55 protein-coding genes are annotated in these 48584 nt (G+C 58.1%); 28 read left to right on the top strand and 27 right to left on the bottom strand.

Annotation, left to right across the window (positions count from 1 at the left end):
- The first annotated feature begins 274 nt into the window (after positions 1-274).
- From E1297_RS17580 to E1297_RS17595, 4 genes are all read left to right on the top strand, one after another.
- Complete coding sequence (locus tag E1297_RS17580) at positions 275-805, top strand: prolyl-tRNA synthetase associated domain-containing protein (RefSeq protein ID WP_155140567.1); 531 nt, start codon at positions 275-277, stop codon at positions 803-805.
- Positions 806-922: 117 nt separating this feature from the next.
- Entirely contained in the window at positions 923-1903 is a 981-nt protein-coding gene (trxA, locus tag E1297_RS17585; RefSeq protein WP_155140569.1) for a thioredoxin, read from the top strand.
- A 90-nt stretch (positions 1904-1993) separates the two neighbouring features.
- Entirely contained in the window at positions 1994-2674 is a 681-nt protein-coding gene (locus tag E1297_RS17590; protein WP_155140571.1) for an LON peptidase substrate-binding domain-containing protein, read from the top strand.
- A 23-nt stretch (positions 2675-2697) separates the two neighbouring features.
- Positions 2698-2895, top strand: a complete 198-nt coding sequence (locus E1297_RS17595) for a Trm112 family protein (protein WP_155140573.1) — start codon at positions 2698-2700, stop codon at positions 2893-2895.
- A gap of 108 nt (positions 2896-3003) precedes the next feature.
- Here the strand turns inward: E1297_RS17595 and E1297_RS17600 are convergent, their stop codons facing one another.
- On the bottom strand, positions 3004-3294 hold the full coding sequence (locus E1297_RS17600; protein ID WP_155140576.1) for a YggT family protein: 291 nt from the start codon (positions 3292-3294) through the stop codon (positions 3004-3006).
- A 216-nt stretch (positions 3295-3510) separates the two neighbouring features.
- Here E1297_RS17600 and E1297_RS17605 point away from each other — a divergent pair, with 216 nt between their 5' ends.
- Positions 3511-4320 carry a MipA/OmpV family protein gene (locus tag E1297_RS17605; RefSeq protein WP_155140578.1) on the top strand — a complete coding sequence of 270 codons (810 nt, stop codon included), beginning with the start codon at positions 3511-3513 and terminating at the stop codon, positions 4318-4320.
- Between the two features lie 134 nt (positions 4321-4454).
- On the opposite strand, the gene E1297_RS17610 is transcribed toward E1297_RS17605, so the two are convergent.
- The 4 genes from E1297_RS17610 to E1297_RS17625 form a co-directional block, all read right to left on the bottom strand.
- Positions 4455-5282, bottom strand: coding sequence for a pentapeptide repeat-containing protein (locus E1297_RS17610; protein ID WP_155140580.1), 828 nt, complete (start codon positions 5280-5282; stop codon positions 4455-4457).
- Between the two features lie 387 nt (positions 5283-5669).
- Entirely contained in the window at positions 5670-6689 is a 1020-nt protein-coding gene (locus tag E1297_RS17615; protein WP_155140582.1) for a patatin-like phospholipase family protein, read from the bottom strand.
- A 32-nt stretch (positions 6690-6721) separates the two neighbouring features.
- Positions 6722-7504, bottom strand: coding sequence for a 3-hydroxybutyrate dehydrogenase (locus tag E1297_RS17620; RefSeq protein ID WP_155140584.1), 783 nt, complete (start codon positions 7502-7504; stop codon positions 6722-6724).
- A gap of 214 nt (positions 7505-7718) precedes the next feature.
- Positions 7719-8327, bottom strand: coding sequence for a hypothetical protein (locus E1297_RS17625; RefSeq protein WP_155140586.1), 609 nt, complete (start codon positions 8325-8327; stop codon positions 7719-7721).
- Positions 8328-8686: 359 nt separating this feature from the next.
- On the opposite strand from E1297_RS17625, the gene ispG reads away from it, so the two are divergent.
- Genes ispG through E1297_RS17640 form a run of 3 tightly spaced genes read left to right on the top strand, consistent with a single transcriptional unit; the run spans position 8687 to position 11613 of the window.
- Positions 8687-9949 carry a flavodoxin-dependent (E)-4-hydroxy-3-methylbut-2-enyl-diphosphate synthase gene (ispG, locus tag E1297_RS17630; protein WP_155140588.1) on the top strand — a complete coding sequence of 421 codons (1263 nt, stop codon included), beginning with the start codon at positions 8687-8689 and terminating at the stop codon, positions 9947-9949.
- A gap of 15 nt (positions 9950-9964) precedes the next feature.
- Entirely contained in the window at positions 9965-10867 is a 903-nt protein-coding gene (gene pdxY, locus E1297_RS17635; RefSeq protein ID WP_155140590.1) for a pyridoxal kinase, read from the top strand.
- 5 nt (positions 10868-10872) lie between these two features.
- Positions 10873-11613 (top strand): DUF429 domain-containing protein, encoded by a 741-nt coding sequence (locus E1297_RS17640; RefSeq protein ID WP_155140592.1) that lies wholly within the window; start codon positions 10873-10875, stop codon positions 11611-11613.
- Positions 11614-11769: 156 nt separating this feature from the next.
- Here E1297_RS17640 and E1297_RS17645 read toward each other — a convergent pair whose 3' ends face one another.
- On the bottom strand, positions 11770-12579 hold the full coding sequence (locus E1297_RS17645) for an SH3 domain-containing protein (RefSeq protein ID WP_155140595.1): 810 nt from the start codon (positions 12577-12579) through the stop codon (positions 11770-11772).
- A gap of 269 nt (positions 12580-12848) precedes the next feature.
- Between E1297_RS17645 and E1297_RS17650 the strand changes: the two genes are divergently transcribed.
- Positions 12849-13322 carry a hypothetical protein gene (locus tag E1297_RS17650; protein ID WP_155140597.1) on the top strand — a complete coding sequence of 158 codons (474 nt, stop codon included), beginning with the start codon at positions 12849-12851 and terminating at the stop codon, positions 13320-13322.
- Positions 13323-13337: 15 nt separating this feature from the next.
- Here E1297_RS17650 and E1297_RS17655 read toward each other — a convergent pair whose 3' ends face one another.
- Together E1297_RS17655 and E1297_RS17660 are read right to left on the bottom strand one after the other, a co-directional pair.
- On the bottom strand, positions 13338-13838 hold the full coding sequence (locus E1297_RS17655; RefSeq protein ID WP_155140599.1) for an SH3 domain-containing protein: 501 nt from the start codon (positions 13836-13838) through the stop codon (positions 13338-13340).
- 72 nt (positions 13839-13910) lie between these two features.
- Entirely contained in the window at positions 13911-14642 is a 732-nt protein-coding gene (locus tag E1297_RS17660; RefSeq protein ID WP_155140601.1) for a GH25 family lysozyme, read from the bottom strand.
- A gap of 262 nt (positions 14643-14904) precedes the next feature.
- Here E1297_RS17660 and xth point away from each other — a divergent pair, with 262 nt between their 5' ends.
- Complete coding sequence (gene xth, locus E1297_RS17665; protein WP_155140603.1) at positions 14905-15714, top strand: exodeoxyribonuclease III; 810 nt, start codon at positions 14905-14907, stop codon at positions 15712-15714.
- 11 nt (positions 15715-15725) lie between these two features.
- On the opposite strand, the gene E1297_RS17670 is transcribed toward xth, so the two are convergent.
- Complete coding sequence (locus tag E1297_RS17670) at positions 15726-16700, bottom strand: NADPH:quinone oxidoreductase family protein (protein WP_155140605.1); 975 nt, start codon at positions 16698-16700, stop codon at positions 15726-15728.
- 162 nt (positions 16701-16862) lie between these two features.
- On the opposite strand from E1297_RS17670, the gene E1297_RS17675 reads away from it, so the two are divergent.
- Positions 16863-17408, top strand: a complete 546-nt coding sequence (locus E1297_RS17675) for an RNA methyltransferase (protein WP_155140607.1) — start codon at positions 16863-16865, stop codon at positions 17406-17408.
- A gap of 19 nt (positions 17409-17427) precedes the next feature.
- Here E1297_RS17675 and E1297_RS17680 read toward each other — a convergent pair whose 3' ends face one another.
- On the bottom strand, positions 17428-17997 hold the full coding sequence (locus E1297_RS17680; protein WP_155140670.1) for a sigma-70 family RNA polymerase sigma factor: 570 nt from the start codon (positions 17995-17997) through the stop codon (positions 17428-17430).
- Between the two features lie 266 nt (positions 17998-18263).
- On the opposite strand from E1297_RS17680, the gene E1297_RS17685 reads away from it, so the two are divergent.
- The 4 genes from E1297_RS17685 (at position 18264) to E1297_RS17700 (ending at position 20980) form a co-directional block, all read left to right on the top strand.
- Positions 18264-18770 carry an invasion associated locus B family protein gene (locus E1297_RS17685; RefSeq protein WP_155140672.1) on the top strand — a complete coding sequence of 169 codons (507 nt, stop codon included), beginning with the start codon at positions 18264-18266 and terminating at the stop codon, positions 18768-18770.
- A gap of 136 nt (positions 18771-18906) precedes the next feature.
- Positions 18907-19044, top strand: coding sequence for a hypothetical protein (locus E1297_RS17690; RefSeq protein WP_155140609.1), 138 nt, complete (start codon positions 18907-18909; stop codon positions 19042-19044).
- Positions 19028-20245, top strand: coding sequence for a 23S rRNA (adenine(2503)-C(2))-methyltransferase RlmN (rlmN, locus tag E1297_RS17695; RefSeq protein WP_155140611.1), 1218 nt, complete (start codon positions 19028-19030; stop codon positions 20243-20245). Before E1297_RS17690 ends, rlmN begins: the two co-directional genes overlap by 17 nt.
- Before the next feature lie 225 nt (positions 20246-20470).
- Positions 20471-20980, top strand: coding sequence for a hypothetical protein (locus E1297_RS17700; RefSeq protein ID WP_196223348.1), 510 nt, complete (start codon positions 20471-20473; stop codon positions 20978-20980).
- Positions 20981-21059: 79 nt separating this feature from the next.
- Here the strand turns inward: E1297_RS17700 and E1297_RS17705 are convergent, their stop codons facing one another.
- The gene (locus E1297_RS17705; RefSeq protein ID WP_155140613.1) at positions 21060-23252 is read right to left on the bottom strand and encodes a xanthine dehydrogenase family protein molybdopterin-binding subunit; all 2193 of its coding nucleotides are present in this window, start codon (positions 23250-23252) and stop codon (positions 21060-21062) included.
- A gap of 3 nt (positions 23253-23255) precedes the next feature.
- Entirely contained in the window at positions 23256-23717 is a 462-nt protein-coding gene (locus E1297_RS17710) for a (2Fe-2S)-binding protein (RefSeq protein ID WP_155140615.1), read from the bottom strand.
- Between the two features lie 152 nt (positions 23718-23869).
- Here E1297_RS17710 and E1297_RS17715 point away from each other — a divergent pair, with 152 nt between their 5' ends.
- A complete protein-coding gene (locus E1297_RS17715) occupies positions 23870-24463 on the top strand; it encodes a TetR/AcrR family transcriptional regulator (RefSeq protein ID WP_155140617.1) in 594 nt (197 codons plus the stop codon).
- Here the strand turns inward: E1297_RS17715 and E1297_RS17720 are convergent.
- From E1297_RS17720 to E1297_RS17730, 3 genes are read right to left on the bottom strand one after another with little or no spacing between them, the layout of a single operon-like run.
- Positions 24460-26025 carry an efflux transporter outer membrane subunit gene (locus tag E1297_RS17720; RefSeq protein ID WP_155140620.1) on the bottom strand — a complete coding sequence of 522 codons (1566 nt, stop codon included), beginning with the start codon at positions 26023-26025 and terminating at the stop codon, positions 24460-24462. The genes E1297_RS17715 and E1297_RS17720 overlap by 4 nt on opposite strands.
- 15 nt (positions 26026-26040) lie before the next feature.
- Positions 26041-27192: an HlyD family secretion protein gene (locus tag E1297_RS17725; protein WP_155140622.1), complete on the bottom strand. Its 1152-nt coding sequence runs from the start codon at positions 27190-27192 to the stop codon at positions 26041-26043.
- The gene (locus tag E1297_RS17730) at positions 27189-27584 is read right to left on the bottom strand and encodes a DUF3302 domain-containing protein (RefSeq protein WP_196223349.1); all 396 of its coding nucleotides are present in this window, start codon (positions 27582-27584) and stop codon (positions 27189-27191) included. Before E1297_RS17730 ends, E1297_RS17725 begins: the two co-directional genes overlap by 4 nt.
- Positions 27585-27871: 287 nt before the next feature.
- Here E1297_RS17730 and E1297_RS17735 point away from each other — a divergent pair, with 287 nt between their 5' ends.
- From E1297_RS17735 to E1297_RS17745, 3 genes are read left to right on the top strand one after another with little or no spacing between them, the layout of a single operon-like run.
- Positions 27872-29092, top strand: coding sequence for an argininosuccinate synthase (locus E1297_RS17735; RefSeq protein ID WP_155140626.1), 1221 nt, complete (start codon positions 27872-27874; stop codon positions 29090-29092).
- 4 nt (positions 29093-29096) lie between these two features.
- Positions 29097-29777, top strand: coding sequence for a hypothetical protein (locus tag E1297_RS17740; RefSeq protein ID WP_155140628.1), 681 nt, complete (start codon positions 29097-29099; stop codon positions 29775-29777).
- A gap of 10 nt (positions 29778-29787) precedes the next feature.
- Complete coding sequence (locus E1297_RS17745) at positions 29788-30243, top strand: TspO/MBR family protein (RefSeq protein WP_155140630.1); 456 nt, start codon at positions 29788-29790, stop codon at positions 30241-30243.
- A 4-nt stretch (positions 30244-30247) separates the two neighbouring features.
- Here E1297_RS17745 and folP read toward each other — a convergent pair whose 3' ends face one another.
- Positions 30248-31063, bottom strand: a complete 816-nt coding sequence (gene folP / locus E1297_RS17750) for a dihydropteroate synthase (protein WP_155140633.1) — start codon at positions 31061-31063, stop codon at positions 30248-30250.
- A 184-nt stretch (positions 31064-31247) separates the two neighbouring features.
- Here folP and E1297_RS17755 point away from each other — a divergent pair, with 184 nt between their 5' ends.
- Positions 31248-32822, top strand: coding sequence for an alkaline phosphatase (locus tag E1297_RS17755; protein WP_155140635.1), 1575 nt, complete (start codon positions 31248-31250; stop codon positions 32820-32822).
- 30 nt (positions 32823-32852) lie between these two features.
- Here the strand turns inward: E1297_RS17755 and E1297_RS17760 are convergent, their stop codons facing one another.
- Together E1297_RS17760 and E1297_RS17765 are read right to left on the bottom strand one after the other, a co-directional pair.
- A complete protein-coding gene (locus tag E1297_RS17760; RefSeq protein ID WP_155140637.1) occupies positions 32853-34064 on the bottom strand; it encodes a multidrug effflux MFS transporter in 1212 nt (403 codons plus the stop codon).
- Entirely contained in the window at positions 34064-34531 is a 468-nt protein-coding gene (locus E1297_RS17765) for a MarR family winged helix-turn-helix transcriptional regulator (protein WP_155140639.1), read from the bottom strand. The genes E1297_RS17760 and E1297_RS17765 overlap by 1 nt, the downstream gene beginning before the upstream one ends.
- A gap of 209 nt (positions 34532-34740) precedes the next feature.
- On the opposite strand from E1297_RS17765, the gene typA reads away from it, so the two are divergent.
- Positions 34741-36564, top strand: a complete 1824-nt coding sequence (typA, locus tag E1297_RS17770; RefSeq protein ID WP_155140640.1) for a translational GTPase TypA — start codon at positions 34741-34743, stop codon at positions 36562-36564.
- Positions 36565-36728: 164 nt separating this feature from the next.
- On the top strand, positions 36729-37106 hold the full coding sequence (locus E1297_RS17775) for a hypothetical protein (protein ID WP_155140643.1): 378 nt from the start codon (positions 36729-36731) through the stop codon (positions 37104-37106).
- Positions 37107-37195: 89 nt separating this feature from the next.
- On the opposite strand, the gene E1297_RS17780 is transcribed toward E1297_RS17775, so the two are convergent.
- Both E1297_RS17780 and E1297_RS17785 read right to left on the bottom strand, forming a co-directional pair.
- Positions 37196-37498: a hypothetical protein gene (locus E1297_RS17780; RefSeq protein WP_155140646.1), complete on the bottom strand. Its 303-nt coding sequence runs from the start codon at positions 37496-37498 to the stop codon at positions 37196-37198.
- Positions 37461-38423, bottom strand: a complete 963-nt coding sequence (locus E1297_RS17785) for a DUF1566 domain-containing protein (RefSeq protein ID WP_155140648.1) — start codon at positions 38421-38423, stop codon at positions 37461-37463. Before E1297_RS17785 ends, E1297_RS17780 begins: the two co-directional genes overlap by 38 nt.
- Before the next feature lie 279 nt (positions 38424-38702).
- On the opposite strand from E1297_RS17785, the gene E1297_RS17790 reads away from it, so the two are divergent.
- The 3 genes from E1297_RS17790 (at position 38703) to E1297_RS17800 (ending at position 40795) form a co-directional block, all read left to right on the top strand.
- Complete coding sequence (locus E1297_RS17790) at positions 38703-39692, top strand: sodium-dependent bicarbonate transport family permease (RefSeq protein WP_368669606.1); 990 nt, start codon at positions 38703-38705, stop codon at positions 39690-39692.
- 6 nt (positions 39693-39698) lie between these two features.
- Positions 39699-40010 carry a DUF3240 family protein gene (locus tag E1297_RS17795; protein WP_155140650.1) on the top strand — a complete coding sequence of 104 codons (312 nt, stop codon included), beginning with the start codon at positions 39699-39701 and terminating at the stop codon, positions 40008-40010.
- A gap of 125 nt (positions 40011-40135) precedes the next feature.
- Positions 40136-40795: a carbonic anhydrase gene (locus E1297_RS17800; RefSeq protein WP_244327797.1), complete on the top strand. Its 660-nt coding sequence runs from the start codon at positions 40136-40138 to the stop codon at positions 40793-40795.
- A gap of 7 nt (positions 40796-40802) precedes the next feature.
- Here the strand turns inward: E1297_RS17800 and E1297_RS17805 are convergent, their stop codons facing one another.
- From E1297_RS17805 to E1297_RS17820, 4 genes are all read right to left on the bottom strand, one after another.
- Entirely contained in the window at positions 40803-41696 is an 894-nt protein-coding gene (locus E1297_RS17805) for a DMT family transporter (protein ID WP_155140652.1), read from the bottom strand.
- A gap of 61 nt (positions 41697-41757) precedes the next feature.
- Positions 41758-42480 carry a TenA family protein gene (locus E1297_RS17810; protein ID WP_155140654.1) on the bottom strand — a complete coding sequence of 241 codons (723 nt, stop codon included), beginning with the start codon at positions 42478-42480 and terminating at the stop codon, positions 41758-41760.
- A 60-nt stretch (positions 42481-42540) separates the two neighbouring features.
- Complete coding sequence (locus E1297_RS17815) at positions 42541-43575, bottom strand: aspartate-semialdehyde dehydrogenase (protein ID WP_155140656.1); 1035 nt, start codon at positions 43573-43575, stop codon at positions 42541-42543.
- 105 nt (positions 43576-43680) lie between these two features.
- Positions 43681-43818 carry a hypothetical protein gene (locus E1297_RS17820; protein ID WP_155140658.1) on the bottom strand — a complete coding sequence of 46 codons (138 nt, stop codon included), beginning with the start codon at positions 43816-43818 and terminating at the stop codon, positions 43681-43683.
- Positions 43819-44020: 202 nt separating this feature from the next.
- On the opposite strand from E1297_RS17820, the gene E1297_RS17825 reads away from it, so the two are divergent.
- From E1297_RS17825 to E1297_RS17835, 3 genes are all read left to right on the top strand, one after another.
- Positions 44021-44380 carry a helix-turn-helix transcriptional regulator gene (locus tag E1297_RS17825; RefSeq protein ID WP_155140660.1) on the top strand — a complete coding sequence of 120 codons (360 nt, stop codon included), beginning with the start codon at positions 44021-44023 and terminating at the stop codon, positions 44378-44380.
- Positions 44373-44888: an arsenate reductase ArsC gene (locus E1297_RS17830; protein WP_155140663.1), complete on the top strand. Its 516-nt coding sequence runs from the start codon at positions 44373-44375 to the stop codon at positions 44886-44888. The genes E1297_RS17825 and E1297_RS17830 overlap by 8 nt, the downstream gene beginning before the upstream one ends.
- A gap of 176 nt (positions 44889-45064) precedes the next feature.
- Positions 45065-47275, top strand: a complete 2211-nt coding sequence (locus E1297_RS17835; RefSeq protein WP_155140665.1) for an esterase-like activity of phytase family protein — start codon at positions 45065-45067, stop codon at positions 47273-47275.
- Positions 47276-47364: 89 nt separating this feature from the next.
- Here the strand turns inward: E1297_RS17835 and E1297_RS17840 are convergent, their stop codons facing one another.
- The 3 genes from E1297_RS17840 to E1297_RS49845 all read right to left on the bottom strand — a co-directional run.
- Complete coding sequence (locus tag E1297_RS17840; protein ID WP_155140667.1) at positions 47365-47760, bottom strand: VOC family protein; 396 nt, start codon at positions 47758-47760, stop codon at positions 47365-47367.
- Between the two features lie 2 nt (positions 47761-47762).
- Positions 47763-48182, bottom strand: coding sequence for a hypothetical protein (locus E1297_RS17845; RefSeq protein ID WP_155140669.1), 420 nt, complete (start codon positions 48180-48182; stop codon positions 47763-47765).
- A gap of 184 nt (positions 48183-48366) precedes the next feature.
- On the bottom strand, positions 48367-48584 hold a 218-nt coding region (locus tag E1297_RS49845; protein ID WP_209015834.1), incomplete at its 5' end, for a hypothetical protein.

Genomic DNA, 48584 nt, shown 5'->3' on the forward strand with positions numbered 1-48584 from the left:
TTGTGCTCTACCCCTGAGCTACACCCGCATTTTCGCTTCGAGAGGCCCAAAATCCGGCCCCCGTCGCTGAGGTGGGGAGTATATGAACCATGCGAGATCGGAATGCAACAGACATTTTTGTATTTTTTTGAAAGGCGGGAAGCTGTGGATGGACTGTGATTTTCCCGAAGGGGAAATAGCGGAACATGCCCGGATCCGGTGGTGGAACTGCTTGAGTCTGTGCGTCAATTCGCGCTAGACAACCGGATCGAATATCGAACGCAGGACTTGCCCCATGCCAGCCAGCCGCGCGGATTTGCTGGATTTTCTCGCCGACCTGGGAATTCCCGTGAGAACCGTTGATCATCAGCCGGTGTTTACCGTGGCTGAGTCCGGGGATCTGCATCAGCGTATTCCCGGCGGGCACACGAAGAACCTTTTTGTGAAAGACAAGAAGGGACGGCTTTTTCTGGTCGTGGCTTTGCATGACGCAGTGATCGACTTGAAGAAGCTGCACCAGATTGTTGGCGCACAGGGGCGGGTATCGTTTGGAAATGCCGATCTCCTTATGGAAACCCTCGGTGTTGTTCCGGGATCCGTCACGCCGTTTTCCCTGATCAATGACCGCGAAGACCACAAGGTTACACCGGTGTTCGATGCGGCTATGATGCAGCATGAAATCTTGAACTTTCACCCCTTGTCGAATGATGCGACGACCTCGATTGCCAGTGCGGATCTGCTCAGGTTCGCGGAAAACTGCGGGCATCAGGTTCAGGTATTGGCAGTCAGCCAGGACGAGGGCGCGGGACAGCCGCATAACGCGTGAAACCGCCATTTGTAATTCGGTACCGAGCGCGCCATGTTAGAACGCGAAGACGTGCATCGGCCGACGGCGGCAATCTGATGTTACGAGCATTTGCCCGACAATGAAGAGGCGCAAGCAATGAGCAACGGAAACTTCACCATGGGTGGATCGGTGGCCGGTGGCTTCGGAGGAAACTTCGGAGGAAACGGCGGGTTTGACGGAGGCAATGGCGGCACACCGTCCGGTGGCGATGACCTGATCAAGGATGTGACGACCCAGACCTTCATGCAGGACGTGATGGAGGCATCGCGCCAGCAACCTGTTCTGGTGGACTTCTGGGCGCCCTGGTGCGGGCCGTGCAAGCAGCTCACTCCGATCCTGGAAAACGCTGTCAAGGCCGCCGGCGGCACGGTGAAGCTCGCCAAGATGGATATCGACCAATACCCGGAAATTGCCGGCCAATTGGGGGTTCAGTCGATCCCGGCCGTCATTGCTTTCAAGGACGGTCAGCCGGTTGATGGTTTCATGGGGGCGCAGCCGGAAAGCCAGGTCAAGGCCTTCATCGAAAAACTCGGAGGTGCTCCGGCGCCGAACCCGGTTGATGCCTATCTTGAGCAGGCCGATACCCTGCTTGCAGAAAATGACTTCGGTCAGGCCGCACAGCTTTATGGCGGTGTGATGCAGATGGAACCGGACAATGTCCGCGCGCTTTCCGGACTGGCCCAGTGCTATATTGCGACCGGCGATCTGGAGAAGGGCAAGCAGGCGCTGGAAATGGTGCCGGAAGACAAGCATCAGGACGGCGCCTATACGGCCGCACTGGCGGCATTGGAGCTGGCGGAGCAGGCCGAGGCACTTGGGGATCTGGCAGAGCTTGTGGAGCGCATCGAAAAGGACCCGCTGGACCTTCAGGCCCGTTTCGATCTTGCGCTCGGCCTTAATGGCAAGGGGGACCGGACGGCAGCCGTTGACCAGCTGATCGAGATCGTGCGCCGCGACCGGGCATGGAACGAGGATGGTGCGCGCAAGCAGCTGCTGCAGTTTTTCGAGGCATGGGGCACCAAGGAACCGGCCACCAACTATGGGCGCCGGAAACTGTCTTCGGTCCTGTTTTCTTGACCCGAAGCCCTTCTCGCTACATCTACGAAACCAATTGCGTGGTCTGCTGGCCACGCCGCCGCTCGCAACAAAAGCTGAAGGAACAGGAGCATGCAGGCCGGAAACGCCATTTATGAAACCATTGCGGATCTTCCGCCGGTGTTGCCGGTGTTTCCTTTGTCGGGCGCGTTGCTTTTGCCGCGCACGCAGCTCCCGCTCAATATTTTCGAGCCGCGCTATATCGACATGATCGACGATGCCTTGTCCGGCAACAGGCTGATCGGCATGGTCCAGCCGGCGTCCGATGAAGAAAGCCAGAGGTCGGACCGGCCGCGTCTCGCCCAGGTTGGGTGCGTCGGGCGCTTGACGAGTTTTCAGGAAACCGGCGATGGGCGGTATATGATCACGCTTCAGGGGGTGACGCGGTTCGCTGTTGGCCGAGAGCTTGAGACAATCGCCAAGTTCCGCTGTGTCGAATGCGACTTCGCCCCCTTTGCCGCAGATCTCCAATGTGGCAATGGCGAGGACGACGTGGACCGCAACGGTCTGCTGAAGGCACTGCGCGCCTATCTGGATGCCAACAACCTGGAGGCCGACTGGCAAAGCGTTGTCGAGGCCGAAACCGAGGTGCTGGTCAATGCGCTTTGCATGATGTGCCCTTATGGGGCTCAGGAGAAACAGGCGCTTCTTGAGGCGCGGGATCTGAAAACCCGCGCCGAAACACTGATCGCCATCACGGAAATGGATCTGGCCCGTTCTCAAAACGGCGAGGGCGGAACGACCCTTCAATAATCTGGGCAGGACGACGACCGGACATGAGTGAACAAACCAATCCCGAACGGCAGGTCAATCGCAAGCTTTTGGAGCTTCTGGTCTGCCCGGTGACAAAAACGACGTTGGAATATGATGCGGACAAGCAGGAGCTGATCTCGCGCGCGGCCAAGCTTGCCTATCCGATCCGCAATGGCATTCCGATCATGCTTGCCGAGGAAGCGCGGGCTCTGGAGGATTAACCGGCAGGCTGGTACCGGTGCTTCAGGCCGGTGACGGGACAGAAGCGTTGACAAAAAAACACCGGAGCCCCGAGGCTCCGGTGTTTTTTTGGGGTCTACTCGACTGTCTTAAAAGACGTTGGGGTAGATATACATCACGATGACGCGCTGGATCAGGATGATCCCGAGCAGGACGATGATCGGAGAGATATCGATCCCGCCCAGATTGGGCATCATTCGCCTGATTGGCCGCAAGACCGGCTCCGTCAGATTGTACAACATCTGGCCTATTGTCGCGATCACCTGATTGCTCGAATTGACGATGTTGAAGGCGTAGAGCCAGGAAAAGATGGCGGCGGCGATAATGATGTACGTGTAGAGGTTCAGGGCTATGAGAACCACGTCGAGAATTGCGCGCATTTAGAACCTTCCGTCACCAGATGCTTCGAGCTTTTCAGATCATTTAGCGGGCTGGCCGTGGGACTGCAACCCGGTTCGTCAGTGTTGCAGGTTTCAAACGTTTGTTCCCTGATGCGCAATTGCAACAGCTCCGGGATTTCCGGAACGTCAGGACTCTTGTTAAGGCGCGCATGCTATTGTCCGCTCAAACGCGTGTCTTTTCGGGAAATTCGGTCAATGACGATTGCAAGAACAAAGCCCATATTTGCTGCAAGTGTCGCAGCAGGTATATTGGCCGGTGCCGGAATCGCGGTGGCGCAAGACACGGCGCCGCCTTTGCCCCAGAAACAATATGTTCTGGAGCTTGGAGTTGGGGCCCGGGTCCAGCCGCGGTACGAGGCCGCCGATTCCTATATAGTCTATCCGTTCCCGCTGATTGGTGTGGGCCGGTTTTATGTGCCCGGACTTGGGCAGGTCAAAGACGGCCGCGACTCGAGGGGCATCTTTGTCTACCCGGCTTTCAATTACATCGGTGAGCGCAAGCCAAGTGACAACCGGGCGCTGCGCGGGACGGAAAAGATTGACTGGACCCTCGAGCTGGGTGCGGGCGCCGGTTACCGGTTCCGGAACTTCAGGGTCTTTGCGGAACTTTTGCAAGGCATCAATGGCGAGACCAGCCAGAGCGGGCAGGTCGGTTTTGACGGCATTTTCTATCCGCTCGACAAGGTGGAGTTCAGCATTGGTCCACGCGCGACCTTTGCAGCAGACGGGTATATGGATACCTATTTCGGTGTGACCGACTCCGAAGCTGCCGCCAGCGGTGGAACATTGACGCCCTATGATCCCGATGGCGGATTCAAGAGCGTCGCATTGGCTGCGCGGGCGAGCTACGCCTACACCGACAATGTGAAACTGCACCTTCTGGGCCGCTACGACCGGTTCGTTGGAGATGCCGCTGACAGCCCGATCGCAAAGACAGGCGATGAGAACCAGTTTACCATTGGCCTCGGCATGACCTACCGCTTTGCGTTCGATGTGTTCAAGTAGGAAACACTTGGTGCTGCGCGGAGCCATGACGGGCCGCGCAGCCGATCAAGTCATCTTAGCGGTTATCTCGGCCCATGGTGCTTGTGTCCATTCGGCCCGAAAAATTGGTGCGATTACGGCCTGGGATCAAGCACCTAGTAAGCGCACGTCTTCAATGTGATTCCGTCGGGCAGTTTGGTTTTTTCATTTCCGCATGCGTCGATGAGGCGGGCGGGATCAAGGCCGCGAACCCCGGACAGGTCGGCACCCGGCAGGCGGGTGTGCCGCAACAAAGCGCCGGAGAGATTGGCTCCGTGCAGGTCGGCGTTGGTCAGATCGGCGCTGGAAAGCCGGACACCACTCATGTCGGCCTCCCGAAAACTTGTCCGTTGTGCATTGACCCTGTCGAGATCGGAATTGATCAGCCGTGCATTTGAGAAGTCCGCGTCACTGAGATCTGCCCGTTCAAGGTCGACCCCGTCCATTTTGGCATCGTGAAAATTTCCGTTTGTGGCGCTCGTCCGGATCATCGTTGCCTGCCGCATGTCGGCACCTTCGAAAGTCGCGCCGTCCATTCGGGTTTCATTCAGGTCCGCGTTCCGCAGATCCGCCCGGTCGAACTTTGTCTTGACGAGATCTGCTTTTTCCATGTCGACGCCGCGCATTGAGGCATGACGGAAATTGCTTTCCGATAGATTGGCGCGCTCCAGCTCGGTCCTGCGCAGATCGGCTTTCTCGAAATTGCCACGCGCCAAAATCACCTCTTTCATGTCCGCTTCACGCAGGACCGCGCCCGAGAAGTCGGCGCCAATAATCTCAAGCCCGCGCAATTCGCCAAGCCGAAGGTCGCAATTTGCGCAACCGCCATCCTTCTGAAGTTTTCCGATGTCCTGTGCCAGTCCGGCAGCAACCAGGCCGCCGGTTGCCAGGACAGCGACCGTCGCAATATTGAATGCGGTATGGAGCAATTTTCTTGCCGTCATCGTGCCCCCTGATCGTTCATGGCCTTACCTAGATGTAAGCCTTGTTGGTGACCGGATAAAGGCGGATTTTAAGAGTGTGGCCGACCGTTCTTCAGCCGTATGGATGAAGGCCTGTTCAAGGCAAGCCGGGAAAAAGAGTTCACATGTCCGCTGCCCGGTCGAAGGGCCGGGGCAGGCGGGGTCGCAGTTTGCCTGCCCCTTTCCTTCATCGGGCGCTGACGACGCAGAACCAGACGATCAGCTTGGCCACTACAGCGCAAAACCCTTGCCAAATGGTTGGCAAAACACGTTTGCGGGCTGAAAGAATGATTTTTCTCGCCCGCCGCCCCAAATTTCTGATCCGGCACGCGCACCCATGGGGCTAGAGTTGCGAGAGTTCTCCAGCTGTCAGTTGAATTCATAGCGCAGGTTCACTGTAGAATTCCTGCCGAGGGCGTGAAAATTCTCCTCGACCCAATGCTGCGCGGAGCGGCGTCCGATGTCCTTGAGTTCCGTCAGAAAGGCCCATTCGGCATTGACCTTGGAGGATGCTGCAAGCGGTTTCAGATCCTCTGCCGCAATCCGGTGAAACAGGACCCGCATATATTCCTCCGACGAGAGCTTTCCTTCATCAATCAGCTTTGTGACAAACCCGATGGCACGCATTTCCTTCAGTAGCGAGGCGTTGAAGGTGATCTCGTTGAGCCGGTTGAGGATTTCGCGCGCCGAGCGCGGGGTTTCCCGGCGTTCGACCGGATTGATCTGGACGAGTATGACATCCCGCGTCCTGGTTTCGTAGAACAGCGGATAGAGCGGTGGATTACCCATGTAACCACCATCCCAATAGGGCTCGCCATCTATTTCAACGGCATGAAACAGGTGGGGCAGGCAGGCCGAGGCCATAACTGCATCAAGGTTGACTTCATGCCCGCCGAAGACCCTGATCTTGCCCGAATAGACATTTGTCGCCGCGATGAAGACCCTCAACGTTTCGCAACAGTTGACCGCGTCGAAGTCCACCACATGGTCGACAATTTCCCGCAAGGGATTGATGTTGACCGGGTTGAACTCGTAAGGGGATGCAAACCGTGAGATCAGGTCAAAGGCAAGATAGCTCGGTGAAAAATCAAGGCTCCATTGGTTCAGGGCGATATCAACCGGAGAGCGGCGGATGGGACTCAGAAAAGCCTGTTGGCTGACATGCCACCAGAATTTCTCGAGCGCCTCCCGTGCGCCCGCGTTTCCGCCTTTTTGGAAGCCGCTTGCAAGTACCACCGCATTCATGGCGCCAGCGCTTGTACCCGTCACCCCGTCGATCTGGAAGCGCTCGTCTTCCAGAAGCCAATCGAGAACGCCCCATGTAAAAGCGCCATGCGCGCCCCCACCTTGCAGGGCAAGGTTGATCTGTTTTGTCTTGGCCCGCGCCATGGATCTCTGTGGTCCTTATCGAAGGGAAAGGCTCATTCGGCAGTCCATCCGCCATCGATCGGAAGAAGCGAACCGGTAATCGAGGCGGCCGTGTCCGTACACAGGAAAACAGCAAAGCCGGCGACTTGCTCGACCGTGACGAACTCCTTGGTCGGCTGACCCGCGAGCATCACATCGGTCTTGACCTGTTCCTCGGTGATCCCGCGCGCCTTTGCCGTATCGGGGATCTGTTTTTCAACCAGTGGCGTCCAGACGTATCCCGGACAAATGGCATTGACGGTGATGCCATGGGTTGCGGTTTCAAGGGCAACGGTCTTGGTCAGGCCGCCGATGCCGTGCTTAGCCGCTACATAGGCCGACTTGAACGGTGAGGCGACCAGAGCATGGGCAGATGCGGTGTTGATAATACGGCCCCAACCGCGTCTTTTCATGCCGGGCACGGCCGCCCGCATCGAGTGGAAGGCCGAGGACAGGTTGATGGCAATGATCATGTCCCATTTGTCGGCCGGGAATTCCTCAATCGGGGCAACATGCTGGATACCGGCATTATTGACGAGAATGTCAACGGACCCCAGATCGGCCTCGGCCATCTCGACCATGCCGGTGATTTCATCCGGTTTCAGCATGTTTGCTGCGGAATACAGGCACTTGACCCCGAAATCGCTTTCAATCTGCGCACGCTCAGCCTCGATGGCATCGGCATCGCCGAGACCATTGATCACGATATTTGCACCCTGTTCGGCCATGGCGCGCGCAATTGCGAGGCCGATGCCGGAGGTTGAGCCTGTCACGACTGCGGTTTTGTTGGAAAGCATTACCGACACTCCCTAGAAATTGTGCGAGGCAACTCTTCACCAAGTTTCCCCGCAGTGCAACAACCCAATGACTGTCGGCCCTTTATGTCTGCGGGGTAACGGTCATGTGCGGGGAGGGTGCTTTCCCGAAGATATGGATCGGGTTGCTGTCCAACAAGGCATGGGGACAAGGTCAGCTGGTATCGGTAATACCTTCGCCTGTGTCAGGACCGGCTCAGTTATGAGCTGAACTGTTGTTTTCCATCATGATCCGGTAGCCGGCCGTCAGGACCGAGATGCCGAGAACTGTGATGATGACTTGCCCCAGGCCCCATAGGATAAGGAGTTTCATAAGTATGAAAAAGCCGGGCAAGCTTTCTGTTAGTTGAAAGGTTCCGAATGCCAAAAGAAACATCAAGATCGCGAACGGCACGGATAAAAACACGTTTGCGAAGAACATCCTCCAACCCAGACCTTCACTTTTCACGTAGGACTCGCCCAACCCGAGCGGTTGGCCGACAGCTGTGGCCGGAAGGATCAGCGACATCCGCATGAAGGTCGGGATGGCAAAGATGGCGGCGAGTACACCCACAACCATTAGAATAATTGGCGATCCAAGCAGTGAGACAAGAAGGAAGATAAGCAGAAAAACAAACCAAAACAGGAAACCCAGAAGAAGGGATTTCAGAACAAACAGGGCTTCAATTCGGCCGAAGCGCAAATGAACCAAAGATGGTTGCTCGCCCAAAAGCCCGAAGCGATGCCAACCTACGGCAATCGACGCTGAGGCCATTAGGAAAATAAGGACCTGAACCAAGACATGTATGATGTCTCCGGCGTTCATGGCGTGTGACGGATCAGGCTCTCCGATCACCACTTGAACTGCAAAAGTGACAAGGAATTGAAGAACGAACCACGCTCCAACCAACTTGAAAACGGTTTCCAGATTCCAGAAGACAAGCTGGAAAGCATCGTACGCCAATCTTTTAAACATGTGGGATCCAGAGGGTAAGAGGCGCTAAATTTCACTATTGGTAAATCAACCAAGGTGCGGGCACTCTTAATCAGCTCCGTATTTTTCGCAACCTTTTGGCGGTTTGCGGGAACAGAACCGTTATGGTCGCCATTGCCCTTTGGCTTATGGCACACTAATCAATCGGACAGGATGGCTGCGGCCAAAAACAAACCGGATTATTTGAAACGATGATCGATGATGTCGCAAGACCGAAGCCGCGCCGGCTGTCTGTGCCGGTCCGGGTGGGAAATGTAACGATGGGCGGTGATGCACCGGTTGTCGTCCAGTCCATGACCAATACGGACACGGCCGACGCGGATGCAACGGTTGCTCAGGTTGCCGCACTGGCTCGGGCAGGCTCTGAAGTTGTCCGGATTACGGTGGATCGTCCGGAAGCTGCCGCCCAGGTGCCGCGCATCCGCGAGCGGCTGGACCGGATCGGGATCGACGTTCCGCTGGTCGGCGATTTTCATTATATCGGCCACAAGCTGCTGAGCGATTATCCGGATTGTGCGGCAGCGCTGGAAAAATACCGCATCAACCCGGGCAATGTCGGTTTCAAGGCCAAGAAAGACACCCAATTCTCCCAGATCATCGATATTGCGCTCAAACACGACAAACCGGTCCGTATCGGCGTCAATTGGGGGTCGCTCGATCAGGAACTCCTGACCCGGCTGATGGACGAAAACTCCGTCAGCGAAACGCCCATGTCCGCGGCTGCGGTGATGCGCGAGGCGATCATCCAGTCCGGTTTGCTGTCTGCACAGAGGGCTGAAGAGCTCGGAATGGGCCGGGACAAGATCATTCTATCGGCAAAGGTCAGTCAGGTGCAGGACCTGATCGCCGTTTATGCCGATCTGGCAAACCGCTGCGATTATGCGCTGCATCTGGGGCTGACCGAAGCCGGCATGGGGACCAAGGGGATCGTTTCTTCGGCAGCGTCCATGGGGATCCTGTTGCAGCAGGGGATCGGCGACACCATTCGCGTCTCCCTCACGCCGGAGCCGGGTGGAGACCGCACCCGCGAAGTGCAGGTGGCGCAGGAGTTGCTTCAGGTAATGGGTTTCCGGGCGTTTGTGCCGGTTGTGGCCGCATGTCCGGGATGCGGACGGACCACTTCCACGGTCTTTCAGGAGCTTGCCAGCGACATTCAGGACCATATACGGGACTCCATGCCCAAGTGGCGTGAGCAATATCCTGGTGTCGAAAATCTAAATGTTGCGGTCATGGGGTGCATCGTGAACGGCCCGGGCGAATCCAAGCATGCGGATATCGGGATCTCGCTTCCGGGCACAGGTGAAACACCGTCCGCACCGGTGTTTGTCGACGGCGAGAAAGTAACGACCCTGCGAGGCGACCATATTGCTGATGAATTCAAGCAGATGGTTCTGGACTATATCGAGCGGCGGTATGGGCAGGGGCGTTCGACCTCTTCGACCAATGCGGCGTAACGGACAGGCTTGATCATGTCGCAGGCACCGGTTGGAGAAACCGCTCCCAAGAAAACCGTTCTGGTAATCACATCCCAGGTGGTGCGCGGTGGCATCAGCGGCCGGGGGCTGGTGTTTTCACTTGAACGGCTGGGCCATACGGTCTGGTTCTTGCCGACCATTTTACTGCCATGGCATCCCGGCCAGGGGCGGGGAACGCGGATTATTCCCCCGGTCGGGGAGTTCGGTGCACTCGTGTCTGATTTGGCGCAGTCCTCCAAACTTGCCGAGGTCGATGCCGTCATGTCCGGTTACCTTGGCGATGCCGGGCAGGCCGGGATCGTTGCCGGCATCGTTCAGGCTGTAAGGGAGCAAAACCCGGAAGCGGTCTATCTGTGCGATCCGGTTATTGGTGATCATGTCAGCGCGTCCGGTGGGGGGCTCTATGTGCCGAAAGAAACCGCCGAGGCGATCCGGGACACGCTCTTGACACTTGCCGACATCGCCACTCCGAACAGTTTCGAACTGGGGTGGCTGACGGGCCGCGACATCGGCACGGAAACCGAAGCCCTGTCCGCCGCACGTCTGCTCGGGACACCGCGTGTTCTTGTCACGTCGGCACCCGCGCTCCGGCGCAATGCCATTTCCAACCTGCTTGTTACCCCCAACGGGGCGTATTCTGCTGAACACGCAGCCATTTTGGACCCGCCTCACGGCACCGGTGATCTTGTTGCAGGTCTTTTTCTGTCCGGTTGGCTGGACGGTTTGAAAGAGGAAACAGCGCTTGTCCGCGCAGCCGGGGCGACATTTGAAATTGTCGCCCGCAGCGTGAAGAAGGGGGCGGATGAGCTTCTGCTGCCGCAAGAGCAACAGTCCCTTGTCCGGCCAATGGCTCTGGTTTCCAGCCGCCGCGTGCTGGAGGCCGTGGCGCGGGCGTGACCGCCATGGCAGACCCACTGGCAGATATATGGGTGGCCGGTGTGGATGGCTGCAAGGCTGGCTGGATCGCGGTTTTGAAACCGGTGTTGGGGTCTGGCCAGCCGGTCTTGCGCTGTTTTGAAAGTTTCTCCGAGGTTCTCGATTGCACGCCTAATCTGTCCGTAATCGCGGTAGACATGCCGATCGGCTTGCCCGACACGGTGGGCCTTGGAGGACGCGGGCCGGAGCAGGCGGTGCGCAAGCATTTGGGGATGCGCCAATCCTCGGTGTTTTCCGTGCCATCAAGAGCAGCCGTCTATTGTGAAGACTATCCTGAAGCCTGCCGTGTAGCGCTGCAAACCTCCGATCCGCCGCGAAAGGTCTCGAAACAGGCGTTTCATCTTTTTCCCAAAATCCGGGAAATCGATGCGTTGTTGACACCCGCACATGAGGACCGGGTGTTTGAGGTGCATCCCGAACTTGCGTTTTGGCGGCTGAATGGGGGCACTGAAATGAGCTTGCCGAAGAAGGTCAAGAGTCGGCCAAATCCGGCAGGTCTGAATCAACGGCGGGACCTTCTGGTTACATGCGGATTTGAAGCCGGGTTCCTTGATGAAAACCCGCCGCGAGGCGTGGGACGTGATGACCTGCTTGATGCTGCAGCCAATTGTCTGATCGCCGATCGGATATGGCGTGGCCTTGCCTTCCCCTTTCCCGCAAAATTCGAAAGGGATGCAAGAGGAACAAGGATCGCGATCTGGGCCTGATACGGATTGCCTTTGCGCCACCGGGGACGACCGTATTTTTTTGGTCCAGAATCTTCCGCCAATTGCCCGGGTTTATGGATATATGCCGTGCTTCGGATGGGTGAGTACGGGACGGCATCCGTTTGCCGTCCAATCGTTATCCGGTTTCAAGCCGGTTTAACGGCGTGGACCACCTCCATGGGGACCCCATCCGCCAGGGCCGGGGCCAAATGCCGGGCCGAGGGGGCCAAACGCTGGACCAGGTCCCCAATACGGTCCGAACCCTGCGAAAACAATCGGGGACGGAGTGCGGTAGTAAGTAGCAGGGTAATTATAGTAGACGACGTCGACCGGCGTTTTCCTTTTGACTTTTTCGGCCGACGTTACTTTGACAGGAACGGTGTTGATCCCCAGTTTGCCGCCCACGACCGAGATTGGCAGCCCCTGGTAGGGGCCTGCGGCCGCAGAGCCCAGATAACTCGAATCAACCCAACCTTGTGCCTTTGGTGAGGTTACACTGCACCATCCGTAATTGTTCGAGCAGTCCGAAACGGTGACGTTCTGATCCTTGATCAAGGTGGCGAGAATGCCGTTCCCTGTCCCCGGACCACTGCGGACGTTTACGTCCGTCAGGGCGTATGCGGGCGCTGACGCGGTTTGTTGTGCGGGAGCGGGGGCCGCTTGTTGGGCGGGTGCGGTGACAGCTTGCTGGACCGATGTTGATGCTGCCGGGGTTGCTGTGCCGACTGCAGGCTGAGGGGCAGCGGCAGAGGGCGAGGCCGCAGAAGTTGCGGACGACGGTACCGCAGCTGGCAGGCCCGTCGCTGTGTTTGAGCCCGTCGCCTGGGGGGCTGCCGTTGCGTTCGATTCAGCGTTTATGGCTGGAGGGGGTGATGATGAGGTGGTGTCGGTAGAAGTTTGTGCCATGACGGCGGTCGTGGACAAAAGAACGGCGGCCAATCCTAGAGCAATTGATTTTCGAAACATATCACACTCCGATAAATGCTGAGGCTCGGGTATTCAGGTGTGTGTGTTTTCTTTCGACCGCCAATGAAATTTAATTAATGATTTTCAAGTCTTTGTTCACGAGACGGGCATATTGTTTCCGGTAGTCAATTTTACGTCTTCGCGCTGTGTTGGTGAAAAGAAAAAATTTCCGGATTGGGAACCGTGATCAATTCATGGTCAGGCTAAGCCGCTCTTTTTGTTGCTCTTAAAGGAACAATCGCGCACTCTCATGCGAATGGGAGGGATACATGCGGCTTTTTCTTGTTCTTTTGATATTTGGTTTCCTTGCGGTCTCCCAAAAGAGCATCGCAAGTGATTTGCATGCCGGGTACTATTACCCGGCACCTGACACGCGGGAAGTCTATGTCGCAAACGTCCCGGCCGCTCCGGACGCTTCGGAAAGTTCGCGTGCTGCCTTCGTCGTTGGCCTTGCTGCCCAGCAGCTCAAACAGGGCCATTCACCGGGCTATCACCTGTTTGCCAAAGGTGAATACCTTGAGAAAATCATCATCATTGCGACCGAAACCGACCGGTATGACACCTTGTACCGGATGAGGGCTCTTCTGGCATCCCTGACAAGCATGGCACGGGCAACCCCGCTTTTTGCCCAATCCGCGCAGCCTTACGAGCTGAATTTTCTGGATTTCTGCAAGTTGATGGGTTTCCGGCAGGTTACGGTAAGCGATGGAGAAACATTCGCTCACCAGATCACGATCCGCTGAAACCAAGGGTTCTGCTCAGAACCAGGGACCGGGGCCCGGCCCGAAAGGTCGTGGGCCCGGCCCCCAATACGGTCCCGGCCCCCAAGCGGGGCCTACGCCGAAGTAAAATGCCGGTCCGCGCGGTGGCGGTGCCACAGGATAGTTCCGGTAGACCACATTGGGGCGGTAGACCGGGTAGTTTGGTACAAGGCGGGGAATACCAAGGGCGGCCCCAACCGAGGAAAGCGGGCGATTGTAGTAGAGGCCGGGCGCAGCGAACCCGATATAGCGGCCTGACACCCAACCGCGCGCGCCGGCATAAGCAGCATCGCACCAGGCATAGGTGTTTGTGCATCTGAATACGAAAACCGGCTGACCGCGCGGGACCGTTGTAATGACCGGATAGTTGGTTCCCGGGCCGGTACGGAAATTGACTGCGCCAAGTGCATTCGTCCGGTAGGGGCCGGAATTTGCATAAGCGCTTGTCACCGATAGCAGGAGAGCGGCAACGGCTAAGAGAACTGGTCGACGTAACATGGACTGCTCCGGAAAGGGTTCGGACCAGACTTCAGAATGCGAGATGACGTAAGGTTGCGCCAGTAAATTCTTTTAACGATCAAGATCGCCGTTCAACCAGGCGCGAAATTGCGAGCGGGTTCCGAAAAACGCGTTGCGGTCGACGTCCCCTTTGACGCCGGCAACACGGCCCTCGGCCGTGTATTGCCAGAACACCCAGTCATCGCGGTCCTCATAGATGTTCATCGGGTGGGTTGCGACCGACCGCAGCCAGAAATGTTCGTCCTTGAAGGCACCGACCAGACGGTCCCGATGGAAGTCGACTGACGAATAGATCACCGGGCGCTTGCCGTAGTGCTTTTCCACTTCATCGAGAAAGTGGTCCATATCGCGGATGATTTGGGCCCGCGGCGGCCGGTCGCGGCAAGTCTTGGAGTGGGCGTTCCATTCCATGTCCAGCACCATCGGGAGGGCATCCGGGTCAACCGGGATGATCTCCTTCACCCAGGATACCTGTTCTTCCACCGGGCGGCAGAAATAATAGAAATGGTAGGCACCACGCCGGACGCCTGCGGCCTGGGCTCCGTACCAGTTGTCCAGAAACCGGGGGTCATAGTGATCTCCGCCCTCCGTCGCCTTGATCCATGCGAATTCGGTTCCGTCCCGCTTGACCTCCTGCCAATCGATATCTCCCTGCCAACGCGAAACGTCGATGCCGTGGATTGCATAGTCCTCCGGTGTCGGGTCGGGGAAGTCATAGGCAGAACAGCTGCTGACAAACACAAAGCTGGCGATTGAGCAAAAGGCTTTGACTAGGGCGAGCAAGGCGTCCTCACGGGGTTCGGCAAAACTGCGATCAGCAGCGACTATGCCGTGTTTCTACGAGCAGAAGTTGGATTGAAGCTGTTGTGATGACAGATCTTGGTCACAATGCGGCTGAATGGGCACAGTTTTGCCGCATTCACCCTTGGCCAGAGCCCGTTATCCGGACAAAAGCGCGTGATCAGGCATGTTGACTTTTCATTTGCCGGGCGCGGCAGAATCCGTATGACTGGCACTTCCCTGCCGCGCAAGCTCAAGAGACCCCATGACTGATCGTTTGACCATCGTCACCTGGAATATCAATTCCGTCCGGCTTCGCATGCCGATTATCGAGAAACTGCTCGAGGAAGTGCAACCGGATGTCCTGTGCCTTCAGGAAACCAAATGCCCGGATGCAAACTTTCCGGTAAATCCGCTAAAGAAGGCGGGGTATGAACACATCCAAGTGCATGGACAGAAAGGATATCACGGGGTTGCCACGATCTCGCGCCGTCCGCTTGGAAATGTCGAGCGCCGCGACTTCTGCGCCATGGGCGATTCCCGCCATATCGCCGTCGACGTGCCCTTCAATGGCAGCGCGCTGCGCCTCCATAATTTCTATGTACCTGCTGGTGGCGATGAGCCGGACCGGACTGTCAATGACAAGTTCGCCCACAAGCTCGACTTCATGGCCGAGATGCGGGACTGGCTGACCGGCGCCGAAACCGCCAAACCGGCCGTTCTTGTCGGTGATCTGAACGTAGCGCCTTACGAACATGATGTCTGGTCGCACAAGCAGCTCTTGAAAGTGGTCAGCCACACGCCGGTTGAAACCGGGCTGATGGAAGAGATCCGTCAGGCCGGCAACTGGCTGGATGCCATGCGCCGGTTCACGCCGCTGGACGAAAAGCTTTACACATGGTGGAGCTACAGGGCGAAGGACTGGTCCAAGGCCGACAAGGGCCGGCGGCTGGATCATGTCTGGGTGTCGGAAACCCTTGATCGCCATATCAAGAGCACCCGTGTGCTCCGGGAGGCGCGCGGTTGGGAAAAACCCTCCGACCACGCGCCCGTAGTCGCCGTGTTCGAGGCCTGATCGCTTGAAGCTTACGGCTCGATGATAATTTTCCCGAAAACCTTGCGCGCGTTTAGTTCGTGCAGGGCTTTCGGAATATCTTCTAGGCCGTAGGTTGCATGGATATGCGGCTTGATGCGGCCATGCGCGACCCAATCGAGCAACCGGGCCATGTTGGCCTTGTGTCCGTCCGGGTTTCGCGACACGGCATCCCCCCAGAAGACACCTTGCACATCGCAGCCCTTGAGCATGACGACATTCAACGGGATTTTGGGAATGCCGCCGGAGGCAAACCCGATCACGAGATATCGGCCTTCCCAAGCGGTCGCGCGCAGCGCCTGCTCGGAGAGGTCTCCGCCGACCGGGTCATAGACAACATCGGCGCCCTTGCCGCCGGTGAGCTCTTTCAGGGTTTCCTTCAAGGGATTGGCGGAATAGTCCAGCAATTCGTCCGCGCCGAGCTTTTTGGCGAATGTCAGTTTGTCCAGCGAGGATGCACAGGCAATGACGCGTGCGCCCATCAGCTTTGCGATTTCGACGGCGGCCTGTCCCACGCCCCCTGATGCGCCCAGCACGGCGACGGTCTCGCCAGCTTTCAACCTGGCCCGGTCGCAATAGGCGTGCAGCGTCGTCCCGTAGGTCACAGTCAGACCGGCGGCAATGTCGAACGGGACGCCGTCCGGCAACCGGACCAGTTTGTCTTCGGTGGTCACCACAAGTTCGCGCGCCGCGCCCCAGCCGACATACCCCATGACCCGGTCGCCCGGTTTGAAGGTGCTGACGTGTGCGCCCGTTTGCTCAACGATTCCGGCAAATTCTGCGCTCGGGGAAAATGGCGGATCAGGCCGGAACTGGTACTTTCCCCGCGTGATCAACGTGTCGAAGAAATTCAGCGCACAGGCCTCCACCCGCACGGCAATTTCAGTGTCCGACGGCACCGGGGCCGCAATATCGAGCACCTGGAGTTTTTCCGGGTCCCCAAGTTCGGTGCAAAGGCAAGCGCGCAAGGCCGGTCTTCCTCATGTCTGAACCAACATTGAGACGTTTGCTAGCATGGGCCTTGAAGCGGCTGCATCCCCTCCAATAGCTGTATAATAGTGGCGGGCCTTGTCTTGAGGTGCGGTTTCGACGTACACGGGCGATCACATCGAACAACGAGATCTTGAGTTATGCGCGGATATTTCGCCGTGGGCGCCGAAGGCCTGTCAAAACGGATGAATCTGGGGACGCTGATGCGTTCGGCCCATGCATTCGGGGCGAATTTCTTCTTCACCGTTGATGCGGATCAGAAGATCAGGAAAGCTCCGCCCTCGGATACGTCGAAAAGCCCCGGGCACTTGCCGGTGTTCAACTGGGACAGTGTCGAGACAATGGATTTGCCGCGCGGCTGCCAGCTGGTTGGCATCGAGCTGACGGATGAGTCGATTGATCTTCCAAGCTTTGGCCATCCGCTGCAGGCTGCCTATATCCTCGGGCCCGAACGCGGATCCTTGTCACAGGGCATGCTCGAGCGGTGCGATCATGTCGTGAAGATCCCGACCAAGTTCTGCATCAATGTTGCAATGGCCGGTGCCATTGTGATGTATGACCGTCATCGGGCGCTTGGCCGGTATGCGGACCGTTCGATCACGGCCGGTGCTCCGAAAACCGGGCGGGTCAAGCATGTCAGTGGTGGCCCGGTGATGCGGACCGGGCGGAAGGTCCCCGGCACCTGACGGGATCGGGGGAGCTGAGTTAGTCCACGTCGACGGACTGGTCGGCTTCAATCACCTGACGCAGCCTGCCAAAGGCCAAGCGGATGCGCGATTTGACGGTCCCGAGCGGCAGACCGGTCTTGTCCGCGATCTCGCTGTGGGACAACCCGATGAAGAAGGCCAGCCTGACGACTTCCCTTTGTTCTTCCGGCAGCGATTTGAGGGCCGCACGAACCCGCTTTTCGCGCAGACGTGCGTCAATTTCCGTGCCGGCATCGGCTGGACCGGTTGGATGGAGGGACGGATCCTCGGGATCGAGCTCGGCAGTCTTCTGACGGCGCAGCCGGTCGATCCGCCGGTTGCGCGCAATCCGGAACAGCCATGTGCTTGCCGAGGACTTTGACGGATCGAACAGGTCTGCCTTGCGCCATAGCGTCACCATGACATCCTGGGCGATCTCTTCTGCCAGATTGCCGTCAGCGCCCTGTTTCATCAAATAGCCCTTCAATCGAGGGGCAAAATGATCGAACAATTCCGTGAAGGCGGACTTGTCCCGGTCATTTGCAACCTTGACGATCAGGTCTGAAAAATACTGCAGCTGACCCGGCAAACCGCGCACTCCATGTTCATCATCCCTGTGTAACAGGTTCACAGCAATACGGAAGGCTTCGCTCGCCACACTCTTGCCGAATTTATCGCAAAAGCGTGATCGGATTATGGGGCCGCAGTGCGACCGGTTATCGTTTCTTCCAATGATGCCTCCGCTTCAACCCTTTCGTAACCGGCTTTAATTTATCATTAAAGCAAGGTTTATATGTCAGTAGGCATTTGTATGGAAACTGACCCAAGATTTGCGATCCAAACGGTGTGGAGATGATGCAAGCAAAAACGCTGGTTCTGGCCCTAGTCGGCCTTGTTATTTCGAGTGCAGCGGCTTTCGCACAGACGCCGACCCTGCTGAAGCAACACAGGGACTGGGCGGCCTATTCGCTGGATAGTGGCAGCGGAAAGGTGTGTTATGCCTTGACGAAACCGACGCAGATGCTGCCGGGCGACCGGAATCATGGTGACGTTTTCTTCTTTGTCACGTCCCGGCCGGCTGAAGGTGTCAATGCCGAACCCAGTCTGGTTGTCGGCTACCCGTTCAAGGCCCAGTCCTCTGTCACTGCCGATGTGGACGGCAAGAACTTCACCCTGTTCACCAACAATGATGGTGCCTGGGTCGAAAACGCTGCAACGGAAGCGCAACTGGTTGCGGCGATGAAAGCCGGACGCGAGATGAGTGTGAGCGGTGAATCCAGCCGTGGAACCAAGACGACATACAAGTTTTCGCTGTCCGGTGTGACGGCGGCGATCGATACAGCCGCGCAGGCTTGCCGATAAGACGAAGGTTCCGCACCCGTTATCCGTGACAAGGGCCGCATCGCCGGCCCTTTTCCTTTTTGCGCGGGCAGTAAACGTTACGGGGCCCCGAAAATCTTGATTTTTGGCGGGGTTCCCGCTAGGACCACGGGCAACAGTGTCCAGCGGATCTGGGCACAAGGTGCCGGTTGACCGGCAGGGTGTTTATGGCACCTGCGGCGTCCCGGACAATTTGGGTGTTTCGACCGGGATCATTCCGGCCAAATGCGGATCAGCTCATGGCAGTCACGATTGACATCGCGCGGGACAATCCCAACGCGGCAACAGTTTCAATACCGGCCTCCTCTCCGGCGGAGGACAAGCCCACCCTGATCGGCTTGTCCCGGGTAGAACTCGGCGAGGCTTTGGGCACCATCGGTGTGCCGCAAAAGCAGTGGCGCATGCGTGCCTCCCAGCTGTGGCATTGGCTTTATGTGCGCGGCGTCTCCGACTTTTCCCAAATGACGAATATCGCAAAGGATCTTCGCCAGAAGCTCGCTGACGCGTTTTCGATCGCACGCCCGGACATCGTGTCGGAGCAGATTTCGGTCGATGGCACCCGTAAGTGGCTGTTCCGGTTTCCGCCGCGCGGGGCAGGGCGTCCGGTCGAGGTTGAAACCGTCTACATTCCGGAAGAAGGCCGGGGAACACTCTGCGTGTCCTCTCAGGTCGGCTGCACGTTGACCTGCACCTTCTGCCACACCGGCACGCAGAAGCTCGTCCGCAATCTGACAGCCGAAGAAATCCTGTCGCAGATCCTGATGGCACGGGACCGGCTCGGGGATTTTCCGGAAGCACATACGCCGCAGGGCGCGATTGTACCGTCTGAAGGCCGTCTTGTATCGAACATCGTCATGATGGGCATGGGCGAGCCGCTCTACAATTTCGACAATGTCAAGAAAGCCTTGCTGATCGCTTCCGACGGGGATGGCCTGTCCCTCTCCAAGCGGCGCATCACCCTTTCGACGTCCGGCGTTGTTCCGGAGATATTCCGGACCGGGGAGGAAATCGGCTGCATGCTGGCGATTTCCCTTCATGCGGTGCGCGACGACCTGCGTGACGTTCTGGTCCCGATCAACAAGAAATGGGACATCAAGGAGCTGCTCGACGCCTGCCGTGCCTATCCGGGTCTGTCGAACGCCAAGCGCATCACATTTGAATACGTCATGCTGAAGGGCGTCAATGACAGCAATCAGGACGCACTGGATCTGGTGCGGTTGCTCAAGGGCATCCCGGCCAAAATCAACCTGATCCCGTTCAATCCGTGGCCCGGTTCCGAATATGAATGCTCCGACTGGGAGCGGATCGAGGAATTTGCCGATATCGTCAACCGGGCCGGTTATGCCTCACCCATCCGCACCCCGCGCGGCCGCGATATCTTCGCCGCTTGCGGCCAGCTGAAATCGGCGTCTGAACGCATGCGCAAGAAGGATCGCGACGCGCTGGCTGCAAGCTGAATCTTGTTGGCGGATGGCGGTCTGCTCGTTTCAACAATGAATGAAAGTCCGTGCGCGTTTCCAAAGTCACTGCCGCTGATCACGCTACGTCATCAAGTTTGTGATCCTCGCAGCTGTTTTGCTGTCTGATCCGTGATTTGGGCGGAGCGGGTTCAGCGCCCACTTCCTGAGTGCCGGGGCGCTCCCGGTTTTTCTGCTGACCCGGAAATTCAGGGAGATCTTTCGATGTTGTTTGCCACTTCGGCCGGAACGGCCAACCGCACCAGCCTGTCCGGGCTGTTTCCGCCTCTGACGCTTGCAACGCTCGTGACTGCTGTTCTGGCTGGAGTTGCCGCTGATGCGACGTGGGAAATCTGGGCGCGTTATCTGACCCCGTTCTGGGTCGGCGGTCCCTTGCAGCCGGCGGCGCTCGTTCAGTCGGCGTTTGGTTTTCAGAATTGGGCGCTGGCCGAGGCAATCCACCTGATTGTCGGTGTGGTTTTTTATCCGCTCGGATATCTGTTTCTTGCGCGGCCGATCGCTCGGGTCGTAACGCCCTTTTTTCCCTGGTGGATTGTCGGGATCGGCTTCGGGGTCGGTCTATGGGCTTTCGCGCTGTATGTCATGGCCCATCTGATTGCAGGTCTCCCGCCGTTTCTCGGGTTTATTCAGCTAACCTGGGCTTCGCTTGTTGGGCACGTGCTGTTTGGCGTTGTTGCTGCATCCATAATCGAATGGCGGGAACGGCGCACTTGAAGGCAACTGCCACCAATATGAAAACAGGCCGGACAATTGCCGGCCTGTTTTTGCGTTTGGTCCGCGTTTTGGTTCTGACCTACGCCATCCCGTGTTTTGACAAGGGCAGGGAGGTGATCCACTCGCCCTTGGCGGCCGCGATGGCGTTGGCAACGGCCGGACCAATCGGCGGTGTTCCCGGTTCACCGATTCCGGTGGGGGCTTCCGTTGACGGGACGATGTGGACCTCGATCTCCGGCATGTCCGACATTCGCAAGGGCATGTAGGTGTCGAAATTGGTCTGATCGACGACTCCATCGGTCAAGGTCACTTCATTGCGCAGGATCGCACCGAGTCCGTAGCCGATACCGCCCTCGATCTGGGCCTTGATGTTGTCCGGGTTAATCGGAATGCCGCAATCGACGGCACACACCACCTTCTCGACTTTCACCGTGCCGTCATCTCGGAACGAGATTTCGGCAATTTCCGCGACATAGGTCTCAAAGGACTTGTGTGCGGCAACGCCCCGGTACCGGCCTTCCGGCAGCGGGTCGTTCCAACCGGCCTTCTCTGCCGCCAGTTTCAGGACATTCGCCTTGCGCGGATCGTCCTTGATCATCTCAAGGCGGTAGGCAACCGGGTCCTTGCCTGCTTCCCTTGCGAGACGGTCCATCATGGTTTCCATGACATAGGCCGTATGGGTGTGCCCCACCGATCGCCACCACAGCACCGGAACCGGGGTTTCGGCGAACGCCTGCTCCATCTGCATGGCCGGGAAGGCATAAGTCGTGTCACTGGCGCCTTCGGTCATGTTGTGGTCGACGCCTCCCGGCATCAGGACCGCCTCAAACGGGGTGCCCTTGACGATCGACTTGGCAGCGATGTTGTAATCGAAGCCGGTGACATTGCCATCCGCATCGAGAGACGCCTTAAGCTTGTGCGCGGACATCGGGCGGTAATAGCCGCCTTCCATGTCGTCTTCGCGGGTCCAGACAATTTTGATCGGCTGCGGCTTGTGGCCCGCGGCCGTCATGGCCTTGGACAACATACAGATTTCGGCAACCGGGTGGCTGTCACCTTGGGCCCGGCGCCCGAACGAACCACCTGCCCACAGCGTGTTGATCTTCACATTCTCCATGGCGATGCCGAGGACCTGAGCGGCAACTGCATGGTCCACGGTCTGCAACTGCGAGCCGAACCAGAATTCCGCATTTTCGCCGTCAAAGAACAGGGCGATATCGAGCGGCTCCATGGCACCATGGGCGAGGAAGGGGAAGTCGTAGTCGACTTCGATGACCTTTGCGGCACCATCAAGAGCCGCGGCAATGTCGCCGTCGGACCGCACCGTCTTCTGCGGCTTGGTCGTGAGTTCCTTCATCTCGCTCATCATGGCGCCGGAGCTGCGGGTTTCCGCTGCACTGTCATCCCATTCGATGGTCAACAGATCACGGGCCTTGATGGCTGGCCAGGTCGACGTCGCAACCACGGCAACTCCGTTCGGGATCATCACGACATCGACAACACCTGGAACGGCCTTTGCCTCGGTGGCGTCAAAGGACTTCGGCACACCGCCGAAACGCGGCGAGCGGGCGACGGTTGCGACCAGAAGGTCGTCGCGCTGAAAATCCATCGTGTAGGTGTTCGGTGCACCGTGGCTCTTGTTCGGCACATCTACACGCGGGAAGGACTTGCCGATATAAACCCATTGGTCCGGGGTTTTCAGGACCGGTTCGGCCGGCACTTCCTGCTTGGCAGCTAATCCGGCGAGTTCCCCGAGCCTTGCATTTTTGCCGGAGGGATGGGAGACAACGCCATTGGAAACGGTGATTTCGGACGCCGGAACATCCCAGTCTTCAGCGGCTGCTGCGACAATCATGGCCTTGGCCGCCGCACCTGCCTGCCGGTATTGCAGAAAAGAGTTGGCCATGGCGGTAGACCCGCCGGTTCCCTGGGCTCCAAAGAGCAGGTTCTTGTAGACGGCAGTGTTCGACGGGGCAAAGCCCGGCTTTACCTGTTCTCGTGCGGCGTCCAGCTCGTCTGCGACGAGGGTCACCAGGCCGGATGCGGTGCCCTGACCCATGTCGAGGTGTTTCGAGAGCACAATCACCGAGTTGTCCGGCAGGATGTGGACGAAAGGCTGCAGAAATTCGGCGTTCGAGTTTGCTGCGGCTGTTGCTGCGCGCGGCATGTTCAACGCCAGCACCAGACCGCCAACGGTGCCCGCCGACATTTTCAGGAAGGTCCGGCGGGAGGGCTGGGCTTGCTCAAGCGGCTTTTTGAGGAGGTTCAACATGGATCAGGCCTCCATCTTGTCGGCTGCGAGGTGGATCGCCTTGCGGATCCGGGCATAGGTGGCGCAGCGGCAGACATTGCCGTCCATTGCGGCGTCGATGTCTTCATCCGTGGGATTGGGGGTCTCCTCCAGCAGCGCCGTTGCCGCAAGGATCTGACCCGATTGGCAATAACCGCATTGCGGCACCTCGAGTTCTTGCCAGGCAGCCTGAATGGCATCGGCGGCCTTGCCGTTGACACCCTCGATGGTGGTGATGTTGGCACCTTCAAGATCGCCGACCTGCATTTGGCACGACCGGGAAGGGAAACCGTCCCAATTGACCGTACACGCGCCGCAGGCGGCGATGCCGCAGCCGAATTTCGTTCCGGTCATGCCGAGTTCGTCCCGCAGGGCCCAAAGCAGCGGCGTTTCGGGATCCGCGTCGAACGTCCGCGTTTCTCCGTTTATGGTGAGGGTAACAGACATGAGGAAACAGCCTCCCTTGGCTGGTCTGAACTGGCTTGAGGGTGTAAACTACACTGTGTAGTGTAATCTCTGATTCCGGGTATGTAAACGCACGAGTTTACTTAGGGCGTAAATTTTGGGATGTAAGACCTGTCAGGGAAGTGAGACGCCGAATGCCCATTGCGGATCAGAAACGGAAACAGATCGTCGAGGCAGCCATTGCCGAGTTTCAGGAGCGGGGCTTTGCCGGGGCCAGCATGGACCGGATTTCCGAGCGCGCAAGTGTCTCCAAACGCACGGTCTACAATCACTTTGACAGCAAGGATGCGCTGTTTAGGGCGATCAACCAGTGTCTGGCCGATCAGCTGAATGCGGCCCTTGAGATTCCTTACGATTCCAGTCTGCCGATCCGGGATGCCCTGATCCGCCTGGGCTGGGCGGAAGGTGAATTGATGATCAACCCGTGCTTCATGAACCTTGCGCGCATGATCATGAGCGAGACCATCCGGGACCCGGAGCTGGCAGCGGACATGAATGCGCGCATGACCAAGCTTCAGGTTTTTTCCGATTTCATGAAGCAGGCAACGGACGAAGGAAAACTCCAGGTCTCCGATCCGGATCTTGCTGCAGAGCAGTTTCTCGGGCTGATCAAATCACGCGCTTTTTACCCGAACATCTATGCAAACCGCGTTCCCGAACGCCCGGAACTGGAAGCAATCATCAATGAAAGCGTCGACATGATCCTGTCGCGTTATGCTGTTTGTTAGCCCGGCAGTGCGGTGAGATCGGTATCGACCGGCCTTTCAAGCAGGTGCCCCCAATTGGTCCGGTCTTCCATCTGGCGGCGTGTCTTTTCCGAAATCAGGCCATCGACATTTTCCGGCAACCAGCCGCCGCCCAGTCCCTTGTAGATCGAAACCAGATTGCTCAGCACATTCGCATGGGCGGCGAGGTAACGTTCTTCCGCTTCAAGCAAACTGCGTTGGGCATCGACAACGCGGCTGTAATCCGATGTGCCGTTTTGATACTGTGCCTGGGATTCGCCGACCGCTTTCCGGGCGGCAGCAACGCTGCGGCGTAAGTACACAGCCTCCTGTTTTGATCGCAGGAAACCGACAATAGAGGTTTCGACTTCCGCATAGGCGCTGATGACCGTGTTCTGGTAGTTTAAAAAGGCTTCCTGATACTTTGCATCCTGCATTCGGACATTGTTGCGAATCCGGCCGTAGTTGAGGAAATTCCAGGAAAATCCCGGGTTGATAAAGCCTGTGCTCGACCCGTCCTTGAACAATTCCGGAAAATTGGCCGCGCGGACACCGATGGCTCCGGAAATCGTGAAGGCCGGGAACAGGTCGGCTTTTGCCACGCCGATCTGGGCCGATTGCGCGGCCGCCAAATACTCCGCCTGACGGATGTCCGGGCGGCGTCTGAGAAGTTCGGCAGGAACGCCGACTGCGACTTCAGCGGGCGCCGACGGCAGTTTTGTTTTCGTGCCAAGACGTTTCTCGATCGCACCCGGAGGCTCGCTGAGCAGCACGCTCATGCTGTTATAGGCTTGCGCCAGCTGGGCCTGATACTTCGGGATGGACGCGAGCGTATTGTTGTAAAGAACCGTCGCCTCGTTCAGGTCCAGATCGGTTGCGGCGCCGTTTTTCACGCGCAGTCTTGTGATGTCCAGAGACTTTTTCTGGAGCGCTGCGTTCCGGCGATAGATTGCGACCAGTTGTTGAAGTTCGCGGATGGATACGTAGGTCGCGGCAATGTCGCCGGTCAACGTCACCAAAGCATCATCGTAGCTTGCAATGTTGGCGAGCACGTTGGCTCTCGCCGATTGCGCGTCGCGGCGGATCTTGCCCCAGACATCGATTTCCCAGGCAGCATCAAATCCGGTCGTCACGCGGGTCATCTGATCGTCAATCAGTCCAAGGTTTATCAGCCGCCGCAAAAGCGGATCCTGCGTGCTCCAGTGGATTGTCCTTGAACCTCCTCGAACCGTTTGCTTTTGCGGGAAAAGTTCGCCGAGCGCGACACCCAACTGGGCGCGGGCCTGATAGACGCGCACCCCGGCCGCCTGCAGGGTCACGTTTTGCCGATAGGCATCCGCAACGAGACTGTTCAGGACCGGATCATTGAAGACTTGCCACCAAGCGGCCGTCTCTGCCGTCCGGGTCGTAAAGCCGGTCCTGCGGTCGACTTCCATATTGGCGCCGGCTGTCCAGCTGCCGAGGGTCGGCGCTTCGGGGCGCTCGAAGTCGGGACCGACCATGCAGCCTGTGAGAAAACCCGCAAGGACGATTGGGAGCAGAACTGGACGAACATCAAGTGGCATGAACGATATCCGCCGCTAGAGGAAAAACGGGAAAATGAAATTTGCCCAGCTGTAGAGCCGGATATTCACTTTCCTTAAGACTTCGAAACCCGCAGAACCCGCGCCGGTGTAAATGGCAACAGCCCCATGCGTGCCACCGGGAAGGTCCTTGACCACCTTCGGGTCGTCGAACTTCACTTCCACCGCAAATCGCCCTTGCAACTCCGGGAGCCGGAAGTTTGGAATGCGCCCGCTTGGCAGGATCTGCCCTTGTCCCGTTCCTTCCCAGACCGAGACGACCTTGCCCGTAAAAATCTGGCCCGGCCGGGTATCAAGGGCGATTTCGACGGGTTGGCCGGGCCGGACGAATTTCAGGTGTTCCTGAAAGAAGCCAGCAAGGAAGTAGCCGTCCGCATCGGCGACAAAGGCGGCAATGGCGGCGATCCGCCGGCCGCCGACGACCAATCCTGGCCGGGCCTGCTGGCTGACAATCAGGCCGTCTTCCGGGGCGTAGATCGTGGTCATGTTCAGGTAGTACCTGGCCTGATCCAGCTGGGCCTGGGCACCTGATACCTGCGCATTGACACCGTCCAGCTTGGTATCCTGGGCGATCCGCGCATTCTTGAGATCAGCCTGTGCCTTGGCCACGTCAGCCTGGGCTTCGGTCAGCTGTGCCTGCCAGCGTTCGAGCGTTTCCTGACGTGCGCCGCCTTGAGGAACCAGGGTCGTGTAGCGATCAACTTCCTGCTTTGCGAATGTTTCCTTAGCTTGTGCCTGGGTGAGCGAATCTTCGGCAATCAGGACATTTTGTTCAAGCGTCAGCGCATTTTGCTGGGCCTCGACCAACTGGGCTTGCTGTTCTTGCACTTTCAGCCGGTAAAGCGTGTCGTCGAACCGGTAAAGCGCCTGACCTTTCTTGACCTCGGTGTTTTGGCTGACAAGCACTTCCTTCAGTTCCGTTGGTTCCGGCAGACCAGTGGAGAGCTGGATCGTCTGCCGGATCATGTGGCCGTCGATCGAGTAGGGGGTGAAGAAGCGCAGACCGACCAGGAAGATCAGCAGGAGATGGACACCGATCCAGAAGGACAGAACGCCCCAGACAACGTTGAACCGGACAACCTTGAAGCGGAAGAAAACGAGGTAAATGAGAAGGATGTATCCGAACGTGATCGACAGGGCGATGGTCATGCCGGCTGCCCCGTGTTCATGTCATCCCCACTCGTGGCATCCGGCAATTGTTTCGGGCGGGATTGCGGAGCCTTTTCACTTGTATCCGAGCCCGGCGGGGTGGGGTCATCTGGCGGCGTTTTTTCCGGTGCATTCGGGAAATTCCGGACATCGACCGGATAGGAATCCCGATACGCCCAGATGATCGCCTGGAACCATGGATAAATGACAAAGAACCCGAACCACCCCATCAGGTTGACTGCAAAGGCGTGCGGATGGTTGTTGCGTTTTGCAAGCTTTCCCGGAAGGCTGGCCAGTTTGATGATGACGTAAAAAACAGCAACAATAATGATTACCAGGGCCAGAAAGGTCAGGTAATCGTATCCGGTCACTTCAAAGTCTATAAGCCGCAAAACCCCAGACCCCCGCTTGGTACCGCAATGGCGATTCCGCTTATTCTTTAGAAATACGTTGCGGAAACAAGGATGGTCAATCGGAAAGGTTGTTCCATGGAGGCGGGAAAAGCCGCTTGCCGGGCCCGCGCGGCCAGCGAGTGCGCCGTATTTGAGCAGAATAGGTCGCCAAGTGACCGGTTTCAGGCGTGAATGCGCTTGCGTTGCCAAGTCAAAAAGTTACATTGCCGCGATTTTTCTAGGCCGCGGGGGCTTCTGGCGGCACAATCGATCACGGACAATTCTTCATGGCGCATGGTGACATCAAAAAAGTCGTGCTGGCCTACTCAGGCGGGTTAGACACTTCCATTATCCTCAAGTGGCTGCAGACCGAGCTGGGCTGCGAAGTCGTGACCTTTACGGCGGATCTCGGTCAGGGCGAGGAACTGGAACCGGCCCGCAAGAAGGCCGAACTCATGGGCATCAGGGAAATCTACATTGATGACCTGCGTGAAGAGTTCATGAAGGACTTCGTTTTCCCGATGTTCCGCGCCAATGCGGTCTATGAAGGTGTTTATCTGCTCGGCACGTCTATCGCGCGCCCGCTTATTTCCAAGCGCCTGATCGAGATTGCCGAAGAAACCGGCGCTGACGCGGTGGCCCATGGTGCAACGGGCAAGGGCAATGACCAGGTCCGCTTCGAGCTGTCAGCCTATGCGCTCAATCCGGACATCAAGGTGATTGCACCCTGGCGGGACTGGACCTTCAAGTCGCGGACCGATCTGCTTGATTTTGCCGAGAAGCACCAGATCCCGGTGCCAAAGGACAAGCGCGGGGAGGCGCCTTTTTCCGTCGATGCCAACATGTTGCACTCGTCGTCCGAGGGCAAGGTGCTTGAGGATCCGAACGAGGAAGCACCGGCTTATGTCTATCAACGTACAGTCGATCCGACTGAAGCACCGGATGTGGCTACCGAAATCGAAATCGGTTTTGAAAAGGGCGACATGGTGTCGATCAATGGCGAGCGCCAGTCGCCTGCGACCCTGTTTGCCAAGCTGAACGATTATGGCCGCGAAAACGGCATTGGCCGTCTGGACATGGTCGAGAACCGGTTTGTCGGCATGAAGAGCCGCGGTATCTACGAGACGCCGGGCGGCACCATTCTGCTGCAGGCGCACAGGGCGATGGAGTCGATTACGCTGGACCGTGGTGCCGGGCATCTCAAGGATGAGCTGATGCCGCGCTATGCGGAGCTGATCTACAATGGTTTCTGGTTCTCGCCAGAGCGCGAGATGCTGCAGGCCCTGATTGACAAGAGCCAGGAGCATGTCACCGGAACCGTCAAGCTGAAGCTTTACAAGGGCAACGTGATTGTCACGGGCCGGGCCTCGCCGTTCTCGCTCTACTCCGAAGAGCTTGTGACCTTCGAGGACGATCAGGGCGCTTATGACCAGAAGGACGCGGCAGGCTTCATCAAGCTCAATGCCCTGCGCCTGCGGACACTCGCAAAGCGCGACAGGATCGGCTGATCCGATGACCAAGGCGGCGCGCAGACTGGAAGAGATGCTCGCCGCCCGCGGTTTTCTGCTTGTCGGCGGGTTCGATCCGAAACCGGACGACCATGTTCCGGTTCCCAATACAGGAAGCCCGCCTGTGCAGGTGCTTGTGATCGGCAGCACGGCCCCGCAAATCTGGCCGGTCTTTTCACACAGTCCCGAATTTGTGGATGGTCAGCCGGACCCGCTCGACCGCTATACCAAACGCGTGTTGACGCAAGTCGCCGAGGCTTTCGGGGTCGATCACGCCTTCCCGTTCGAAGGGCCGCCCTATCATCCGTTTCAACGCTGGGCGCAACGCTGTGGCGGGTTCTCGCCGAGCCCGGTGGGGGTGCTTGCCCATCGAACCTATGGCCCATGGATGGGGCTGCGCGCTGCCTTCTTCAGTACCGGGCAGATCAGCCTGATTTCGGATGAGACAGCGGAAGGCCCATGCCCGGCTTGCATGGAAAAGCCGTGTATAGAGGCCTGTCCTGCGGCTGCGTTGACGGCACGTGACGGCTATGACGTTCCAAGGTGCATGGCCTATCTGCACGAAAATCGGGAGAGTTCCTGTTTCAGCGGATGCGCTGCCCGAAGGGCTTGCCCCTATGGTCCAGAACACGCCCATTCCGTGGACGCCGGGCGGTTCCACATGAACAGTTTTCTGACATTTTAAGGCACGATTGATGCAACGCTGGTTTTCGCTTTTTGTTTTCGTGTTCGCCGTTTCCGGCATGGGGATTTTGATCGGGACCAGTACCGTCCCCGGCGTTTGGTATGCGGAACTGGCCAAGCCTGCGCTCAATCCGCCCAACTGGCTGTTCGGCCCGGTCTGGAGCGTTCTTTATGTTCTGGTTGCCATTGCCGGATGGCGCGTGTGGGAGGCGTCTGGCCTGTCGGCGCTGTTCAGCCTCTGGATCCTGCAGCTTGCGCTGAACTTTGCCTGGAGCCCGGTCGTGTTTGTCATCCACGATCTGACACTTGGGCTCCTGATCCTCCTGGCAATGCTCGCCGCCATCGTGGTGTTTATTCGTGCGGCCTTGGCGGGCGGCGACCGGATATCCGCCCTCTTGTTTGTGCCTTATGCCCTTTGGGTCGCCTTCGCCGCATATCTCAACACCGGCCTCGTCGTCCTGAACTGAAGGCTCAGGCTTTTTCGCGATGTGTTGCCGCCAGCATTTTGGCGGCATGCACATGGGGCAGAACGTCATGTGCCCGCACGATGCTTGCGCCTTTCTGCAGGGCAATCATGTGGACCGCGAGTGATCCGAACAGACGGTCTTCCGTTTCAACGTTCAGGACCGCGCCGATCATGCGCTTGCGGGACGCACCCGCCAGGATCGGCAGCCCGTGCTTCTTCAAGCTGTCCAGGCAATTCAGGATCCGGAAATTCTGGTCGATGGTCTTGCCGAAGCCGAAACCGGGATCGAGGATCTGTTTTTCCTTCGGTATTCCGGCCCGGTCGGCAAGGGACATTGAGCGCTCAAAGGAGTGGTCGATGTCGGCGAGGATATCGATCCCGGCGTCGGCGGCCGTGCGATTGTGCATCATCACCACATGTGCGCCGGAAGCAGCTGCAATCTCCGGCATGGCCGGGTCTTTCTGAAGCCCCCAGACATCGTTGATGATGACGGCTCCCCGGGCACAGGCGCGCCGTGCGATTTCGGCCTTGTAGGTGTCGATCGAGATCGGCACCCCGAGGTCAACCACTGCATCGATCACAGGATCAAGCCGGGCCCACTCGTCCTCAAGGGAGACGGGGGTGGCACCCGGACGAGTGCTTTCGCCGCCAATGTCCAGAATACCGGCACCCTCCGCGATCATCTGCCGGGCATGGGCCAGCGCCTGATCCGCCGCGTGGTGCAAGCCGCCGTCGGAAAAGGAATCCGGCGTGACATTCAAAATGCCCATGATGTGAGCCGGGGCGCCGGTTGAGATCTCGGGCAGTGCGTAGGCTGTCATTTGCTATAATATCCGTGTCGTCCGAGCGTTGTTTGGCGGGTTCCGGGTGTCAGGTCAAGCTTGCAGGCACTGTCATCAAAGCTTCGAAAAGACGTCGCAGGATTTTGACCATACTGTCAAAAATCTCAGGTATTCGCAGCTGTGCCATGGAAGTTGGTGTCTTCCTCAGTCTCAGGAGGTTTTCATGCCTGTAAATTTTACGCGGCGCGCATTTCTCAAGAACAGCGCGGCTACCGGACTTGCCCTTTCATCGACGCTTGCAATGCCTGCCCTGTCACGGGCCTCGTCCCGGCCCGTCATTGCACATGGCCTTCAATCGGGCGACGTCGATGCGGGCTCCGGCATGATCTGGGCCCGTGCCGACCGGCCCGCCCGTATGCTGGTGGAAGTCGACACGACCGGGTCCTTTGAAACGCCACGTCGTTTGGCGCCCGTCAATGCCCTTCCTGAAAGCGATTTTGCAGTCAAGCGGCTGCTGGAAGACTTGCCCGCGGATCAGGATATTTTCTATCGCGTGTCCTTTGCCGACCTGAATGATTTCAATGCGGTTTCCGAACCGATGACAGGCCGGTTCCGGACTGCACCGAGGTCCCGCCGGTCGGTCAAGTTTGTCTGGTCCGGAGATACGGCCGGGCAGGGCTGGGGTATCGATCCGCACCGGGGCGGCATGAAGACCTATGCCACCATGGCCAAATATCAGCCAGACTTCTTTATTCATTCCGGAGACACGGTTTATGCGGACGGCCCGATGAAGGAGACTGTCGAGCTGAAAGACGGCACACTCTGGAAAAACATCCTGATTGAGGAAAAGACCAAGGTTGCCGAAAGCCTTGATGAATTCCGCGCCCAGTGGAAATACAACATGATGGACGACAATCTGCGTGCCTTTAGCGCCGAGGTGCCAACGTTTTTTCAGTGGGACGACCATGAGGTCGTCAACAACTGGTCGCCTGCCAAGGATCTGACCGCTGACGACCGGTACGCGGAAAAGAATGTCGCCCTGTTGGCGGCGCGTGCCGGGCGGGCCTTTCACGAGATGACGCCAATCCGCTACACGCCGTCGGAGCCGGGACGGGTCTATCGCAAGGTGGCCTACGGGCCGATGCTGGATGTGTTCTTTTTGGACCTTCGCTCCTACCGGGGCCCGAACGGACCTGCGTTGGAAAGCGAAATGACGCCCGAGTCGCGTATTCTCGGTGCCGAACAGCTTGCCTGGCTGAAGCGCGAACTGTCCCGCTCAAAGGCAACCTGGAAGGTGATCGCATCGGACATGCCTGTCGGCCTCATCGTCTGGGACAACTGGAAGGAACAGGCCGGAGCGGAAGCGGTCGCCAATGGCGAGCACGGATCTCCGAAAGGCCGCGAACTGGAATTTGCCGACCTGTTGCGGTTCGTGAAAACGGCCGACATTGAAAACCTGGTGTTTCTGACGGCAGACGTGCATTACACGGCCGCTCACTACTACAATCCGGACAAGGCGGCGTTTCAGGACTTCACCCCGTTTTGGGAGTTTGTCTCGGGGCCGATCCACGCGGGAACTTTCGGTCCGGGCAAACTGGACATGACCTTCGGCCCGGAAGTGAAATACACCAAGGCTCCGAGCGAAGAGCAGGGGCAGAACCTGCCGCCCTCCATGGGACTGCAATTCTTCGGGCTTGTCGAGATCGATGGCGAAACCGAACAGTTCACCGTCCGCCTGATGGACCGGGACGATGCCGAACTCTACAGCGTGACACTGGATCCGGTGCGGCGCGCATAAGCGAAATGGAAAACGGGCGGTAAAGCCTCCCTATTCTGCCGGCGAATGACTGTGCGCGGCTTTCTGGGCAAACAGATAATAGCAGGCAATTCCGAGAAGCGGCATGGCGGGAATGACCGTCGCCATGCCGACAACCGGGTCGCCGATAGCTGCGATGATCAGGCTACCTGCAATCCCGCCGCCGAATTGCAAAAAGCCCATCATCGAAGACGCCGCACCTGCAATATGCGGGAAGTCCTGCATGGCCATGGTGAGGCCTGCGGGAAGGACAAAGGCGAGCGAAAAGGCAAATAGCATGACCGGTGCCATTGTGGTGAGCACCGTCGGTGTTTGCGTTGCCATCAACACGGTCATCATACCGGAGCTCAATGCCAGTCCCGCCATCCCGAAGGGCAGCATTTTCTTGGCATCATGCCGTTTCAGCAGGCGTCCGGTGACAATGGTGCCGGTGATGAATGACCCTGATTGCAGCATCATCGTCAGGCCGAATTCGAAAGGAGTAAGCCCGACCTTGTAGATCAGGACAAACGGCAGCACGGTTGCAAGCGCATACAGGTTGCCAAGGCCGAAGCCGGTCAACAGGCTGGGTTGCAGAAATCGGGGATCTCTCAAAAGGGCGAGGTAGTTGCCGAGAAGCCGCCGCGGGGCCAGATGGTGGCGGCCCGTATGGCTGTTGGTTTCCGATTGCAGGCAAATCACCGCCAACATGAGGACAGTGCCGTAGATCACCATGCACCAGAAGATCTCCCGCCAACCGAACAGTTCGAGAACAAGTCCGCCGATTGTCGGGGAAACGGCAGGTCCGAGCGCCAGCATCATCGCAATGGCATTCATCACACGCGCAGAGGTCTGACCGGTAAACTGATCCCGGACAATGGCGCGCGATACGGAGATGCCGACAGCAGCTCCGACGCCCTGGATCGATCTGGCGATGATCATCGAGGTCACGTCGGGCGCAAAGCTCGCCATGACCGACGACACCAGATAAAGGCACAGGAAGGCGATCGTAACCGGCTTGCGGCCGAAGGCATCGGTCAACGGGCCGCTGACAAGCTGGGCAGCGGCAAAACCCGCAAAATAGGCGGTCAGTGTGAGCTTGATCAGTGCGTCTGACGTCGCAAAGGCATTGGCCAGATCCGGCATGGCAGGTGTGTAAAGCGCCATGGAAACGGGGCCGATGGCCACCAGACCGGCCCCGAGCAGGGCCGTTCGGCGGGCACTCATGATCTGGGTTGGCGCCATTATTCGGCAGCCTCGGATCTCGCTTGCTCCTTGCCGCAAAGATTGCCGCGCATGGTGTGCAAAATGCCTTCCAGCGCTGATTTCTGGTCTTCTCCAAGACCTGCCAATGCGTCAGCGCGCACGTCAAGAATGGCCTTTTCGATCTTTTCGAGCACCGGATCAGCCGTCTCGGTGAGGGTGACCAGCTTTGCCCGCCGGTCATTCGGATCGACTGTCCGGGTGACCAGATTGGCTCTTTCAAGGGCATCGAGGTAGCCGACAAGGGTCATGGGCTCGACACTCAGGCGCTCGGCAATGGCGGCCTGCCGCAGTCCCGGATTGCGCCAGACAAAGGCCAGTGCCCGCGCCTCGGCGACGGTGAGGCCCGTATCGACATCGGCAAGGGCAAGATCAAACCGCCGGCGCAGCAACCGCGCGATATCGATGATCATCGTGGTTGTGGCAATGCTCGGGGAGGAGACGCTCATTCGCAGATCCATTTAATAAGGTAGCCTTATTATCTGGGCCCGGCTTCTCAAAGTCAAGTGCGGTGCGTCGGCCTCTGCATTGCACAACTGTCGTCTTGTCAGTATATAGTGCCCGAAATTCCGGCGCTGAGGCCGGTTCCCGAACAGTTTCGTGCCAAGACATGCCATGCGGGTCCGGCGGGGCCCGCAATGTCTTTTGGAGCCCAGTTATGAATTTGCGCAATATCGCCATCATCGCACACGTCGACCATGGCAAGACCACACTGATCGACGTTCTTCTGAAGAAATCAGGGGCGTTCAGAGACAATCAGCGCACCGAAGAGCGCATGATGGATTCCAACGACATTGAGCGGGAACGGGGCATCACCATTCTTGCCAAGGTCACGTCGCTGGTATGGAAAGACACCCGCATCAACATCGTCGACACGCCGGGCCACGCCGATTTCGGTGGTGAGGTCGAGCGTATCCTGCACATGGTCGACGGCGTGATCCTGCTGGTCGATGCAGCTGAAGGCCCGATGCCGCAAACCAAGTTCGTGCTTGGCAAGGCACTCAAGCTCGGCCTGAAGCCGATCGTTGCGATCAACAAGATCGACAAGCCCGAGCAGCGCGCCGATGAAGTGCTGGATGAAGTTTTCGACCTGTTCGCTTCGCTTGATGCCAACGAAGATCAGCTTGATTTCCCGGTGCTTTACGGGTCTGCCAAGCAGGAATGGATGGCCGAAGAGCCGGACGGACCGCAGGACAGCATGGCGCCGCTGTTCGACATGGTGCTCGACCGGGTCGAGCCGCCGGTCTCCGAGCCGGGATCGTTCAAGATGCTGGCAACCACCATTGAATCCGATCCGTTCCTCGGCCGCATTCTGACCGGACGTATCGTATCCGGCACGGCGGTGCCGAACATGGCGATCAAGGCCCTTGCCCGGGATGGCAGCCTGATCGAGAACGGCCGTGTGTCCAAGATCCTTGCCTTCCGTGGTCTGGAACGCCAGCCGATCGACCAGGGCGAAGCCGGTGACATTGTCGCAATCGCAGGCCTGACCAAGGCAACCGTTGCCGACACGCTGTGTGCGACCGATATTTCGGAGCCGCTCCAGGCCCAGCCGATCGATCCGCCGACCTTGTCGATGACCTTCCGCGTCAATGACAGTCCGCTTGCGGGAACAGAAGGGTCGAAGGTCCAGTCGCGCGTCATTCGCGAGCGCCTGATGAAGGAAGCCGAAGGCAATGTTGCTCTGCGCGTGGAAGACACGGACGAGCCGGACGCGTTCATTGTGTCGGGCCGTGGCGAATTGCTTCTTGCGATCCTGATCGAAAACATGCGCCGCGAAGGGTTTGAACTGGGCGTTGGCCGCCCGCGCGTGGTTTTTCAGGAAGACGAGCAGGGCAACCGTCTGGAGCCGATCGAAGAGGTCATCATCGATGTTGATGAGGAATTCTCGGGTGCCGTTGTTCAGAAACTTCAGGAACGCAAGGCCGATCTTCTGGAAATGAAGCCGTCCGGTGGCGGGCGCACGCGGCTGGTGTTCCATGCGCCGACCCGCGGTCTGATCGGCTATCAGGCCGAACTCATGTCCGACACCCGGGGTTCAGCCATTTTCAACCGTCTGTTCCACAGCTATCAGCCGTACAAGGGGCCGATTCAGGGCCGCCACACGGGCGTTCTCCTGTCGAACGGCACGGGCGAGGCCGTTGCCTATGCGCTGTTCAATCTGGAAGACCGTGGTCCGATGATGATCGATCCGGGCACCAAGGTTTATCCGGGCATGATCATTGGTGAGCATACCCGTGGCAACGATCTTGAAGTGAATGTTCTCAAGGGCAAGCAGCTTACCAACATCCGTTCGGCCGGAAAGGACGATGCGGTCAAGCTGACCACGCCGATCCGCCTGACGCTGGAAGCGGCCTTGTCCTACATTGCCGACGACGAGCTGGTGGAAGTCACACCGGACTCCATCCGGCTGCGCAAGGCAATGCTCGATCCGCATGAGCGCAAGCGGGCCGAGCGCGCTGCCAACAAGGCAAGCGCTTAATTCGGACTTGCATCGAACAGACATGAAAGCGGGCTCCGGCCCGCTTTTTTGTTGGCTGGATGGAAAGCGGTGGTCTGCGCAACAGCGTCTCGCTACCCGCTATAGCTTTTGTTCGGCATACTTGCCTGGTGAGAGTTGTGCTATCATCCGGCTGGGAGGCCAAGATGCCGTCAACTGTCGAAAAATCGCCACGAACCCAGCCTGATACCCACACGACTGAGTACCCGCCGGAACGCGACGGGCGTGGCGCTGATCAGGACCGCCAAACCCGCAAGGACGCAGAGGACGGAACCAATCACGGAGCACCTGAAGACGGCCTGCCAGCTGTGCTGATGGACTTGTACCATCATGAAGACCATCGGCTTGACGGGGTGAGCGCCTACACCGAAGCGGCCCGGGCCGCCCGGCAATCCAAACCGTTCCCGGCAGATGAAGCGGACACGATCAGGCCGGAAAGCAATCAGATAGCGGATGCCATCCGGGACGCCTATGAAGATAACGGCAGTGATCCTGAAGAACACCGGATCGATATTGCGACATAAGCCGGTTGGTGCCGCATAATTTCGCGATTTCAATTCCGCCCGTGCGGTCAGGGCACGGAAAACTCCGCGCCCCGATCAGGCGGTTTGCGCTACTTTGCGTCGCGAACCAGCCGAACGTAATTGTAGATATGGATCGCATCGCCCTGTGGCCCGCGGCCTTGCGGAAAATCGTCCGGGTTGCCGATTTTCGGATCGCTTCGCTGCGACCCGGCCCCGTGAACGTCGACCCATTCACCATGCATGAACCCCATGGCACGGCCGAAAGCGACGTAAACAGCGGTCGTGCCCGGCTGGTCGGACGCATTTTTATGGGTTGTTGAGGTCCAGAAATAGGGATAGTCCGCCTCGCCCCGTTCATTTGGTGACCTGAGTGGTCGCGAAAACCGGATCAATAGCGGCCGATCCGGTCATATCCGGTGACCGGTCATAATCGACGATGTTCTGAAGCTCCTTGGCATTCGGCAGTCTCCAGTCATCGTAGCCGAGGTAGTTCTCGGCATTTCGCTCCTGGACGAAAGCAAGGGCCTGGTTCCAGTCAACGCCCTCGCCGTTGTCCGCCTTGCTCCACATCAGGCCGGATGTGCGGTCCGTAACGGTTCCGTCGCCATTGTCTTTGAAATCATTGACGCCATAGCCTTCATTGCCACGGACGAGCAGGACGTAGAAGGTCTTTTCACCCCGGCCACCCGGCATTTGCAGTCCGTAACCCTTGATCCGGCCATCAGCGAAATTGACTCCGAACATGGTCTTGTCCTTGAACGGGCCAGTTCCCGGCTCATAAAGCGTACTTGTTGCAAACTGGGAATCAATATATCGCTCGCCCGCTTTTTCATCGCCGGGTGCGTAGTCGAAATACCGGGCGTCAATGAATGGCAGGATCACTGCCCCATCGGCGTTCTGTGGGCCGAAACTGTCGGTCCCGTTGAACGTGATCAGCGAATAAAGCTCCTTGATGGTTGGCAGCCGCCAGTCAGTCTTGCCTGCCAGCTCGAATTTCTTCGTTGCTTCAACGGCCTGTTCATAGGTCATTTTGTCGGCTGCGTTGACGACGCCGTCGCCATTCGTGTCCGGACTCTTTTGCCACATCAAGTTGGTGTTCGTGTCGGTAACCGTGCCGTCGCTATTGTCGACATAGTGCGGCTCATGCGCAGGGTGTTGGGCGTCCTGGCCATGGAACGGCTGACCGCTCTCCGGGCAGGGAATTCCGATGCTGTCGCTGAAGCACTCCACTTGCCCTGTACCCACGACAGGAAATGCGGGCGCAGCGAGCGCTGTGGTGCTGGACAAGCAAGCAAGGACGAATAATGCGGGACGCATGAACTTTCACCTCCTGTATAAGCCCATGTGCGGAACCAAAGTGTGCGTTCCGTGTTAAACCAAAAATCGATATTGCTCCCTCACCACACGGAATCGACTGTGATTCAGGCGCATTTACGGCATGCGAGGTTGCATTAGATTTCCTCCAATATCCTGATGTTTCCATTCTTTTAGAGACTTGTTGAATCGATGGGCGCTGCCATCTATACGACTTGGAACTACGCAATAATCCGTATGCGCCCTCCAGGGCCATGCAGCCGGACAGGGATGATATAGGGCGTGCTCGAAACCGTAATTGGACTAGCGGCCGACAACTTGTTGTCGCCGATCATTCTGTTTTTTGCCTTGGGGCTCCTGGCAGCCTTCCTCAAATCAGACCTCACCGTCCCGGAAGCCGTCGCCAAGGGGCTTTCGATCTATCTCTTGTTCGCAATCGGCTACAAGGGCGGGGTCAGTGTCAGCGCGCACGGGATCGATCAGACACTCCTGATGACGCTGGCGGGCGGTATCGTTCTGTCTTTTGCCATCCCGGTGATCGCATTCGGTCTCCTTAAAGTCATGACCCGTTTGAACCAGACCGATGCCGCGGCTGTGGCGGGGCACTATGGCTCGATTTCGATTGTGACCTTCGTGGCCGCCGTCTCGGTCTTGCAGACCCAGGACATCTTCAGCGAAGGCTATATGGTGGCGGTGGCCGCAGCCATGGAAGCGCCCGCAATCCTGTCGGCCCTTTGGCTTGCCAGCCGGGGCGGAAACCGCAAGAACGGCAATGGCGATGACAGTGACGGTCTGATCCGTGAAATCCTTTTGAACGGATCCATCGTGCTGCTGGTCGGGTCGTTCCTGATCGGGCTCGTCACAGGCGAGCAAGGCCTCAAGGAAATCGAAAGTTTCATCGTGGCGCCTTTCAAGGGGGTGCTGTGCCTGTTCCTGCTCGACATGGGGCTTGTCGCTGGCCGGGGGCTGCGGTCCAGCAGCAAGGTCCTGACACCCGGCCTGATCGGGTTCGGGATCGTCATGCCTATCCTTGGCAGTCTGCTGGGATTGGCTGCCGGGTCCCTCGTCGGTCTTTCGCTCGGGGGGACGGTGTTGATGATGGTTCTGTCGGCGTCCGCCTCCTACATCGCGGTCCCGGCGGCCATGCGCGTGGCGTTGCCGGAAGCCAATCCGTCCATTTATCTGACCATGTCGCTTGGCGTGACCTTTCCGTTTAACCTGACGCTTGGCATTCCGCTTTATCTTTTCCTGGCAACCACTATCGGAGGCTGACCGGACATGGACACCAACACGGCAAAACGGGTCGAGATCATTATTGAAGCCCCGATGGAAGAGCGGCTGACCAACGCGCTGGAAAACGCCGGCGTTTCCGGCTTCACCATTCTTCCGGTGCTCGGCGGCAGCGGACGGTCCGGCCGCTGGAGCCGGGAAGGGCAGATCTCGCGTGCCGGGGGCATGGTCGCAGTCATCTGCATCATCAGGGAAGACCGGCTGGACGATCTGCTCGAAGCGGCTTTCAAGGTGGTCAAGCGTCATATCGGAGTGGTCAGCGTGACGGATTGTCAGGTTTTGCGGGCGGAAAGGTTCTAAGTATCGACGCTCCAATATCTGACTACGCAATTCCCCGTATCTAGGCGTGGTGTTGCGGATCTTTTATAGCTTCCCCTTACAGAGTTCTGTTTGAGGACATTCGGGACGAAGCTGGAGATCTCAGGTTGACCTTTCCGTCGCGCTTGTTGGCCGGATATGGCCACTACCTTCAAAAGGGGTTTGTGCGTTACAAGGAAACGCACGAACACCTTGCGATGTACGGCCAGCACCCGGAAGTTCTTGTCATTACATGCTGCGACAGCCGTTTGACGCCGGAAGGGGTGTTTCATTCGGGCCCGGGTGAACTTTTTGTCATTCGCAACGTTGCAAATCTCGTGCCGCCCTTTGAGGCGACAGACGGCCAGCATGGCACCAGCGCGGCGATCGAATATGCGGTCAGCGCCCTCAAGGTGAAGCATATCGTCATCATGGGGCATGCGAAATGCGGCGGGGTTCAGGCTTTTCGCGAAAACGCCAATAAGTCGACCTTGAAGGGGGATTTCATCGGGCGGTGGATCAAGTTGCTTGAACCGGCCGCCATTTCCATGGCGTGCATGCCGGTCGACCGGATCGACGACCCCCAGCTTGCGATGGAATATGCCGGGGTGAGGCAATCCCTCAAGAACCTGATGACGTTTCCGTTTGTTTCGGAGCGTGTCGAGGCGCAGGATATGGAGCTGCACGGGGCCTGGTTTGATATCGGGTCCGGTGAATTGCGCTTGATGGATCCGAAGACCGAGCGGTTCGAAACCGCTGCTTCAAGCGCTATTCTGGCGGCCGAATAGGCTGGCGTCAGACCGCAAACAACAATCCGCATCCGGCAACAACCAGTCCGGCGCCAATCCAAGCGCCGGCGGCCGGTACCTCGCGTGTTCGCCACCAGAGCAGCGGCAGAAGGAGTGCGGGTGTTGTTGCTGAAAGCGTTGAAATGATACCCACATCTCCGCCTTCGAGGGCGAAAAGGATCAACGTCATTCCAAGCCCCATGGCCAAAAAGCCGGACAGCGCCACCATGCCGAGGATCGGAAACGTCAAGGCGCCTTGCGGTTTCAGGGCCTTGAGGGGAAGTGCGGTCAGGGTAACGAGGCAGAAGGCGGCAGCCCCGATCCGCACTGCAGAGGCGGCAACCGGGTCGACGCCGGTTTCCATCACCGGGCGCGCAATCAGGGAACCGAGCGACTGGCAAAGTGCGGCAACAAGGCCAAGTGAAATGCCTAGCCACAGCGGCCCCTTGACGCTTTCCCATTGGTGCAATTGGGACTTTTGCTTGCCGAACCGGATTGCCAGAACCACACCAAGAACCGTGAGGACGATGCCGAGGATCTGGTAGGGGCCAAGTGTTTCGTCCAAGAGCCACCAGCCGAGTACCGCTGACATGGGCGCGTTCATCGAGAACAGCATGCCGGTGCGCCGGGGTCCTAGCCGGTTCATTGTAAGAAACAAGGCCGTGTCGCCCAGAAAAATGCCGATGAAACCGGAGATCAGAAGCGGGATCGCCCGGTCCATATCGACCGTCTGCCATCCTCCCATGACCGCTGTTGCGGCGATCAGCATCATAAAGACCACAACCATCCGGACCCGGTTGAAGGCCAGGGCACCGAGATGGCGGGCCGGATCTGCGGACACCAGACCGGTCAGTGCCCAAAGGGCGGCGGCACCAAGGGCTGCGAGCTCATAAACATACATGAGACGGGGTCTTCGGTTTGGTGATTATGAAGCGGGCAGGGGCGTCTTGACCTGAGAAAGACTACAGCAGGTTGGAGGCCTTTCCGGTCCAGGCATATTCGAAGAAGGCCGTCTCAAGCCGGCTCATCCGGCGGAACAGGGAGGCAAGGGTCTCCTGTTCGGGGCCGGATAGTTCGGGACCTATGCCGTCCATCTCCGACCTGATCCAGTTGACGAAGGTCTCAAACCCGCTGACCGCATGAAGGTCGATCCATTCGGCGAGATAGAACTGGTCCGGGCGTGGTTTGGCGGCTTCCCGCTGGCCCCAGCTGAGATAGCACCATTCGGCGCACAGAAGGCAGACAAGGCCGTCTGCATAGCTGCCTTCGCCCGATGCTGACAGCAATACATCCGAAAACGCCCGCGTGACCGGTCCCTGCGCGGCCGCTTCATATGTGCCGGCCGGAACACCAAGCGCTTCGAATGACCTCAGGAAATAGTCGTTTTCTTCCGAAGTGAGCAGCGCCAGAAATCCGGACAGCTTGGCCTTGGAACGCATGCCGGGGGCCTTGGCGACCAGAAAACCCAGTGTCGAGGCCAGATCGGTGACAAATGTATAGTCTTCGATCAGGTACCGGGTATAGGCTTCGCTTGGCATGGTGCCGTCGCCGATCGCCTGTGTGAACGGATGGGACGTGGCTTGCGTCCAGTAGGGTTCGCCCTTGGCTGCCAGCCAGTTCGTGAAACGTGCGTCCGGATTGTGGGCCTGATAATCCTTGAAAGATCCGGTGAACCGAATGGTCATGGCGGTGCCATGCTCCCCCTGAAAACAAAAAGAAAGGGCGCCCGGAGGCGCCCATTGAAATCATGCAGCCGCTTTTTTCGGCTGGATCAATCCGCGGTTGACCAGGACTTCGGCGATCTGAACCGTGTTCAGGGCCGCACCCTTGCGCAGATTGTCGGAGACAACCCACAGGTTGAGGCCGTTTTCGACGGTTGCGTCCTCACGGATGCGGGAAATGTAGGTGGCGTCTTCGCCCGCACTTTCGTAAGGGGTGATGTAGCCGCCGTCTTCCTGCTTGTCGATGACAAGGCAGCCCGGAGCCTCGCGCAGGATGTCGCGGGCCTGATCGGCGGTGATCTCGTTCTCGAATTCGATGTTGACGCTCTCGGCATGGCCTATGAAGACCGGGACACGTACGGCGGTGCAGGTCACCTTGATCTTCGGATCGAGCATCTTCTTGGTTTCGGCCAGCACCTTCCATTCTTCCTTGGTGTAGCCGTCTTCCATGAAGACATCGATATGAGGGATGATGTTGAAGGCAATGCGCTTGGTGAACTTCTCCGGCTCGATCGGGTCGTTCACGAACACCGCACGGGTCTGGTTGAAGAGTTCTTCCATCGCTTCCTTGCCGCCGCCGGAGACAGACTGGTAGGTGGAAACGACCACGCGTTTGATCCGCGCCACGTCATGCAGCGGCTTCAGTGCAACAACCAGCTGGGCGGTCGAGCAGTTCGGGTTGGCGATGATGTTTTTCTTGGAGAAGCCAACGATGTCATCGGCATTCACTTCCGGGACGATCAGCGGCACTTCCGCGTCGTAGCGCCATGCGGACGAGTTGTCGATGACGACACAGCCCTTCGCGCCGATGCGCGGAGACCATTCCTTGGAAATCGATCCGCCTGCGGACATCAGGCAGATGTCGGTGTCGGAAAAATCGTAGTTTTCCATCGCCTGAACGGTCAGCGTCTTGTCGCCAAAGGAGACCTCGGTGCCTTGCGAGCGGCGGGAGGCGAGAGCGACGACCTCGTCTGCCGGAAAGCCGCGCTCAGCCAGAATGTCGAGCATTTCCCGGCCGACATTGCCGGTCGCGCCTGCAACTGCGATCTTGTAACCCATGTTGAAATTCCTCGTCCGTCTCCCCGCTCTGCCGGTGCCTGCGTGATGCGTGCGCCGACCCTTCGGCACCCCCCATCCCCGGGGAGCGCGGGACGAGCGGCACCGTTAAGCGGTGGTTTTTGTCGTCGTGGTCTTGCGTTTGGCTACAGCTGTCCCGTCAGCACGACGGCTTGCGCGTGAGAATGTCACGTCGGCAATCGTTTCGGCCATGAGGGTCAAAATGTCGGCGGTCAGCCGGGTCATGCTGTATCGCAATCACGTTAGAACTCAGATTGGCGTGTTCTTGCTCGCGCGCCAACGCTTGTCAACTGTTTTGATTCCCCCAATGGATTAATCGCTTGCCCCACTGATTTTTTCTCAGCCCTTGCAGGGCTTTGTCTCAACGAAGTGGCGTGTCGGTCATAAACGGCTTTCTATGAATCTAGAAATCATGATATCCTGAATTATGGATATAAATGAAGCCTTGGGCGCATTCAGCGCCCTCAGTCAAAAAACCCGTCTGGAAGTCTTGCAGCTTCTGATCAAGGCCGGTCCGGACGGCATGAGTGCAGGTCAGATCGGGGAAACACTGAATGTCCGGCAAAACACGATGTCCGCCAATCTGGCGATCTTGTTGGGCGCCGGGCTGGTCCGGAAGGAAAGGGCGGGCCGGTCCATCCGCTACTCCGCCGACCTGTCAGGCGTTGCCGGGCTATTGTCATTTCTGATGGCCGATTGCTGTGGCGGTCAGCCGGAACTCTGCCAACGGGTTATTTCCGACATCACATGCGCGCAAAAGGAACACGGGAGGGAAGAAAATGTCTGACACCGCTTATAATGTTTTGTTCTTGTGCACCGGCAATTCTGCCAGATCAATCATGGCGGAAGCGATCCTCAATCGGGATGGAAAGGGCCGTTTCAAAGGCTACTCGGCAGGGTCCAGTCCCGCCGGTACGGTCACGCCCGAAACCCTGGAGCTGCTGGAGAAGCTCAATTTCAAGACCGGGGACTTCCGGTCCAAGAGCTGGGACGAGTTCGCAAGAGCGGATGCGCCGGTGATGGATTTTGTCTTTACCGTTTGCGACAACGCGGCGCGGGAAACCTGCCCGGTCTGGCCGGGCCAGCCGATGTCGGCGCATTGGGGCGTGCCTGATCCTGTGAAAGTGAGCGGAAATCTCGCGGAACACAGCCTGGCTTTCTCGGAAGCGTTTCGAATGCTGAACAATCGAATCTCCGTATTCATGAACTTGCCGCTTGCATCCCTTGACAAGCTGTCGCTGCAAAAAAGGCTTGATGATATTGGCAAGGCCGGGACGGAAGAACCACTGGCATGAAGGGACGAAATTCAGCATATCTTTATGAAAAGATTATGCTTTCTCCTTAGGGTGAAGACATCTTGCGCGGCTTGGTTTCACAAAAACTTCAAACAACTGTCACCGCCCCTCCATCCGTGCTCCCTAGCGTGCGCGCGACATTTTGGGAGTGTCATTAATAACATGGGGTTTGGAAAATGAAGAGCTTGCGCAAACAATTGCTGGCAGGCGCCGGTCTGGCCATTGCATTCGGTATTACTGCTTCGGTAGCCGAGGCGGCCTATTTCGAGCGCATCAATTCCTATCCGGTCTACAAGACCTTGCCGGAAGGCGCCGCGAAAGACACGGAAACGGTGGCCGAGATTATCTATGCCTCCAGGGATGGCCGCACGCTCGCATTCACCGACAGCCCCGGTGAAGCGATTGTTTTCATCAATGCGGCCAACCCGGTCAATATCCAGCCGATGGGCCGTACAGACCTTGGCGGGGAACCGACTTCCGTAGCGGTCGGCAAAAACGCTGCCTACGCAGGCGTGAACACCAGCGAAGACTATGTAAACGCGTCCGGCCATCTGGCCGTGATCAGCCTCGCCGACATGGGCATCACCGCGACCTGCGACGCCAAGGGCCAGCCGGATTCCGTTGCCATCTCGCCGGATGGCAAATTCCTTGCCATCGCCATTGAAAATGAGCGTGATGAAGACCTGAACGACGGTGTCATCCCGCAGATGCCGGCCGGTCATCTTGCGATCTTCGATCTCGATGAAAACGGCGCGCCGACCAATTGCGATGGGGTTCGCATTGTGGACATGACCGGCATGGCCGAGGTTGCTGGCTCCGATCCGGAACCGGAGTTCGTGTCGATCAATGACAACAATCAGGCCGTCGTGACGCTTCAGGAAAACAATCATCTCGTGGTGATTGACCTGCCATCCGGCAATGTCGTGTCCCATTTTTCCGCCGGTGGTGCGAGCGCCGAGAACATTCCGGTCACCAAGGACCGTATGAGCGATGCGTCGGGCAGCATAGCAGATGTGGCCCGTGAGCCGGATGCGGTGGCCTGGATCGACAACGACCGGTTTGTGACCGCAAACGAAGGCGATTACGAAGGCGGTTCGCGGGGTTTTACCATCTGGAACACCAAGGGCGACGTCCTGTTCGACAGCGGCAACCAGATGGAACATCTGGGCATGTCCCACGGCCATTATCCGGCCAAGCGGGCCGCCAAGAAGGGCACTGAACCGGAAGGCGTGGCCGTTGGTGACTTCGGCGGCGAAACCCTGATCTTCGTGAACTCCGAACGCGGCAATTTTGTTGCCGTTTACAAGGACACCGGCGGTGCGCCGGAATTCGTCCAGCTGCTGCCGACCCATGTCGGCCCGGAAGGCCTTCTGGCAATTCCGCAGCGCGACCTCTTTGCGGTTGCCAACGAAGTCGATGAAGATGGCGTGCGGTCCCACGTGACGCTGTATCAGTATGGCTCAGAGGCACCGTCCTATCCGTCGGTCACGTCAGACATGGACCCGGAAAAGGGTGCACCGATCGGTTGGGGCGCGCTGTCAGGTCTTGCAGCCGACCCGGGTGATGCCAACAAGCTTTACGCGGTCAGCGACAGCTTCTACGACAAGGGCCGGATCTACACGCTCGACATTTCGTCGAAGCCGGCAAGGATCGTGTCTTACACAGATGTCACCGGTGCAAATCAGGAGCGTCTGGACCTTGAGGGCATTTCAATTGCCAGGGATGGCGGTTTCTGGCTCGCTTCCGAAGGCCACCCGGACAACAACCGTGGCCACCTGCTTCTGAAGACAGACGCCAAGGGTGCCGTCCAGGAGGAAATCACCCTGCCGCAGTCGCTGATCGATCAGGGCAAGCGCTTCTCCCTGGAAGGTGTTGCCGAATTCGAGATGAACGGTCAGGATCTGGTCGCAATTGCCGTTCAACGCGAGTGGGGCGACGATCCGAAGGGCCTGACGAAGCTCGGCATCTACAATCCCTCGGATAAATCCTGGGGCTTCGTCCATTATACGCTCGATGCTCCGGCGTCTCCTGCCGGAGGCTGGGTTGGCCTGTCTGAAATCGTGTCTCTCGGCAATGGCGCGTTCGCCATTCTGGAGCGCGACAACAAGGGCGGTGAAGATGCGGCGATCAAGCAGATCACCGTTGTGGATTTGAACGGTGTGATGCCCGCTGCCCATGGTGGGCAGTTGCCGGTCCTGAACAAGCGCATGGCGATGGACATCCTGCCTGCCATGGCGCAGTCAAAGGGCTGGATCCTGGACAAGCCGGAAGGCCTTGCGGTGACGGCTGACGGACGTCTGATCCTGATCACGGACAATGACGGTGTCGACGACGCTCCGGGTGAAACCCAGCTGATTGACCTCGGTCCGGCATCGCGTCTGAACTGATACGGTCCATGAAAAGAAGTCGCCCGGCCGAAACCGGCCGGGCGTTTTTATGTCGAGGCTCCTGCCGCCTGCCGAAAGGCGTAATCCCGCTATTCGCCCGTGTGCTGGATCAGATCCCACTTGTTGCCGAAGGGGTCTTGAAACACGGCAACTGTTCCATAGCTCTCGTGCCGCGGTTCTTCCAGAAACTGCACACCAGCCGATTTCATCGACCGGTAGTCGGCATTGAAGTCATCTGTTGCCAGAAACAGAAACACACGGCCGCCGGCCTGCTTGCCGATGGCCGCATCCTGCCCTTCGCCATCTGCCTTGGCCAGAAGCAACCGTGTACCGGCGCCGCCTCTTGGCGCAACGAGAACCCAGCGCTTGGTTTCGGTAAGCCTGGTGTCTTCAATCAGATCAAACCCGAGACACTGCGTGTAGAATTCAATCGCCGGGTCATAGTCCGGGACGACAAGGGTGATGGCGGCAAGAGATTGGGCCAATTCTAGTTCGCCCGTTTGTAGACCGAAATGTTCTTGAAGCTGGCCACATCGACCAGATGAACGGTCTGTGTCACGGTCAAGGTCGTTCCGTCCTCGGACAATTCCCGCTCTGCCTTCATGATCGTCAGCCCTCCACGGCGTGCTTCCGAAACCAGTTTCCGGTCGTTCTGAAACACCAGCCGCATGGCATCGACCAGTCCGCTCTTGCCCAGCTTGACTTCCGGACCGTCGGGCAGGGCCTCGAAACTGTCATTGGTGACCTCACCATCAGCCGCGACCTGATTCATGGTGAAAATGGCCATTCCGAAATTGTCTTCGATCCTCAGGGTCGCGCTTTTCGGCGGGTCCCCCTGCTCGAAATCGCTTTCCTCCGGGTCAAGGATCCATGTTCCGAGAAAGGGGCCGAGCTTGTCTTCGATCATTTTTTTTTTCGCTTGCTTCGGGACATCGTTGAGGCTGCTTTCTTAGTCGAGTGCAGGGGACTGTCAACCTGTCGGCAGTTTTGGCTTTGGAAAGGGCAGATGCTGCCGGAACCGGGATAAATCGGCCTGATGTGATTGTTTGGTTATGAGCTAAATCAAAAATAGTGGTTGTACTATGATGCAATCAGAAGGGATAATCTTGTCTGCATTTTTTTATGGAGAAGGATAATGAGTTTTTCATTGAAACGTTTGATCCGCCTTTTTTTGAAAGGATTGCTTGTTTCGTCTGCTTCAATGGCCGGGGCATATGGAGCAAAGGCATGCACGAGTTTTCTTCTGACTGCAGCGGATGGTGCGCCTGTTTATGGACGTATGCGTATTCCGACATCATCTGACCAGTAA

This window comes from Roseibium sp. RKSG952 (genome assembly GCF_009711355.1).

Coding starts and splice junctions, on each gene's coding strand:
- E1297_RS17580 (WP_155140567.1), top strand. CDS start 275: ATGCCAGCCAGCCGCGCGGATTTGCTGGATTTTCTCGCCGACCTGGGA.
- trxA (WP_155140569.1), top strand. CDS start 923: ATGAGCAACGGAAACTTCACCATGGGTGGATCGGTGGCCGGTGGCTTC.
- E1297_RS17590 (WP_155140571.1), top strand. CDS start 1,994: ATGCAGGCCGGAAACGCCATTTATGAAACCATTGCGGATCTTCCGCCG.
- E1297_RS17595 (WP_155140573.1), top strand. CDS start 2,698: ATGAGTGAACAAACCAATCCCGAACGGCAGGTCAATCGCAAGCTTTTG.
- E1297_RS17600 (WP_155140576.1), bottom strand. CDS start 3,294: ATGCGCGCAATTCTCGACGTGGTTCTCATAGCCCTGAACCTCTACACG.
- E1297_RS17605 (WP_155140578.1), top strand. CDS start 3,511: ATGACGATTGCAAGAACAAAGCCCATATTTGCTGCAAGTGTCGCAGCA.
- E1297_RS17610 (WP_155140580.1), bottom strand. CDS start 5,282: ATGACGGCAAGAAAATTGCTCCATACCGCATTCAATATTGCGACGGTC.
- E1297_RS17615 (WP_155140582.1), bottom strand. CDS start 6,689: ATGGCGCGGGCCAAGACAAAACAGATCAACCTTGCCCTGCAAGGTGGG.
- E1297_RS17620 (WP_155140584.1), bottom strand. CDS start 7,504: ATGCTTTCCAACAAAACCGCAGTCGTGACAGGCTCAACCTCCGGCATC.
- E1297_RS17625 (WP_155140586.1), bottom strand. CDS start 8,327: ATGAACGCCGGAGACATCATACATGTCTTGGTTCAGGTCCTTATTTTC.
- ispG (WP_155140588.1), top strand. CDS start 8,687: ATGATCGATGATGTCGCAAGACCGAAGCCGCGCCGGCTGTCTGTGCCG.
- pdxY (WP_155140590.1), top strand. CDS start 9,965: ATGTCGCAGGCACCGGTTGGAGAAACCGCTCCCAAGAAAACCGTTCTG.
- E1297_RS17640 (WP_155140592.1), top strand. CDS start 10,873: ATGGCAGACCCACTGGCAGATATATGGGTGGCCGGTGTGGATGGCTGC.
- E1297_RS17645 (WP_155140595.1), bottom strand. CDS start 12,579: ATGTTTCGAAAATCAATTGCTCTAGGATTGGCCGCCGTTCTTTTGTCC.
- E1297_RS17650 (WP_155140597.1), top strand. CDS start 12,849: ATGCGGCTTTTTCTTGTTCTTTTGATATTTGGTTTCCTTGCGGTCTCC.
- E1297_RS17655 (WP_155140599.1), bottom strand. CDS start 13,838: ATGTTACGTCGACCAGTTCTCTTAGCCGTTGCCGCTCTCCTGCTATCG.
- xth (WP_155140603.1), top strand. CDS start 14,905: ATGACTGATCGTTTGACCATCGTCACCTGGAATATCAATTCCGTCCGG.
- E1297_RS17675 (WP_155140607.1), top strand. CDS start 16,863: ATGCGCGGATATTTCGCCGTGGGCGCCGAAGGCCTGTCAAAACGGATG.
- E1297_RS17685 (WP_155140672.1), top strand. CDS start 18,264: ATGCAAGCAAAAACGCTGGTTCTGGCCCTAGTCGGCCTTGTTATTTCG.
- rlmN (WP_155140611.1), top strand. CDS start 19,028: ATGGCAGTCACGATTGACATCGCGCGGGACAATCCCAACGCGGCAACA.
- E1297_RS17700 (WP_196223348.1), top strand. CDS start 20,471: ATGTTGTTTGCCACTTCGGCCGGAACGGCCAACCGCACCAGCCTGTCC.
- E1297_RS17705 (WP_155140613.1), bottom strand. CDS start 23,252: ATGTTGAACCTCCTCAAAAAGCCGCTTGAGCAAGCCCAGCCCTCCCGC.
- E1297_RS17710 (WP_155140615.1), bottom strand. CDS start 23,717: ATGTCTGTTACCCTCACCATAAACGGAGAAACGCGGACGTTCGACGCG.
- E1297_RS17715 (WP_155140617.1), top strand. CDS start 23,870: ATGCCCATTGCGGATCAGAAACGGAAACAGATCGTCGAGGCAGCCATT.
- E1297_RS17720 (WP_155140620.1), bottom strand. CDS start 26,025: ATGCCACTTGATGTTCGTCCAGTTCTGCTCCCAATCGTCCTTGCGGGT.
- E1297_RS17725 (WP_155140622.1), bottom strand. CDS start 27,192: ATGACCATCGCCCTGTCGATCACGTTCGGATACATCCTTCTCATTTAC.
- E1297_RS17735 (WP_155140626.1), top strand. CDS start 27,872: ATGGCGCATGGTGACATCAAAAAAGTCGTGCTGGCCTACTCAGGCGGG.
- E1297_RS17740 (WP_155140628.1), top strand. CDS start 29,097: ATGACCAAGGCGGCGCGCAGACTGGAAGAGATGCTCGCCGCCCGCGGT.
- E1297_RS17745 (WP_155140630.1), top strand. CDS start 29,788: ATGCAACGCTGGTTTTCGCTTTTTGTTTTCGTGTTCGCCGTTTCCGGC.
- folP (WP_155140633.1), bottom strand. CDS start 31,063: ATGACAGCCTACGCACTGCCCGAGATCTCAACCGGCGCCCCGGCTCAC.
- E1297_RS17755 (WP_155140635.1), top strand. CDS start 31,248: ATGCCTGTAAATTTTACGCGGCGCGCATTTCTCAAGAACAGCGCGGCT.
- E1297_RS17760 (WP_155140637.1), bottom strand. CDS start 34,064: ATGGCGCCAACCCAGATCATGAGTGCCCGCCGAACGGCCCTGCTCGGG.
- E1297_RS17765 (WP_155140639.1), bottom strand. CDS start 34,531: ATGAGCGTCTCCTCCCCGAGCATTGCCACAACCACGATGATCATCGAT.
- typA (WP_155140640.1), top strand. CDS start 34,741: ATGAATTTGCGCAATATCGCCATCATCGCACACGTCGACCATGGCAAG.
- E1297_RS17775 (WP_155140643.1), top strand. CDS start 36,729: ATGCCGTCAACTGTCGAAAAATCGCCACGAACCCAGCCTGATACCCAC.
- E1297_RS17785 (WP_155140648.1), bottom strand. CDS start 38,423: ATGCGTCCCGCATTATTCGTCCTTGCTTGCTTGTCCAGCACCACAGCG.
- E1297_RS17795 (WP_155140650.1), top strand. CDS start 39,699: ATGGACACCAACACGGCAAAACGGGTCGAGATCATTATTGAAGCCCCG.
- E1297_RS17805 (WP_155140652.1), bottom strand. CDS start 41,696: ATGTATGTTTATGAGCTCGCAGCCCTTGGTGCCGCCGCCCTTTGGGCA.
- E1297_RS17810 (WP_155140654.1), bottom strand. CDS start 42,480: ATGACCATTCGGTTCACCGGATCTTTCAAGGATTATCAGGCCCACAAT.
- E1297_RS17815 (WP_155140656.1), bottom strand. CDS start 43,575: ATGGGTTACAAGATCGCAGTTGCAGGCGCGACCGGCAATGTCGGCCGG.
- E1297_RS17820 (WP_155140658.1), bottom strand. CDS start 43,818: ATGACCCGGCTGACCGCCGACATTTTGACCCTCATGGCCGAAACGATT.
- E1297_RS17825 (WP_155140660.1), top strand. CDS start 44,021: ATGGATATAAATGAAGCCTTGGGCGCATTCAGCGCCCTCAGTCAAAAA.
- E1297_RS17830 (WP_155140663.1), top strand. CDS start 44,373: ATGTCTGACACCGCTTATAATGTTTTGTTCTTGTGCACCGGCAATTCT.
- E1297_RS17835 (WP_155140665.1), top strand. CDS start 45,065: ATGAAGAGCTTGCGCAAACAATTGCTGGCAGGCGCCGGTCTGGCCATT.
- E1297_RS17845 (WP_155140669.1), bottom strand. CDS start 48,182: ATGATCGAAGACAAGCTCGGCCCCTTTCTCGGAACATGGATCCTTGAC.